Annotated in this window: 52 protein-coding genes, 1 tRNA gene and 1 pseudogene (1 of these 54 cut by a window edge); 22 read left to right on the top strand and 32 right to left on the bottom strand. The window is 64.7% G+C overall.

Going from position 1 to position 55,810, the window contains the following annotated elements:
- From WBG82_RS07625 to WBG82_RS07650, 6 genes and pseudogenes are all read left to right on the top strand, one after another.
- Nucleotides 1-266 (top strand): annotated as a pseudogene (locus tag WBG82_RS07625) (aminobenzoate oxygenase); the annotation flags it as partial.
- 165 nt (nucleotides 267-431) lie between these two features.
- A complete protein-coding gene (locus WBG82_RS07630; protein WP_424423300.1) occupies nucleotides 432-935 on the top strand; it encodes a hypothetical protein in 504 nt (167 codons plus the stop codon).
- 119 nt (nucleotides 936-1,054) lie between these two features.
- Nucleotides 1,055-3,052, top strand: a complete 1,998-nt coding sequence (locus tag WBG82_RS07635; RefSeq protein WP_424423303.1) for a methylmalonyl-CoA mutase family protein — start codon at nucleotides 1,055-1,057, stop codon at nucleotides 3,050-3,052.
- A gap of 112 nt (nucleotides 3,053-3,164) precedes the next feature.
- On the top strand, nucleotides 3,165-3,431 hold the full coding sequence (locus tag WBG82_RS07640; protein ID WP_424423306.1) for a hypothetical protein: 267 nt from the start codon (nucleotides 3,165-3,167) through the stop codon (nucleotides 3,429-3,431).
- A gap of 3 nt (nucleotides 3,432-3,434) precedes the next feature.
- Nucleotides 3,435-4,523, top strand: a complete 1,089-nt coding sequence (locus WBG82_RS07645; RefSeq protein ID WP_424423308.1) for a hypothetical protein — start codon at nucleotides 3,435-3,437, stop codon at nucleotides 4,521-4,523.
- Nucleotides 4,524-4,528: 5 nt separating this feature from the next.
- Nucleotides 4,529-5,191, top strand: a complete 663-nt coding sequence (locus WBG82_RS07650) for a hypothetical protein (RefSeq protein ID WP_424423311.1) — start codon at nucleotides 4,529-4,531, stop codon at nucleotides 5,189-5,191.
- Nucleotides 5,192-5,200: 9 nt separating this feature from the next.
- Here WBG82_RS07650 and WBG82_RS07655 read toward each other — a convergent pair whose 3' ends face one another.
- Entirely contained in the window at nucleotides 5,201-6,226 is a 1,026-nt protein-coding gene (locus WBG82_RS07655) for an acyltransferase family protein (RefSeq protein ID WP_424423313.1), read from the bottom strand.
- 94 nt (nucleotides 6,227-6,320) lie between these two features.
- Nucleotides 6,321-7,223, bottom strand: coding sequence for a tRNA glutamyl-Q(34) synthetase GluQRS (gene gluQRS, locus WBG82_RS07660; protein WP_424423316.1), 903 nt, complete (start codon nucleotides 7,221-7,223; stop codon nucleotides 6,321-6,323).
- Between the two features lie 186 nt (nucleotides 7,224-7,409).
- Between gluQRS and WBG82_RS07665 the strand changes: the two genes are divergently transcribed.
- On the top strand, nucleotides 7,410-7,970 hold the full coding sequence (locus WBG82_RS07665; protein WP_424423320.1) for an HNH endonuclease: 561 nt from the start codon (nucleotides 7,410-7,412) through the stop codon (nucleotides 7,968-7,970).
- Between the two features lie 12 nt (nucleotides 7,971-7,982).
- Here the strand turns inward: WBG82_RS07665 and WBG82_RS07670 are convergent, their stop codons facing one another.
- The 4 genes from WBG82_RS07670 to WBG82_RS07685 all read right to left on the bottom strand — a co-directional run bounded on the left by WBG82_RS07670 (nucleotide 7,983) and on the right by WBG82_RS07685 (nucleotide 11,644).
- A complete protein-coding gene (locus WBG82_RS07670) occupies nucleotides 7,983-8,570 on the bottom strand; it encodes a demethoxyubiquinone hydroxylase family protein (protein WP_424423323.1) in 588 nt (195 codons plus the stop codon).
- A 12-nt stretch (nucleotides 8,571-8,582) separates the two neighbouring features.
- Nucleotides 8,583-9,104: a disulfide bond formation protein B gene (locus WBG82_RS07675; RefSeq protein ID WP_424423326.1), complete on the bottom strand. Its 522-nt coding sequence runs from the start codon at nucleotides 9,102-9,104 to the stop codon at nucleotides 8,583-8,585.
- 66 nt (nucleotides 9,105-9,170) lie between these two features.
- Nucleotides 9,171-10,901 carry a YbaL family putative K(+) efflux transporter gene (ybaL, locus tag WBG82_RS07680; protein WP_424423328.1) on the bottom strand — a complete coding sequence of 577 codons (1,731 nt, stop codon included), beginning with the start codon at nucleotides 10,899-10,901 and terminating at the stop codon, nucleotides 9,171-9,173.
- Between the two features lie 161 nt (nucleotides 10,902-11,062).
- On the bottom strand, nucleotides 11,063-11,644 hold the full coding sequence (locus tag WBG82_RS07685; protein WP_424423330.1) for a YqaA family protein: 582 nt from the start codon (nucleotides 11,642-11,644) through the stop codon (nucleotides 11,063-11,065).
- Between the two features lie 155 nt (nucleotides 11,645-11,799).
- Here WBG82_RS07685 and WBG82_RS07690 point away from each other — a divergent pair.
- Nucleotides 11,800-11,885: transfer RNA gene (locus tag WBG82_RS07690), tRNA-Leu, on the top strand.
- Between the two features lie 29 nt (nucleotides 11,886-11,914).
- Here the strand turns inward: WBG82_RS07690 and WBG82_RS07695 are convergent.
- The 3 genes from WBG82_RS07695 to WBG82_RS07705 form a co-directional block, all read right to left on the bottom strand.
- Nucleotides 11,915-12,733, bottom strand: a complete 819-nt coding sequence (locus tag WBG82_RS07695; protein WP_424423333.1) for a sulfotransferase domain-containing protein — start codon at nucleotides 12,731-12,733, stop codon at nucleotides 11,915-11,917.
- 227 nt (nucleotides 12,734-12,960) lie between these two features.
- Entirely contained in the window at nucleotides 12,961-13,458 is a 498-nt protein-coding gene (locus WBG82_RS07700; RefSeq protein ID WP_424423336.1) for an N-acetyltransferase family protein, read from the bottom strand.
- Between the two features lie 32 nt (nucleotides 13,459-13,490).
- Nucleotides 13,491-14,195, bottom strand: a complete 705-nt coding sequence (locus WBG82_RS07705; protein ID WP_424423338.1) for a TetR/AcrR family transcriptional regulator — start codon at nucleotides 14,193-14,195, stop codon at nucleotides 13,491-13,493.
- A gap of 103 nt (nucleotides 14,196-14,298) precedes the next feature.
- Here WBG82_RS07705 and WBG82_RS07710 point away from each other — a divergent pair, with 103 nt between their 5' ends.
- From WBG82_RS07710 to WBG82_RS07720, 3 genes are all read left to right on the top strand, one after another.
- The gene (locus tag WBG82_RS07710; protein ID WP_424423341.1) at nucleotides 14,299-15,090 is read left to right on the top strand and encodes a Coq4 family protein; all 792 of its coding nucleotides are present in this window, start codon (nucleotides 14,299-14,301) and stop codon (nucleotides 15,088-15,090) included.
- A gap of 149 nt (nucleotides 15,091-15,239) precedes the next feature.
- Nucleotides 15,240-15,593 carry a Spx/MgsR family RNA polymerase-binding regulatory protein gene (locus WBG82_RS07715; RefSeq protein ID WP_424423343.1) on the top strand — a complete coding sequence of 118 codons (354 nt, stop codon included), beginning with the start codon at nucleotides 15,240-15,242 and terminating at the stop codon, nucleotides 15,591-15,593.
- Entirely contained in the window at nucleotides 15,590-16,168 is a 579-nt protein-coding gene (locus WBG82_RS07720; protein ID WP_424423345.1) for a GNAT family N-acetyltransferase, read from the top strand. The genes WBG82_RS07715 and WBG82_RS07720 overlap by 4 nt, the downstream gene beginning before the upstream one ends.
- On the opposite strand, the gene WBG82_RS07725 is transcribed toward WBG82_RS07720, so the two are convergent.
- Complete coding sequence (locus WBG82_RS07725; RefSeq protein ID WP_424423348.1) at nucleotides 16,161-16,424, bottom strand: sulfurtransferase TusA family protein; 264 nt, start codon at nucleotides 16,422-16,424, stop codon at nucleotides 16,161-16,163. The two genes, WBG82_RS07720 and WBG82_RS07725, sit on opposite strands and share 8 nt — an antisense overlap.
- A 230-nt stretch (nucleotides 16,425-16,654) precedes the next feature.
- On the opposite strand from WBG82_RS07725, the gene WBG82_RS07730 reads away from it, so the two are divergent.
- On the top strand, nucleotides 16,655-18,454 hold the full coding sequence (locus WBG82_RS07730) for a long-chain-acyl-CoA synthetase (protein ID WP_424423350.1): 1,800 nt from the start codon (nucleotides 16,655-16,657) through the stop codon (nucleotides 18,452-18,454).
- Nucleotides 18,455-18,527: 73 nt separating this feature from the next.
- On the opposite strand, the gene WBG82_RS07735 is transcribed toward WBG82_RS07730, so the two are convergent.
- From WBG82_RS07735 to WBG82_RS07745, 3 genes are all read right to left on the bottom strand, one after another.
- Nucleotides 18,528-19,745, bottom strand: coding sequence for an LLM class flavin-dependent oxidoreductase (locus WBG82_RS07735; RefSeq protein WP_424423352.1), 1,218 nt, complete (start codon nucleotides 19,743-19,745; stop codon nucleotides 18,528-18,530).
- Between the two features lie 66 nt (nucleotides 19,746-19,811).
- Nucleotides 19,812-21,002 (bottom strand): LLM class flavin-dependent oxidoreductase, encoded by a 1,191-nt coding sequence (locus tag WBG82_RS07740; RefSeq protein WP_424423355.1) that lies wholly within the window; start codon nucleotides 21,000-21,002, stop codon nucleotides 19,812-19,814.
- Nucleotides 21,003-21,039: 37 nt separating this feature from the next.
- A complete protein-coding gene (locus tag WBG82_RS07745; RefSeq protein ID WP_424423358.1) occupies nucleotides 21,040-21,648 on the bottom strand; it encodes a TetR/AcrR family transcriptional regulator in 609 nt (202 codons plus the stop codon).
- Nucleotides 21,649-21,939: 291 nt separating this feature from the next.
- Between WBG82_RS07745 and WBG82_RS07750 the strand changes: the two genes are divergently transcribed.
- A complete protein-coding gene (locus tag WBG82_RS07750; RefSeq protein WP_424423360.1) occupies nucleotides 21,940-22,743 on the top strand; it encodes an SDR family oxidoreductase in 804 nt (267 codons plus the stop codon).
- A gap of 144 nt (nucleotides 22,744-22,887) precedes the next feature.
- Here the strand turns inward: WBG82_RS07750 and WBG82_RS07755 are convergent, their stop codons facing one another.
- The 7 genes from WBG82_RS07755 to WBG82_RS07785 form a co-directional block, all read right to left on the bottom strand.
- On the bottom strand, nucleotides 22,888-23,310 hold the full coding sequence (locus tag WBG82_RS07755) for a hypothetical protein (RefSeq protein WP_424423363.1): 423 nt from the start codon (nucleotides 23,308-23,310) through the stop codon (nucleotides 22,888-22,890).
- Between the two features lie 146 nt (nucleotides 23,311-23,456).
- Nucleotides 23,457-24,389, bottom strand: a complete 933-nt coding sequence (locus WBG82_RS07760) for a glutathione S-transferase family protein (RefSeq protein WP_424423366.1) — start codon at nucleotides 24,387-24,389, stop codon at nucleotides 23,457-23,459.
- A gap of 8 nt (nucleotides 24,390-24,397) precedes the next feature.
- A complete protein-coding gene (locus WBG82_RS07765; RefSeq protein ID WP_424423369.1) occupies nucleotides 24,398-25,183 on the bottom strand; it encodes a glutathione S-transferase family protein in 786 nt (261 codons plus the stop codon).
- 101 nt (nucleotides 25,184-25,284) lie between these two features.
- On the bottom strand, nucleotides 25,285-26,259 hold the full coding sequence (locus tag WBG82_RS07770) for an MBL fold metallo-hydrolase (RefSeq protein WP_424423371.1): 975 nt from the start codon (nucleotides 26,257-26,259) through the stop codon (nucleotides 25,285-25,287).
- 10 nt (nucleotides 26,260-26,269) lie between these two features.
- The gene (locus WBG82_RS07775) at nucleotides 26,270-27,121 is read right to left on the bottom strand and encodes an SDR family NAD(P)-dependent oxidoreductase (RefSeq protein WP_424423373.1); all 852 of its coding nucleotides are present in this window, start codon (nucleotides 27,119-27,121) and stop codon (nucleotides 26,270-26,272) included.
- Nucleotides 27,114-27,680: a carboxymuconolactone decarboxylase family protein gene (locus WBG82_RS07780; protein ID WP_424423375.1), complete on the bottom strand. Its 567-nt coding sequence runs from the start codon at nucleotides 27,678-27,680 to the stop codon at nucleotides 27,114-27,116. Before WBG82_RS07780 ends, WBG82_RS07775 begins: the two co-directional genes overlap by 8 nt.
- Before the next feature lie 3 nt (nucleotides 27,681-27,683).
- The gene (locus WBG82_RS07785) at nucleotides 27,684-28,235 is read right to left on the bottom strand and encodes a carboxymuconolactone decarboxylase family protein (RefSeq protein ID WP_424423377.1); all 552 of its coding nucleotides are present in this window, start codon (nucleotides 28,233-28,235) and stop codon (nucleotides 27,684-27,686) included.
- 195 nt (nucleotides 28,236-28,430) lie between these two features.
- On the opposite strand from WBG82_RS07785, the gene WBG82_RS07790 reads away from it, so the two are divergent.
- The 3 genes from WBG82_RS07790 (at nucleotide 28,431) to WBG82_RS07800 (ending at nucleotide 32,552) form a co-directional block, all read left to right on the top strand.
- Nucleotides 28,431-29,999, top strand: coding sequence for a fatty acid--CoA ligase (locus tag WBG82_RS07790; RefSeq protein ID WP_424423379.1), 1,569 nt, complete (start codon nucleotides 28,431-28,433; stop codon nucleotides 29,997-29,999).
- Between the two features lie 71 nt (nucleotides 30,000-30,070).
- Nucleotides 30,071-31,942 (top strand): AMP-binding protein, encoded by a 1,872-nt coding sequence (locus WBG82_RS07795; RefSeq protein WP_424423381.1) that lies wholly within the window; start codon nucleotides 30,071-30,073, stop codon nucleotides 31,940-31,942.
- Nucleotides 31,943-32,003: 61 nt separating this feature from the next.
- Nucleotides 32,004-32,552, top strand: coding sequence for a DUF924 family protein (locus tag WBG82_RS07800; RefSeq protein ID WP_424423383.1), 549 nt, complete (start codon nucleotides 32,004-32,006; stop codon nucleotides 32,550-32,552).
- Between the two features lie 73 nt (nucleotides 32,553-32,625).
- On the opposite strand, the gene WBG82_RS07805 is transcribed toward WBG82_RS07800, so the two are convergent.
- Entirely contained in the window at nucleotides 32,626-34,851 is a 2,226-nt protein-coding gene (locus tag WBG82_RS07805; RefSeq protein ID WP_424423385.1) for a methyl-accepting chemotaxis protein, read from the bottom strand.
- 270 nt (nucleotides 34,852-35,121) lie between these two features.
- On the opposite strand from WBG82_RS07805, the gene WBG82_RS07810 reads away from it, so the two are divergent.
- Together WBG82_RS07810 and WBG82_RS07815 are read left to right on the top strand one after the other, a co-directional pair.
- A complete protein-coding gene (locus WBG82_RS07810) occupies nucleotides 35,122-35,328 on the top strand; it encodes a hypothetical protein (RefSeq protein WP_424423388.1) in 207 nt (68 codons plus the stop codon).
- A gap of 112 nt (nucleotides 35,329-35,440) precedes the next feature.
- Nucleotides 35,441-36,379, top strand: coding sequence for an alpha/beta hydrolase (locus WBG82_RS07815; protein WP_424423391.1), 939 nt, complete (start codon nucleotides 35,441-35,443; stop codon nucleotides 36,377-36,379).
- Here WBG82_RS07815 and WBG82_RS07820 read toward each other — a convergent pair.
- On the bottom strand, nucleotides 36,376-37,149 hold the full coding sequence (locus tag WBG82_RS07820; protein ID WP_424423394.1) for a TIGR01458 family HAD-type hydrolase: 774 nt from the start codon (nucleotides 37,147-37,149) through the stop codon (nucleotides 36,376-36,378). The genes WBG82_RS07815 and WBG82_RS07820 overlap by 4 nt on opposite strands.
- Before the next feature lie 104 nt (nucleotides 37,150-37,253).
- Between WBG82_RS07820 and WBG82_RS07825 the strand changes: the two genes are divergently transcribed.
- On the top strand, nucleotides 37,254-38,867 hold the full coding sequence (locus WBG82_RS07825) for an AMP-binding protein (protein ID WP_424423396.1): 1,614 nt from the start codon (nucleotides 37,254-37,256) through the stop codon (nucleotides 38,865-38,867).
- 18 nt (nucleotides 38,868-38,885) lie between these two features.
- Here WBG82_RS07825 and WBG82_RS07830 read toward each other — a convergent pair whose 3' ends face one another.
- From WBG82_RS07830 to WBG82_RS07845, 4 genes are all read right to left on the bottom strand, one after another.
- Nucleotides 38,886-40,559 (bottom strand): FAD-binding oxidoreductase, encoded by a 1,674-nt coding sequence (locus WBG82_RS07830; RefSeq protein ID WP_424423398.1) that lies wholly within the window; start codon nucleotides 40,557-40,559, stop codon nucleotides 38,886-38,888.
- Nucleotides 40,560-40,578: 19 nt separating this feature from the next.
- On the bottom strand, nucleotides 40,579-41,544 hold the full coding sequence (locus WBG82_RS07835) for a diacylglycerol/lipid kinase family protein (RefSeq protein ID WP_424423400.1): 966 nt from the start codon (nucleotides 41,542-41,544) through the stop codon (nucleotides 40,579-40,581).
- Entirely contained in the window at nucleotides 41,544-43,286 is a 1,743-nt protein-coding gene (locus WBG82_RS07840; protein WP_424423402.1) for an FAD-dependent oxidoreductase, read from the bottom strand. The genes WBG82_RS07835 and WBG82_RS07840 overlap by 1 nt, the downstream gene beginning before the upstream one ends.
- Nucleotides 43,287-43,357: 71 nt before the next feature.
- Nucleotides 43,358-44,008, bottom strand: a complete 651-nt coding sequence (locus WBG82_RS07845) for a 2-hydroxychromene-2-carboxylate isomerase (protein WP_424423405.1) — start codon at nucleotides 44,006-44,008, stop codon at nucleotides 43,358-43,360.
- A gap of 227 nt (nucleotides 44,009-44,235) precedes the next feature.
- Between WBG82_RS07845 and WBG82_RS07850 the strand changes: the two genes are divergently transcribed.
- The 3 genes from WBG82_RS07850 (at nucleotide 44,236) to WBG82_RS07860 (ending at nucleotide 47,164) form a co-directional block, all read left to right on the top strand.
- The gene (locus WBG82_RS07850) at nucleotides 44,236-45,144 is read left to right on the top strand and encodes an alpha/beta fold hydrolase (RefSeq protein ID WP_424423408.1); all 909 of its coding nucleotides are present in this window, start codon (nucleotides 44,236-44,238) and stop codon (nucleotides 45,142-45,144) included.
- Nucleotides 45,145-45,149: 5 nt separating this feature from the next.
- Nucleotides 45,150-46,055, top strand: coding sequence for an alpha/beta fold hydrolase (locus WBG82_RS07855; protein WP_424423410.1), 906 nt, complete (start codon nucleotides 45,150-45,152; stop codon nucleotides 46,053-46,055).
- A gap of 107 nt (nucleotides 46,056-46,162) precedes the next feature.
- Nucleotides 46,163-47,164 carry an alpha/beta fold hydrolase gene (locus WBG82_RS07860; RefSeq protein ID WP_424423413.1) on the top strand — a complete coding sequence of 334 codons (1,002 nt, stop codon included), beginning with the start codon at nucleotides 46,163-46,165 and terminating at the stop codon, nucleotides 47,162-47,164.
- 157 nt (nucleotides 47,165-47,321) lie between these two features.
- Here WBG82_RS07860 and WBG82_RS07865 read toward each other — a convergent pair whose 3' ends face one another.
- The 6 genes from WBG82_RS07865 to WBG82_RS07890 all read right to left on the bottom strand — a co-directional run.
- Nucleotides 47,322-48,122, bottom strand: coding sequence for a phosphatase PAP2 family protein (locus tag WBG82_RS07865; RefSeq protein WP_424423415.1), 801 nt, complete (start codon nucleotides 48,120-48,122; stop codon nucleotides 47,322-47,324).
- Nucleotides 48,123-48,195: 73 nt separating this feature from the next.
- A complete protein-coding gene (locus tag WBG82_RS07870) occupies nucleotides 48,196-48,963 on the bottom strand; it encodes an SDR family oxidoreductase (RefSeq protein ID WP_424423418.1) in 768 nt (255 codons plus the stop codon).
- Between the two features lie 96 nt (nucleotides 48,964-49,059).
- The gene (locus WBG82_RS07875; protein WP_424423421.1) at nucleotides 49,060-50,925 is read right to left on the bottom strand and encodes a monovalent cation:proton antiporter-2 (CPA2) family protein; all 1,866 of its coding nucleotides are present in this window, start codon (nucleotides 50,923-50,925) and stop codon (nucleotides 49,060-49,062) included.
- 161 nt (nucleotides 50,926-51,086) lie between these two features.
- Nucleotides 51,087-52,937, bottom strand: a complete 1,851-nt coding sequence (locus WBG82_RS07880; protein WP_424423423.1) for an acyl-CoA dehydrogenase C-terminal domain-containing protein — start codon at nucleotides 52,935-52,937, stop codon at nucleotides 51,087-51,089.
- 91 nt (nucleotides 52,938-53,028) lie between these two features.
- The gene (locus tag WBG82_RS07885) at nucleotides 53,029-54,525 is read right to left on the bottom strand and encodes a protein kinase domain-containing protein (protein WP_424423426.1); all 1,497 of its coding nucleotides are present in this window, start codon (nucleotides 54,523-54,525) and stop codon (nucleotides 53,029-53,031) included.
- A 937-nt stretch (nucleotides 54,526-55,462) separates the two neighbouring features.
- Nucleotides 55,463-55,810, bottom strand: the 3' portion of a protein-coding gene (locus tag WBG82_RS07890) for a hypothetical protein (RefSeq protein ID WP_424423428.1). The gene runs 156 nt beyond the window's last position; 348 of the gene's 504 nt are visible here — the last part of the coding sequence; the start codon falls outside the window, past its right edge; the stop codon is at nucleotides 55,463-55,465.

A 55,810-nucleotide genomic window follows, 5' to 3' on the forward strand; every position in this document is an offset into this window, starting at 1 on the left:
CGGTCGACTGCGCCGAGCACATGTATCACTCCGGCTTCATGGAGACGTTCCGCAACGGGCTCTTCCAGCGCATCGTGCCCATCGTCAAGGATATCGGCCTCTGGGGGCCGCGTATCCGAAAGGGGTACGAGGAAATGGGCGTGATCGGCTTTGCCGATCAGGACGTCGAGGCGCTCCAGAGCAATGATGACAGCATCGCGCGGGATTTCGACGCCCGCCGCAAGCATATCGAACGCGTCGCCGCAAGGGCGTCCGCCGCCGAATAAGACTCGAAATAGAAAGTCGATCGGCGCGAGTGAAACGCCGGGGCCCGCAAGGCTCCGGCGTTTTTGATTGATGCGGCGGGGCGCGGCAGATTGGGATGTCGGTCGGGGGACCGGAAGCGTATGATGCATCCGGTCAGGGGGCTTCATTCGATCCCGGAGGGACAGATGACGAACCAAGCCACCCGTGATTTCAGACGCCGCTTCTCCGCCCTCACCCTCGCCGCGACCTTGCTTCTGCCGGCAGCGGCGCTTGCCGAGGAAAAGCCCGCGGAGCGCATGCCGTCACCCCCGCCTCAGGGGCAGAACATGCCCCAGCAGGGCGAGCGGCACATGCCGCCGCCGCCGCCCCAGCACCGCGCGGAGGAAGGCCGCAAGATGAACCGCACGGCGATGCGGCGCGAGCATCCCGAATTCACAGCCGACCAGTCGGGCTTCGCGCGCGACTATTACCGCAGGAACAACTGGGAAGGGCGTCCGCTGCCGCATGGCCAGCGCCTCGGGGTCGGGCACAGGCTGCCGCGCGGCGTCCACAGGCATCCGCTGCCGGCCGATCTCGCCTACCGCTTTCCGCATGGTCACGGCTATGAGGCCTATATCGTCGGCGACGATATCGTGCTCGTGGCGGTGGCGACGGGCATCATCGTCGACATCCTGTCCAATGTTCACTGACGGGGCGGCGGCACGCCCCGGGGCCCGGGCTCCGATCCGGGCCTCGATGGCTTTTGCGCTGCAAACGGGCCTGTGGTAATGGGCGAGGCTATTCGGACGCAGCGTAAAGGGCGGAAGACATGGCGAAGGAAGAAGGCGGCCAGCCGAGCGCAGGCAGGGACAAGCCCTGGATTTTCCGCACCTATGCGGGCCATTCGACCGCCCAGGCCTCGAACGAGCTTTATCGCACCAATCTCGCTCGCGGGCAGACGGGCCTTTCGGTCGCCTTCGATCTGCCGACGCAGACCGGCTATGACAGCGATCACGAGCTGGCGCGCGGCGAGGTCGGCAAGGTGGGCGTGCCGATCAGCCATATCGGCGACATGCGCCAGCTTTTCGAGGGCATCCCGCTCGAGAAGATGAACACCTCGATGACGATCAACGCGACGGCCGCCTGGCTTCTCGCGCTCTATATCGCCGTCGCGGACGAGCAGGGCGCCGACCGCGCGAAGCTTCAGGGCACGGTTCAGAACGACATCATCAAGGAGTATCTCTCGCGCGGTACCTATGTGTTTCCGCCCGCGCCCTCCATGCGGCTCATCACCGACATCGTTTCCTACACCTATCGCGAAGTGCCGAAGTGGAACCCGACCAATGTCTGCTCCTATCACTTGCAGGAAGCAGGCGCGACGCCGGTGCAGGAGCTTGCCTTCGCGCTCGCCAATGCGATCGCCGTTCTCGACCATGTGAGGGCGAGCGGGCAGGTGCCGGAGGCGGAGTTTCCCGAGGTGGTCGGACGCATCTCCTTCTTCGTCAATGCCGGCGTGCGCTTCATCACCGAGATCGCCAAGATGCGCGCCTTTGTCGATCTCTGGGACGAGATCTGCCGGACGCGCTATGGCGTCGAGGACGCGAAGCTTCGCCGCTTCCGCTATGGCGTGCAGGTGAATTCGCTCGGCCTCACCGAGCAGCAGCCGGAAAACAACGTCTATCGCATCCTGATCGAGATGCTGGCCGTCACGCTGTCGAAGAAGGCGCGGGCCCGCGCCGTGCAGCTTCCGGCGTGGAACGAGGCGCTGGGCCTGCCGCGTCCCTGGGATCAGCAATGGTCCCTTCGCGCGCAGCAGATTCTCGCCTTCGAGACGGACCTTCTTCAGTATGAGGATATTTTCGACGGCAGCCAGGTGATGGATGCCAAGGTCGAGGCGCTGAAGGCCGAGGCGCGCGAGGAGCTTCGCCGCATCGAGGAGATGGGCGGCGCGATTGTCGCCATCGAGAGCGCCTATATGAAGGAGCAGCTCGTCTCGTCGAATTCCGCGCGGCTGGCAGCGATCGAGGCGGGCGAGCAGGTGGTCGTCGGCGTCAACAGATATGTCGAGACGGCGCCCTCGCCGCTCGCGACCGGCGAAGGCTCGATCCTCACCGTTCCGGCCGAGGTCGAGGCGGGGCAGATCGCGCGGCTCAAGGCGTGGCGGGCGGCGCGTGACGCGGGCGCGGTCGAGGCGGCGCTTGCCGAGCTTCGCCACGCGGCGAAGGAAGGCCGCAACATCATGGAGCCCTCCATCGCCTGCGCGCGCGCCGGCGTGACGACGGGCGAATGGGGAACGGCGCTGCGCGCGATCTTCGGCGAATATCGCGCGCCGACCGGCGTTTCACGCGCCGCGCGCAACGATGCGCCGGAGCTCGACCGCGTGCGCGAGATGGTCGATGCCGTGTCGGTGAAGCTCGGCCGGCGGCTCAAGTTCCTCGTCGGCAAGCCGGGCCTCGACGGACATTCCAACGGCGCCGAGCAGATCGCGGTCCGTGCGCGCGACTGCGGCATGGATGTCGTCTATGACGGCATCCGTCTTACCCCCGCCGAGATCGTGGATGCGGCGCGCGAAGGCCGGGTGCATGTGCTGGGGCTCTCGATCCTTTCGGGCTCGCATGTGCAACTCGTGACCGAGGTGATGACGCGCCTCAAGAATGAGGGGATCGACGTTCCGGTCGTCGTGGGCGGCATCATTCCGCATGAGGATGCCGAAAGGCTCCGCGCCGCCGGCGTCGCCGCCATCTATACGCCCAAGGACTTTCAGATCACCGACATCATGGCCGACATCGTGCGGCTGGTGGACTGGAACACCGACGCGGCGGCGTGAGGCGCTCGCCACATTCTTGCCTTATTCCCATAATGCTTCCGCCGCATTGGGCCGTTCCAATCTGACACGTGGTAGAGTTAACGGGCTCAACACGCAGATTGGAGGGACGGGCATGAGCGATGCGAAAGCGAGGCATGCGGGCTCGGCGCTGGCGGAGCATTCCGCGCGCGACTATGGGCGCAATGCGGAGCCACTTCCCGACATTCACGTCTTTTCGCGGCTATCAGAACTCGACGAGGCCTATGCCGGCGAGCTTGCAGAGGCGCGCGCCCGCGCCGAGACACTGACGCGCGAGATCGCCATGCTCGCCCGCAGGCTCGCCGAGCCGCTCCCGGAGCCGGGCGAGGGCAGGCGGCGCATCAGCACGGGGAGGGCGTGAGCGATGGCGAGCGCAAGTCTCATCCCTGAAGCGATGCGCGCGGAGATCGCGCGGAACTATATCGCCAGCGAGCGCGAGGCGCGGTTCGCGTTCTTCCACGCGGGCGCCTTTCTCGTGCTCCTTCTCGTTTCGCTCGGCGCCGTGCTCGTCGATTACATGATCGTCAGCGAGTTCTGGACGCGCGCGCTTGCCAATGAGTTCCTCGAGCTACCTGGCACGCTCGCAAGTTCGGTCGCCTTCAAATCCCTCCAGGTCCTCTTCGCGACCATCGCCGCCCATATTCTCTATGAGCATATGGGGCGCTTCGGCCGCGGCTTCTTCGTGCGCGCGGTCTTCGTGCTCGCGCTCGCCATGCTCGTCGGCGTCGGTCTGCTGCTGGCCACCATGTCGCTGCCGAACGGGCTTGCGGCAACGGGCGCAGGCTCGGGCGTCGGCTCCTCACTCGGCTCGGCGCTTGCCGGGCTCGGCATCGAGGCGCCCGCCACGGGCGATGCGGCCAGCGTCTCCTCCGAACTCGACGCGGTGCGAAGCTGGCAGCCTTTCTTCTGGCTCGGTTCGCTCGGCGTCGTCTTTCTCGTCGTCACGGGCGTTGCCGCGCTCTGCATCCATTTTGCGACGGAGGAGCTGAGGCGCATCGTTCTTGCGCGCGATTTCGCGCATCGCCGCCGCGACATGGCGCGGCTCGCGGCGCTCGAAGCGGAGTATGACGAGATTCGCCAGAGGCTTTCTGAAATGGAGGGGCCCGAGAACAGGCGCCATTTGCTCTGGACAGGGCTCATGCGCGAGGCCCGCGCCTATGAGCAGGGGCTCGACGAGGCGCGCCGCGCCCTGCCGCTCGCCGCCCGGACCCCGAGGCTCATCGGCCGGGGCGCGCAGGTGACAGGCCCCGCCGCGGACCGGCTCAAGGGCTGCGAAGCCTCGCGCGATGTCACGCGCTATGAGAGGCTTTTCGACGAGTGGTGGGAGCGACGCTCTCGCAATGCGATGAAGGCGGGCCCGACGGCATCGGGCGGCATGAGGGAACCTTTCGGCGAGGTTCTGCCGCCCTTGCGGGCGCCCCGCCCGATAGGGTTTGAAAGGGCGGCGGAGTGAGCGCGATGCGCCGTGCCGCTCTCGCGCTTTGTCTCGCGGCGGGGCTTTCGGCGCCCGCCCTTGCCGATGGGCCCTCGCCGCGCACGGTCGTTATCGGGCTCGATCTCTCCATGAGCAATCCGCTCGTGAAAAACGACGCCTATGCCGCGCGCGTCGCGGCGCGCACGGCGGAGGAGCTTCGGGCGCTGCCGCTCAGGTCGCGCGTGATGCTCAGGACCTTCGGTTCCTATGATGGGAGCGCCAACACGCTCAAGGTCGATCAGGTGATCTCGGCCCATGCGCGGCCCGAGGCCGTGGCCGGAGGAATGGCCACGCTCATCGCCAATGTTCCGAAGCTCGTGAAGGAAGGAAAGCTCAAGGCGCAAGGCAAAACGAGCATCGTGCCTTTCCTCGAGACGGAGGCCGAGCTTGTCGATTGCAAGGCGTCGTCCGTCCATATCATTCTGCTTACGGACGGGTTCGAGGATTCCGAATATGCGACGCTGACGAAGCGCGGCGGCCGCCTGCCCGCGCCCGCGCCGATCTTCGCCGGTTGCGACAGGCTCCTGATCCTCGGTCTTGGGCAAGGCGCGGGAAGCCCGTCCGCCACGCTGCATCTTCGCAAGGAATGGACGGCCTATGCGGAGAAGGCGGGCTTCAGGAGCTTCACGGGTCTTTACGACTGGTAGGCGAGGCTCTCACGCGGCGGCGGTGGCGGGTTCCTTCGCGCCACGGGACTTCAGCCTGAAAGCATCCGGCCGCACGAAGACGAAGGCGAGCGGCGTGTTCTCGACTATGCGGAAGGCCAGAAGCGGCATGCCGACCGCCATGGCGAGCGACATCAGCGTCAGGAAATCGCCATGGGTGACGCCGAGCTTGATGAGCAGCACGCGCGAGGCGGCCATGGGCAGGAAGAAGGCGAGGAACACATAGAGCGAGCGCGAGCCGATATAGGTGAGCGGCGCGGCGAGCCCCCGCTCGACCAGCAGAACGACGAGGATGAGCGTCGCGGTAGCGCCCGCAAAGGCGGTCGCGAGTTCGAAGGCGCGTATGTCGATCTCGCCGGAAAAGACGACCGACCCGATGGCGAGATAGAGCGCCGCGCCGGCGCCGAGCGCCGCAAGCGGCCGGGCGCGCACCAGATCGGCCATTCGGAATATGTAAGGCGCGCCGTAAACGCCGATGACGAAGAAGATGAAGCGTCCGGCGAATTCGTCCGGCACCGTCCAGCCCGTATGGAGCCTGGAGAAATAGAGGGCGAGCGCGAGGCCGATGACGAACGGCTTCGGCAGGTCGCGCATGAGGCGCATCGCCACGAAGAAGAGGCTCAGTTCATAGATGAACCAGAGAATGCCGAAGGGCTCGAAGGGGATCATCAGCAGCGTCTTGTAGTTCACCACCCATTCGCTGTCATGGGGCAGTGCCATCTTCAGGCCGATCTGGATCGCCGACCATAGCAGATAGAAATAGACGAAGTGCAGCACCTTCCCGTCGATGAAGGAGCGCAGATCGCTGCGAAGCGAGCGGGCGGCGAAAAGTCCGGCGACGAGGAAGAAGAGCGGCATCCGGAAGGGAACAGTAAATTCGCAGAGAAGATTGAAGATGTAGGGCATCTTGTGCAGGGCGACCGCGTCGTTATAGGTCGCGTGCTTCATGACGACGAGCACCATGGTCAGGCCCTTGGCGGCGTCTACCCAGTCGATGCGCGGCTTGGCGGCGGTCATTTACCGTACTTTCTGCGGATGCACGTCCCCCGATGGAACGCCATGGAGCTCCGGGGTCCGTCCAAGCAGAAATCAGGCCAGTGAAACCGCCGTTTCAGATGCCGGCGAGGCGCCGCACATCGGCGGGGGAGAGGCCATCGGCACGCAATTCGCGCAGGCCCATATCCTTCGCGCTCTTCGAAAGCCGGCGCCCCGTCTCGTCGCGCACCAGTGGATGGTGGCGGTACCGCGGCTCGGGAAGATCGAGCAGCACCTGCAGCAGCCGGTGCACATGGGTCGCCGGGAAGAGGTCCTGGCCCCGCGTCACCAGCGTCACGCCCTGAATGGCATCATCGACCGTCACTGCCAAATGATAGCTCGTCGGCACGTCCTTGCGGGCGATGATGACATCGCCGAAGAGCAGGGGGTCGATGGGGATGCGGCCAAGCTCGCCGCGCGGGCCGCCATGCTCCTCAAGGAAGGAGATGGGGCCGCCCGCCTTCTTCTCGGCGAGTTCGAGCGCCTTTTCGACGTCGAGGCGCCAGGCATAGGAGCGTCCCTCCCACATGAGCCTGTTGAGTTCCCCGCCGGGCAGATCCTTGTAGATGCCGGGATAGATCGGCGCGCCGTCAGGATCGCTCGGCCAGTGCTTCGGGCCGATGCCCGTCGCGGCGATGGCGTCGGCGATCTCCTTGCGTGTGGCGAAGCAGGGATAGACGACCTCCATGGAGCGAAGGCGCTTCAGCGCCGCTTCATAATCGGCGAAATGCTCGGACTGGCGGCGCACCGGCTCTTCCCACACGAGGCCGAGCCAGGCGAGGTCCTCATAGATGCCCTGCTCATATTCCGGGCGGCAGCGGCCGGTGTCGATGTCCTCTATGCGAAGGAGAAAGCGCCCGCCGAGCGACTTCGCCGTCTCATAGGCGAAGATCGCGGAATAGGCATGCCCCAGATGCAGCCAGCCGTTCGGGCTCGGTGCGAAGCGGAGGACGTCGCGTTGCGGCCGGGTTATGGGCATGAGGACAGAACGAGGCTCGCTTCATTGAAGGCGGGCTCTTTATAGCTCAATGAGCGCTGCTGAACGAGGCGGCACAAGAAACCACTAGGAGTGGCTTCACAAAGTTGTTTTACGAGATGTAGTATTCTCCGTGACAATTCGGGACGCGGTCCGTCATTGGGGCGTTAGCGATCCCAGGAGGGCAGCGTGCACGGTTCGTTTGCCAATCCGGATAGTTGTCCGGCCCTTGTGTTGAATGCGGATTACAGACCGCTCAGCTATTACCCGCTCTCGCTCTGGTCGTGGCAGGATGCGATCAAGGCGGTGTTCATGGATCGTGTGAACATCGTCTCGTGCTATGACACTTATGTCCGCTCACCGAGCTTCGAGATGAAGCTGCCGAGCGTCGTCTCGCTCAAATCCTATGTGAAGCCCGCGCGCTATCCCGCCTTCACGCGGTTCAATCTTTTCCTGCGCGACCGCTTCAACTGCCAGTATTGCGGGGCGCGGCACGAGCTGACCTTCGATCATGTGGTCCCGCGCTCGCGGGGCGGACAGACGACATGGGAAAATGTCGTGACCGCCTGCGCGCCCTGCAATCTCAGAAAGGGCGGCAAGATGCCCGAGCAGGCGGAGATGTTTCCGCTGCAAAAGCCCTATCGTCCGACCGTCAACGATCTGCACAAGAACGGACGGCATTTTCCGCCGAACTATCTGCATGAGAGCTGGCAGGACTATCTCTACTGGGACAGCGAGCTGGAGCCCTGAGGGCGGGCGCGCTCAGACCTTTTCCGACAGCCTGATGGCGATGCGGCAGCCCGTGCGTATGAGGCTCGATAGCAGGGGATAGGCGGGCGCTTCCTTCGCGCCCTTGGCGATCGCCTCGTCGCGGTGCTGCACTTCCTCGAGGCGGAAGCGTTCGATCGTTTCGCGCAGCGGAGCTTCCTCTTCGCCCATGGCTTCGAGCTTGCGCACCTGGCCCGCATAATGCTCGTCGATGACATCCTCGACCGCCTCGGTGCAAGCATGGGCCGCCTTCTCGCCCATCAGGGCCGTCGCGGCGCCGAGCGCGAAGCCCGCGACATGCCAGATCGGAGCAAAGGCCGTCGGTCGCACGCGGCGCTCGTTCACGAGATCGTTGAAGCGGGCGAGGTGAAGCTCCTCATCCTTCGACATGCGCGTCAGCGCCTCGACCGTCTCCTGCTTGCCCGGCAGATATTTGAAGACCGCGAGCTGGCCCGCATAGATGCGGACGGCGCCATATTCGCCTGCGTGATCTACGCGAAGGATCTCCTCCACCGTGCTGTTGCGCGGGCGGCCGGGCTGGGCGGAAACGGGGCGGGGCGATTTGCGGGGTTGTCTCGGCATGGTCGGGGCGCCTCATTCCAGGCCGCGCGCGTCGCGCCTGAAGCGGATGACGGGAAGGGAGGAGAGCGCCAAAAGCGCGAGCGACACAAGGAAATTGAACCCGGCCAGCGAGATGCCGAAGAGCGTCCAGGGCGCCTTGTCGCATTGAGGGGTTCTCATGCCCGACTGAAGCTCCGCCTGAAGAGTTTCGAGCGAGTTCGAGACGAGGCCGCCGCCCGTGCAGCTCGCCGGGCCCGGCCACCATTTGTATTCGACGCCTGCATGATAGCCGGAAATCCCGGCATTGATGGCGAAGGCGGCCGCGCAGAGCGCGAGAAGGACGACCGGGCCGATGCCGAGATTGGCCTCGCGCGACAGGAGCCCGGCGAAAAGCGCCGCGGGAATGGCGAAGTAATAGGGCATGCGTTCGATCAGGCAGAGGTGGCAGGGCGCGTAGCCGAGCGCGTACTGAAAGAAATAGGCGCCGCCAAGCGTCGCGACGCTTGCGGCAAGGACGATCCAGGGGATCGAGAGAGGCGAGATCCGGTCCAGCATGGGCGGCATTCAATCATGCCTCGCGCCGAAGGACGAGAGGCTTGTCGCCGCACGGGGCCGGGCGCATCAGGCCGTGTGAGGGGCTATGACGGCCCCCTTCATGTCATTGCTGGCGCCATTGCCCAGGGCATGCTCGATCATGCCGCGCGCGATCTCGCGCTCGCCCATGATGATGAGGTTCGCGCCGTGCTGGCGCAGATAGTCGATCTCGGCATCGGAATAGGCGCGGGCTATGATTTCGAGCGAGGGGCTCAGCTTGCGCGCCTGCTGGACGGCCTGTCCCGCCTCGAAGGCGTTGGAGATGGCGACGAAGAGCCAGCGCGCGGCGGGAAGATTGGCCGCGGCGATGACGCTGGCGCTCGCGGCATTGCCCTTGATGACCGCGTAGTCCTGCTGGCCGAGCTTCGCGGCGATGTCCTCCGCCGTCTCGATGACGAGCACGGGCATGCCGGCCTGCTGGAGCTTCTTGCCGATGAGGCTGCCGACCTCGCCGAAGCCGATGACGACGGCGTGATCGCGAAGCGACGTTGGCGGAATTTCTTCTTCGATCTTCACTTCGAGCCTGTCGGCGAGATCGGGGTAGCCGAGTTTTTCGAGCCAGGGCTTGAGGCGGTCGAGCGCCATGAAGAAGAGCGGGTTGGCGACGATCGAGAGCAGGGCGCCAGCGAGGATGAGGTCGCGCCCGCGAGCCGGGAGAAGTTCAAGGCTGACGCCGAGCGTCGCGAGGATGAAGGAGAACTCGCCGATCTGCGCAAGGCTCGCCGAAATGGTGAGCGCGGTCGAGTTCGGATGGCCGAAGGCGCGAACGATGAAGAAGGCCACGGCGGATTTGCCCAGGACGATGATGAGCAGCGTCGCGAGCACGGTCAGCGGCTCGTTGAGCAGGGTCTTCGGGTCGAACAGCATGCCGACGGACACGAAGAAGAGGACGGCGAAGGCGTCGCGCAGCGGAAGCGATTCTTCCGCCGCGCGCTGGCTGAGGGGAGATTCGCTCAGCACCATGCCCGCGAAGAAGGCGCCGAGCGCGAAGGAGACGCCGAAAAGCACCGCCGCGCCATAGGCGACGCCGAGCGCAATGACGAGCACGGCCAGCCGGAAAAGCTCGCGCGAGCCGGAATGGGCGATGAAATGCAGAAGCCAGGGGATGACCTTCCGGCCGACGACGAGCATCAGCGCCACGAAAGCGGCGACCTTGCCGAGCGTGACGAGGAGAGTTCTGGTCACGCCCCACGCGTCGACGGCGGTGCCCTCCGCGCCGCTGCCCGCCGCATGGAGAAGGCCCGCAAGCGCCGGCAGCAGCACCAGCGTCAACACCATGGCGAGGTCCTCGACGATGAGCCAGCCGATGGCGATGCGGCCGCGCTCGGTGTCGACGAGACGGCGCTCCTGCATGGCGCGAAGGAGCACGACCGTACTGGCGGTGGAAAGCGCGAGGCCGAAGACGAGGCCGGAGCCGACGGGCCATCCGAGTGCCCATGAGAGCGCCATGCCAAGGAGCGTCGCGGCGGCGATCTGGGCGAGCGCGCCCCGAATGGCGATGGCCTTAACGGAGAGGAGGTCCTTCAGCGAGAAATGCAGCCCGACGCCGAACATCAGCAGGATGACGCCGATCTCGGCAAGCTCCGGCGCGAGCGCGCGGTCGGCGACGAAGCCCGGCGTGAACGGCCCGGCAAGCACACCCGCCAGCAGATAACCGACCAGGGGCGAAACGCGGAAGCGATTGGCGATCGCGCCAAAGATGAAGGCGAGCACGAGGCCGCCGACGATGGTGGTTATGAGGGGGGTGTGATGAAGCATGCGCCTCCCTGGTGCGTCTGGCGGTTCCGTGTGTTGCGTAGACTTATATGGTGACCAATGGGGAGTGGTACAGGCGAGAAAAAATGTAGGAAGACCCGCATGGATGCGGGTGCAGGCGGGAAATCGTGTCGAGCGGGTGTCGCCGGTTCGCGGGCGGGGAGCTAGATGACGTAGCGGGCGACGACGAAGCCCGCAACGATCAGCAAGGCGAAGGCCGCGGAGACGAGGCCGAGGTGCTCCTCGATGAAGCGCTTTATGGGCTCGCCGAAGCGGTTGAGGATGCCTGCGACGAGGAAGAAGCGCGCGCCCCGCGTGATGAGCGAGAGCACGATGAACCAGAACAGGCTGTAGCCCGCGAAGCCCGAGGCGATGGTCACGAGCTTGTAGGGGATGGGCGTCGCGCCCTTGATGAGGATGATCCAGGCTCCCCATTCGCCATAGAGCGCGCGGAACTCCTCGAGCTTGTCCTCATAGCCGTAAATGGAAATGAGCCAGTGGCCCAGCGTGTCATAGAGGAGGGCGCCGATCGCATAGCCGAGAAGCGCGCCGGCGACCGATGCGATCGTGCAGACGGTGGCATAGAACCATGCGCGCTCGGGCCGGGCGACGGTCATCGGCACGAGCATCACGTCCGGCGGTACCGGAAAGAAGGAGCTTTCGGCGAAGGAGACGGCGGCGAGTGCCCAATGGGCATGCTTGTGCCCTGAAAGGCGGATCGTCCAGTTGTAGAGGCCGCGCAGCATGACATCGTCCCGGTTGGAGCCGCACCGGGTTTAGCAGGCTCCGGCGGGGGGTGTCCATCTCGCCCCGTCGGGCGCGGCCGGGGCTGCCCGGCCCAGTGCTCACATTTTGTTTGATCGGCAGAAACCGCCGACTATCATGCGCGCTCCCCAAGGGGGCCCCTGTGGCGGAATGGTAGACGCGGCAGACTCAAAATCTGTTGCCTTCACGGGCGTGCTGGTTCGAGTCCGGCCAGGGGCACCAATCCAAGGTCTTGCCGCATTCCGGCAGCTTCAGTTCAGATAGCCGAGTTCTCGCATCAGCGGCGCCCAGCGCTGCTCGACCTTGCGGGCGATCGGGGCGGGCAGCTCCTTCCGCCATCCGCCCGATGTCGCGTTGCGGACGAAGGGGATGTCGCGCCGCTTTCTCAGCGCGGGGTCGTTGTCGGCCTCTCGCGCCTCTATCGCGCGCATCTTGTCGGCGGCCGATGCCTCGATCGCGCCGGCGATCATTTCGTCCGTGAAAGGAATGCCGAGAAAGCGGGCGGCCTGTGCGAGCCGCGCATGGGGATTGGCCAGCAGGTCCTCATAACGCAGCACGAGAAAGGACTTGCTCGAGCGCCGCGCGCCAAGCCAGCTTCCGACATTTTCCGCCCAGGAACCGGCACTTCGTGCCGGTACGTTGCCCTCAAGGAAAATTTCGGCGAATTCGGCGATCGTCATGTCGTCGGCGATGTCTTCCTGCTTCCGGCTGTAGTGGAAATAGGAGACGAGAACGTCGCGCGGATCGCGGCAGAGATAGAGAACGCGGCGATAATCGGGCCTGAAAACCTCGTGGCTCTTCAGGTAGCGCGAGCGCGAGCCTTTCGAGAAGTTGCCCTTGTTCAGCCGGTAGATGTCCGGGATCAGATCGTTGACGGCGCGGAAATCGGCAGGCTCGGCCGGCCGGAGAAGATTTGCGAGGCAGAACCTCATCCAGGTGTTCCCGGATTTCGGATAGGAGCAGATCCAGACGTCGTCCTCCGCCGCCCATAGCGGCACAGCCGGATCGCGCCGAGCCTTCTTGATGTTGAGCTTCGGCGGCAGCAGTCGAATGTTTACATGATAGTCCATATCGCCCGCGACGGTCTGTTGTCCGGTAATTTCGAGATACGTTCTAGATAACCGTGCCGCGACGACAAAGCCCGTATAAAACTCAGATATTGGTGGTGAATAATGCCTGTTCGGTCTGGGAAGTGAATAATTTTCCAATATTTACAGTGTATTTCAAAAGCGCATTAATTATAAGAAAAATGAATAAAATTATACTCACCATAATTGCAGCGTGAGCGGTTCTTCTTTCAGTTCCCGATGATGAGCTGCATCATGACGAGGTCGAGCCAGCGGCCGAATTTGCGGCCCACTTCCGGCATGCGCGCCGTTTCCACGAAGCCGAAGCGGGCGTGGAGGGCGAGCGAGGCTTCATTCTCCGCTTCGATGGCGGCGACGATGACATGGCGGCCTTCCGCCCGCGCCGCCTCGATGAGCGCTGCCAGCAGCAAGGCGCCGGTGCCCCTGCCGCGCCGGTCGGCGCGCACATAGACCGAATTCTCGATCGTGTGGCGGTAGCCGTCGTGCGGCCGGAAGGGGCCATAGGTCGCATAGCCGAGAATTTCGTGGCCGTCCGTTGCGACAAGGACCGGAAACCCTGCCGCGCGCCGCTCCGTGAACCAGTCGCGGCGGTTCTCTAAGTCGGCCTCCTCGTCGATCCAGATGGCGGTCGTGTGTCTCACCGCGTCGTTGTAGATCGAGAGAATGGCGGGAATATCCTCGATGGTCGCGCTGCGGACGGAGACCATGGGACGCCTTTCTGAAAGCCCGGCGGCGAGGGTCAGGCCTTCAATTTGCGCGGGACGCCCGCATGTTCGCTCAGAAGATCGGCGAACCAGCGACGGAAGCGCAGTACGCCTTCCTGATCGAGGCCCGCTTCCTCGGCAAGCTGGCGGCCGATGATCGCATCTCCGAAGGCGGCGCTCGCCGTCAGCATGGCGATGAACAGCGTGTCCTCGCGATCGGGCGCGGGCGCGCCCGACTTTTCCGCGTATCGCGCGCGGCCCGCATGAAGCTCGTTTGCGATGTCCGTCATCATGGAGCGCGATGTGCCCTGATCGACGATCCGTCCCGTGAGCATCATCCAGGAGAGAAGGCGCGCCGTGCCGCGATCGCTCAGCGCCTGAAACACATTCTCGATGAGTTCGGCGGCCTCGAGTTCGCTGCCGGACTTGCCCTTCAGAGCCGCCATCAGCTTGTCGCGCAATTGCTCGGATGTTCTGGCGATCAGCGCGCGGACGAGGCCCTCCCGGCTTTCGAAGTGATGGAGGATCGCCGGATGCGATATGCCGACATCGCGCGCGATGTCCTGTAGCCTGATCCCTTCGGGGCCTTGCGTCGCCAGCCTGACTTCAGCGGCGTCGAGGATGAGGCGCCTTGCCTCCTCGGCCGAGCGCCGGACCCGCTTGGCGGCGGGCTTCGATCCGGCCGGCGCGCTCGCGGGGGCATGATGAGGGGGTGTGCCCGGCTTCGTTGCAGTCGTCACTATGCGATACCTCCCGGACAGATATTGACAGCAATGTCAGTATAATCCATATTTTCTGAAGACGGAATTCAGCTTTGGGTATTCTATCAGGAGAGGCCAGGCGATGACGACGATCTCCGACATTTCCACTAAGAGCGGTTCGAGGCCGGCGCGCAAGCGTATCGAGCCGCTGAAGGCGATCAGGGCCATTCGCGCGCTCATCGCCGACAAGGAGGATACGGGCCAGGTCTTCAGGATCATCGACGCCCTGTCCGGCGGGTCGGACGAGCGCATGTTCGGCCGGTTCATCGCCAATGAAACGGGCCAGCGCATCGTCGGCGAGAAGCGCTCTCTCCTCGCCACGCTCTGCGATCGCGAGCGGCTGTCGCGGCTTCCCGAGGGCACGCTCGGGCGCATCTATCACGAATTCATGGCGGTGGAGAACCTGACGGCGGACGGGCTTGTGGAGGCCAGCGCGGAAGCGCCGCGGCGCTATGGCGAGATGCCCGAGGCCGCCACGATCTTCCGCGACCGGATGCGCGACTCGCACGACCTCTGGCATGTGACGACGGGCTATGGCCGCGACGGGCTCGGCGAGCTTTGCCTGCTCGCCTTCACCTATGCGCAGACGCGCAATCGCGGCATCGGCTTCATCGTGCTCGTCGGCGCCCGCGTCGCGACCAAGCAGGCGCCGGGTCTCGGCATCTGGCGCGCGGTCCGCGAGGGCTACCGCCTCGGCAAGGCCGCGCAATGGCTGCCGCTCGCCGATTGGGAGACGCTGCTCTCCCTGCCGCTCGCCGATGTGCGGGCACGGCTCGGCATCGGCGCGCCCGTCATCTACCAGCGCATCGAGCCGATCACCTCCGCCGCCGAAAAGACCAAGATGGCCGGCCAGGGCATGAAGACGGCCGCCTGAGCGCGTCTATCTTCCCCCAAGGGCGGTTCACGGGATTTCCGACCTCTCCCTCATTGCTGATATGCTGCCTGCATGCACCCCGGCGGATCTCCATGATCCGCCGGCGGCGCCTTGACATGTTCGCAGTCGATGAAGGTTGAGAGGCAGGATTGATTACCGTCTATGGATTGAAGAATTGCGATACGTGCCGCAAGGCGCTCGCCTGGCTCCAGCAGGAGAAGATCGCATATCGTTTCGTCGATCTCAGGGCCGACGGCATCGGGCGGGCCGACATTGCGCGCTTCGCAAAGGCCATGGGCGTCGACAAGCTTCTCAACAAGGCGAGCACGACCTGGCGCGGGCTTGCCGACGACGAAAAGAGCTTCCCCGACGAAGCTGCCGCCATCGCCCTCATGGAAAAGCATCCGGCGCTCATCAAGCGCCCGGTGTTCGACATGGGAAAGACCGTCGTTGCGGGTTTCCGCGACGCGGAGAAGGCAATGGTCCGGGCAGCGAAGGCATGATCTTGCGCAAGCGCGCCCCAGCCCATCATGGGATCGCGCTGCCGATCGAGACGCCGCGTCTCGTCCTGCGCGATTTCAGGGCGGGCGATGTCGAGGCCGTGCACGCCTATGCGTCGTGCGAGGATGTGGCGCGCTACATGATCTGGGGGCCGAACACGCCCGCGCAGAGCCGCGAGGCCGTCGAGGGGTTTCTCGAGGATCAGCGCCGGCGGCCGCGCATCGCCTATGATCTTGCCATCACGCTGAAGCCCGCGGGCGAGGTCGTTGGGGGCGCCGGGCTCTCCATCATCGACCGGGCGAACAGGCTCGGCGATATCGGCTATGTTCTGCACCCGGATTTCTGGGGCTTCGGCATCGCCGCCGAGGCGGCGCGCGCGCTTCTCGACGCGGGATTCCGCGAACTCGGCCTCCGGCGCATCGTCGCCAGCTGCGATCAGCGCAACAAGGCGTCGGCCCGGGTGATGGAGCGGATCGGCATGCGCCGGGAGGGTGCCTTCCGGCAGTCGAAATTCATCCAGGGCGACTGGCGCGACGAATATCTCTACGCGATCCTCGCCGAGGAATTTCTCAGCTAGACGTCTCGCGAAGCTCCGCGGCCCTGCGGATCAGGAATTCGATCCAGCTTCCCCTGTCGCGGGTTTCCAGAAGCTCATGCCCGCTCTCGACGCAGAAATGGGGCAGATCGACGCGCGAAACGGGGTCGGTCGTGAACACGCGAAGCAGCGTGCCGGGCTCCAGATTGGCAAGGCGCTTCTTCGTCCGCAGCACGGGCAGGGGGCAGTTCTGGCCCATGACGTCGAGAATGAGTTCCGGCTCGGTCATTTCCTGCATTGGGCGGGGGTCCTGCTTCTGGTCCGTTTCGCTTTCGAGCGTGAGCGAGGCATCTTCGGGGGCGGGATCATGGCCCCAAAAATGCCCCCTGTCATCCCGTGGGGGCAAGCGTAACGAACAAGGCTTTCCTTGCGTCACCTTGACCTTGCGGAGCCTCCGCAGGCATAAACGCAAGTCGAATGCGCGTTCTCTACCTCGGGAGCCGCATCAGGGGGGGGAAGGAGATCGCGATGGGCTTTTTCAGACGAATCCGCAATGAGATCATCTATCTGCGAGCGGCGCTCCGCACGCTCGGCCGCTTGAGCGCCATCTACAAGACGCCCAATCGCACCTTCGCCGATACGATCGAGGATCTCGCGAAGTCGAAGCCCAAAAACGTCGCGATCTATTTCGAGAACCGGAAGATCACCTATCGCGAACTCGACGAGGCGGCCAACCGCTATGCGCGCTGGGCGCAGGCGCAGGGCATCGGCAAGGGCGATGTCGTCGCGCTGATGATGGAGAACCGGCCGGAATATCTGATCGCCTGGATCGGCATCATCAAGGTTGGCGCTTCGGCGGCGCTCATCAATTCCAATCTCGTCAAGGGGCCGCTCGCGCACAGTCTCAACATTTCGGGCGCGCAGCATCTCGTGCTCGGCGCCGAGCTCGCGGAGGCTTATGCGACCGCGACCGACGGGCTCGAGCGTCCGCTCACCGTCTGGGCGACGGGCGGTGCGGTGCAGGGCATGCAGAACCTCGATGCCGCGCTCGCGCAGCAATCGGGCGAGCCGCTGCCGGCCGATACGCGCAAGGGGCTCACGCTCAACGACAACGCGCTCTTCATCTATACGAGCGGCACGACGGGCAATCCCAAGGCGGCGCGGCTGCCGCATGCGCGTGTGCTGACCATGATGACCGGCTTCTCGGCGGCGGCGAATGCGACGGAGAAGGATCGCATGTATATCGCGCTGCCGCTCTATCACTCGGCAGGCGGCGTCTGCGCGGTCGGCACCACGCTCACGGTCGGCGGCTCGGTCATCATCCGGCGCAAATTCTCGGCGCGCGAGTTCTTCGCCGATTGCGCGAAATACGAGGCGACGCTCTTTCAGTATATCGGCGAGCTTTGCCGCTATCTTCTCAACACGGAGAAGCAGCCGCGCGAACGCAAGCACAAGATCAGGCTCGCCATTGGCAACGGGCTGCGCCCGGAAATCTGGCCGGCCTTCCAGAAGCGGTTCCGCATCCCGCGGGTTCTCGAATTCTACGGCGCGACCGAAGGCAATGTCGCGCTCATGAATTATGACGGCACGGTGGGCTCTGTTGGGCGCATTCCGGGCTGGGCGAAGAAGCGCTTCAATGTCGAGCTGGTGCGTTTCGATCTCGAAAGCGAGACGGTCGTGCGCGGCGCGGATGGTTTCTGCATCAAATGCGCGCCGGGCGAAGCGGGCGAGGCGATCGGCAAGATTTCCGACGATCCCAATACGCCGACCGGGCGCTTCGACGGATATGCCAAGAAGGAAGAGACCGAAAAGAAGATCCTTCGCGATGTCTTCGAGAAGGGAGATGCGTGGTTCCGCACCGGCGATCTGCTGCGTCAGGACAAGCTCGGCTATTTCTATTTCGTCGATCGCATCGGCGACACGTTCCGCTGGAAAGGCGAGAACGTGTCCACGGCCGAGGTCACGGAGGCGATCTCGGTTTTCCCCGGCATCAAGGAAGCGAACGTTTATGGCGTGCAGGTTCCGGGCACGGATGGCCGCGCGGGCATGGCCTCGATCGTTGCCGACGGCTCGCTCGATCTCGACAAGCTGCGCGGCCATATCGAGAAGGAACTTCCCGAATATGCGCGCCCGCTCTTCATTCGCGTGAGCCCCGAGATCGAGGTCACGGGCACGTTCAAGCATCGCAAGGTCGAGCTTGTGCGCGAGGGCTTCGATGTGAAGCGGGTGAGCGATCCGATCTATTTCAACTCGCCCGTGGACAGGAAGTTCGTGCCGCTGGACGAGGCGCTTCACGACCAGATCTGTTCCGGCGAATTCAGGCTCTGATCGCCGGCGGGAAAATCAAAAGGGCGGCCTTTCGGGCCGCCCTTTTCGTATCTTCGCATGAGTGAGGCGGAGGTTACTCCGCGGCGCCGGACTTCTTGTCGAGGCCCATGGCGGCGAGGATTTCGGGGCGGATATTCTCCGTGCCCTTCTTCTCGACATGCTGGGCGACGCGGGCGCCGACCGCCATCATGGCCTGGCCCATGAAGCTTTCGCGATTGTCCTTCGCCCAGTTGAGCGAGACCTCGCGGTTGTCGTTGAGGTTCTGGAATTTCGGGAACACATAGCGCGCCATCAGCTCATAGGAGCGCCTGGTGTTCTCCCAGTTCGCCCAGTTGTGGGCGAGCTGCATGAAGCAGCCGAAGCCGCCCGACTGCTTCTGCAGGCGCTCGATCTGGGCGATGGCGTCGTCAGGCGTGCCGACGACGGCCATGCCGGAGGCGATGAGCGCATCGACGGGATCGGAGCCGTCCGTCGGCGCGAGCGGCAGAGCCGCCACTTCGCGGAAGTAGTAGAGCCACTTGTCGAGGCCGAAGCGCACATTCTCGCGCGCTTTCTCCCGCGTCTCGGCGATGTGCACCGGGCCGACGAGGCGCCAGCCGGAGCGATCGACCGTCTTGCCGCTGTCCTTCGCCGTGTCCTCGCAGATCGCCCAGTTGGTGGCGAGCGCGTTGAAGCCGCCGGCGGAGGTCGCGCCGATGGACAGGAGGCTCAGCCCGTGGCGGCCGGCCGCCGTCGCGCCTGTGGGCGAGACCTGGCTTGCTACCGCGATCTCGACGCTCGGCCGCGACCAGGGCGTCATCTGCAGGCGGGCATTGTTGAGCTCGAACCAGTCGGTCTTCATCGTCACCGTCTCGCCGCGGAGGAGCGGCACGATCGCTTCGAGCGCCTCGTCCATCATGTCGCGCTGCTTCTGGACGTTGATGCCCATCATGATCGCGTCGGAGGGCAGCGAGCCGGGGCCCACGCCCAGCATGACGCGGCCGCGCGTGATGTGGTCGAGCTGGTTGATGCGGTCGGCGAGCATCAGCGGGTGATGATAGGGAAGCGAGGAGACGCCCGTGCCGAGGCGGATATTGCGCGTGCGCTCGGCGACAGTGGCGATGAAGAGTTCGGGGCTGGCGATGAGTTCGTAGCCGGCCGAATGGTGTTCGCCGATCCAGGCTTCGTCATAGCCGAGCTGGTCCATCCACTGCACGAGTTCGATGTCGCGCTCGAGGGCGAGGGTCGGGTTCTCGTCGAGCGGGTGGAAGGGGGCGATGAAGGCGCCGAAGCGCAATTTCTGTCCGAGCATTCTGTCCTGTCTCCGGTTTTCTTGTTTCGATTTCGGGGTTTCGATTTCGGGTTTCGGTATGGGGTGTCAGTCGGCGGCCCGGGTGCCCTTGGCTTTCGCCTTGGCTTCTTCTTCCGCCTGATGCTTGGCGATGGTCTGAAGGGCGGCGTTCATGGCGGCGCCGATGAACTCGCCGGAATTCTCTGTCGCCCATTTCAGCGATGCCTCGCGGGCCTCGTTGGCGCGGTGGAATTTCGGCTTCACATGACGGGCGAAAAGCTCGTAGGAGCGTTTCGTGTTCTCGAAATTGGCCCAGTTGTGGGCAAGCAGGAGGAAGGCGCCGAAGCCCGGTATCTTCTGTTGCAGCCGCTCGATCTGGGCGATGGCGTCGTCCGGCGTGCCGACGACGGCCTGGCCGGATTCGATCATGGCGTCGAGAGGGTCCTTGCCCTCCTGCGTGTCGAGGCCCATCGGATTGATCGAGCCGAAATAGTGCCGCCATTTGTCGAAGCCGTAGCGCACCTGGGCGCGGGCCTCCTCGCGCGTTTCGGCGAGATGCATGGGACCGACGAGGCGAAGCCGCGCGGGGTCCATGACGCGGCCGTTCTCGGCCGCCGTCTTCTGCGCGACGTCCCAGTTGATGCCGAGCGCGTCATAGCCGGCCGTGTTGGTGGCCGCGACGCAGAGCATGCCGAGCCCGTGGCGCCCGGCGAGCTTGCCGCCCGATGGCGTGACCGAGCTTGCGACCGCGACTTCCGGGTGCGGCGTCGAGAAGGGGCGAAGCTGGAGCCGCGCGTTCTGGAGCTTGAACCATTCCGTCTCGGCGCTGACCGTCTCGCCCTTGAAGAGACGCAGGATCACTTCCAGCGCCTCGACCATGCGGTCGCGCTGCTTGGCGACCTCGATGCCGAGCATGAAGGCGTCCGACGGCAGAAGGCCGGGGCCGACGCCGAACATGACGCGGCCGCGCGTCTGATGATCGAGCTGGATGATCCGGTTCGCCGCCATGAGGGGGTTGTGATAGGGCAGCGAGACGACGCCCGTGCCGAGCTTGATGCGCTCGGTACGCTCGGCCGCGGCGGCGATGAAAAGCTCGGGGCTGGCGATGATCTCGTAGCCCGCCGAATGGTGCTCGCCGATCCAGGCTTCCTCATAGCCCTGCTTGTCGAGCCATTCGATGAGCTCGAGATCGCGGCGGATCGCCAGTGTCGGGTCTTCATCGACCGGGTGAAACGGTGCCAGAAATATACCGCTTCTGAGCTTGCCTTCGGTGGTCATGTGAGTGCCTTCCTGTTTCGTTCGGATTTTTTCCTCGTCAGGCTTTCTTCTTGAGCCCGTTGAGCGTGATGTCGATGATCTGGCGGCTCGCAAGTTCCGCTTCCGCCTCGGGATGCTCCGCCCACCAGGCGCTGATGGCGCTCCAGGTCGAAACGATCGCCATGGCGGCGAGTTCCGGCGCGATGCCGGGGCGCAGCTCGCCTCTTTCCTGCCCGCGCCGCACGATCGCGCTGACGAGATCGACGATGCTCTCATTGACGGCGGCGGCGGTGGCAATCAGCGTCGGCTGGTCGAGGAAGTCGCGCAGCATCTTCTGCATGACGGGGCCGTTCGTCTCCCAGGCTTCCTCGAAGGCGGAGAGAATGAGGCTCAGCTGGTCTTGCGTGTCGCCTTCATGGCCGGCAAGGCGCTCGGCGAGCGATTGCGTGATCTCGTCGTTGAATTCCTTGATCAGCGCCGCCTTGTTCTCGAAATGCAGGAAGAAGGTCGCCTTGGCGACGCCGGCGCCCGCGCAGATGTCCTCGATGGTGACGCCGTCATAGCCGCGCACCGAAAAGAGCTCCATCGCCGTGCGATAGATCTCGCGCCGCGTGCGCTCCTTCTTGCGGGCGCGCCGCGTTCCGCCGCCCGGACCTGCCTCGTCCACTTCCTTGAGGTCGCTAATGATGCTCTCCCATTGCCAAATCCGGCGCTTATAAAAATAGACCGAAGTCCACTTATCTCCAACAGTTTTGCGCCGGGCCGAAACGCCCCGAAGGGAAGGGCCGCGCGGCTCCTCTCCGGCCTCGCAGGCTCATCCCAACTCCAGTTCACGCAACGTAAAATGCCGTTGCCGGTCCTAGGGGATGTACCCTAAGAGAGAGTTCATGGGGAGCAAGGCAAAAATCGGGGCCGCAAGGCCCGGCCGAAGAAACAGCCGGAAAAAAGGAGAGAAACGATGGGACGTGTGAGCGGGAAGATTGCGCTGATCACCGGAGCCGGCAGCGGCATCGGCCGGGGGGCGGCGCTGGCGCTGGCGGCCGAGGGCGCGAAGATCGTGGCGAGCGATGTCGACGACAAGGGACTTGCCGAAACCGCCGATCTCATCGTCAAGGCGGGCGGCGCCGTCTCGACCTATCACCAGGATGTGACGAGCGAAGCGCGCTGGGCCGAGATCGTCGAGGACATCAGGAAGACAGAGGGCGCGCTGCATGTTCTCGTCAACAATGCGGGCATCGGCATCGGCGCCGACATCTTCCAGATGTCCTATGAGGACTGGCGCCGCCAGATGGCGATCAATGTCGATGGCGTCTTTTTCGGCGTGAAGCATGCCATTCCGCTCATCGCGGCGTCGGGCGGCGGCTCGGTCATCAATATTTCGTCCGTGGCCGGACTTCAGGGCGCGCCGGGCCTTGCAGGCTATTGCGCGACCAAGGGCGCGGTGCGGCTCTTCACCAAGGCGGTCGCGCTCGAATGCGCGCAGGCGAAGATGAATGTGCGCGTGAACTCGGTTCACCCCGGCATCATCGACACGGCGATCTGGCAGAAGATCCCGCAGGGCGGTGTCGGCGCCATGCGCTCGGAGCTCATCCCGGCTGGCGCCAATGCGATCGATCCCAACATGATCGCCGCGACCACGCCGCTCGGCTATGCGGGGCTTCCGGCGGACATCGCGGCGGGCATCGTGTTCCTCGCCTCCGACGAGTCGCGCTATATGACCGGCTCCGAACTCGTTATCGATGGCGGCATCACGGCGCGCTGACGCGCGCATCGCGGTGTCGGCATTACGGCGCGCTGACGCGCGTTGTGATCTTCGTATGACGGCGCGCTGACGCGCGCCTTGTGGACAAAAAGAAGGCGGAGGCCATTTCGAAACCTCCGCCTTTGTTGCCTCACGAACCGGAAATCAGTTTTCGACCCGCCAGCTTCCATCCGCCTTCTGGCAGGCCGTGCCATAGGCCTCCTCATAATGGCCGCCGACGCGCACGGTGGTGCGGTATTCGCGGCAATATTGCCCCGACGGCGATTGATAGACAGGAGAGGCGGGCGTCGCCTCGAGCGGCGCGCCATAACCGTAATAGGCCGGGCCGTAATAAGCGGGCGGCGCCCGGTAGACGACCGGCGGCGGCGCATAAACCACGGGTGGCGGCGCGTAATAATAAGGGTTGTAGTAAGGGCCGTAATAACCGCCCCAGACCGGCGCGGCGAAGATCGGAAAGCCGAGGCCGATCCCGATGCTCACGCGCCCATGTGCCGATGCGGGCGTCGCGGCCGCGCCCATGGCGACGAGGCCGAGCGCCGCTGCCGCGACGATGGAGGCGGCCCTCATCCTTCTTCCTGCATGCGCGATGGCCGACATGGCCCGTCTCCTCGATTGCGAAGGAACGTGTCCAGCAAATATACGTCCGCGGCGGCGTTTCCGGTCCCTCCGCGAACATTAAATTTGAAGATTCGCCAGCGCCGTTACGGCCCGCGTCACGCCTTCATCACGAGGAACCCGGCGCGCGGGAACTGCACGACAACCTCGCCGACGCGCGGGTCGCTACGCCTGATCGCGACGTGCTGCGCGGATGAGGAGACGAGTTCACCCATAATCGGGTCGCGGCCGTAATCATCCGCCATGACGCTCACGCGGTCGCCGGGTTTCAATCCGTTGGGCTCGCCCGCATCGGCGCGCGGCTCTTCGGTGGAGGTCGCGGCTCTGGCGATGTCGAGCGCCGCTTCCCGCGCGATCTCGTGGCGCGTGCCATGGCCGATCGCGGCGACGCGGGCTTCCCATTCGGCGACGCGCGGCCAGGCGGCGATGAGCTTCGCGCCCGCCTGCGACGTCCAGCGGATGAAGGCGAGGTTGTAGAAGACGCTGGCATCGGCAAGGCCCGCCTGCTCTCCCATGAGGAAGGCGCGGCCATCCGCGAGCTGATCGTCGATCCAGCCGAGTTGCGCGCGGAACTGCTCCGCCATGAGGGGCGCTGCCTGCTTCATGGCCGCGATGTCGAAGGAGCGGCCCGTCAGCTTCTCGCGATCCTTGATGAAGGCTTCATCGGCAAGCGCCGCGCCGCCGCCGAAGATGATGGCGACCGCCGCCTGAAAGAAGACGCGGTCGGTCCACATCGCCACGCCCCAGCCGAGGCCCCTGTCGCCGCCGACGAAGATCGAGGGCGAGGGGAAGCGGCGCTCGAGCTCGCGAATGATGATCTGCGTGTCGCAATAGATGTCAGCGCCGATCTGCATCACGGGGATCTTGCGATAGCCGCCCGTGAGCGCCACGAGTTCCGGCTTCGGCATGATGACGGGTTCGTCGCAGGCATGCCATTCGAGCTTCTTCAGCCCGAGCACCACGCGCACCTTCTCCGAGAAGGGTGACACATCATATTGATGAAGGATGATCGAATTCGCATCGGCGGCCATGGCGTTCCTCACTCGAAATCGGCGGTAAAGCGGATATTGCCCTTCTCGAGCCCCTTCAGAACGACTTCGATGCCGCCCGACCGGATCATCCATTCGAGGCGATGGTCGCGATATTCGCGCTTGAAAAGCCCCTGCTCGAGAATATTGGCGACGACCTCCATGCCGGCGATCGAGGCGGCCGCTTCCTTCAGCGTCAGCGCGACGCTCTCCCGCGCCTTCGCGCGAGCGAACCAGCGGCCGAGCGGCGAGCCCTCGTCCGGCGCGTTGCCGAAGCCGGCCGAAGTGTTGACGAAGGGCACGACAGCAAGATCGCCCCAGCCGAAGGCCGCGCCGTTGAACCAGTCGCGCGCGCCCAGTTGCCGCGCAAGCCAGGCTTGTAGTCCTTCCGTCTGCTCGGCGGCGCGCTCGCGCAGCATCTCGCCCAGTTCGCCCTCGGCGCGGCGGAACCAGCCGATCTCGCCAAGGCCCCAGTTGATCGCCTCGTAATGCGTGTCGCAGATCTCCTCGATCATGCGGATGCGGGCGCGCCCGGCGGGCGTTTCGGGCAGCAGCGCGGGGGCAGGCCACTTGTCCTCGATATATTCGAGGATGATGGTCGAATCGAAGATGCGCGTCTCGCCGTCGATGAGCACCGGCACTTCGGCGCGCGGATTGGCCTCGGCGAATTCGCCGGACGCGCCGCCCGCGCCGATGCCGCCCGGCATCTTCGCCTCGAAAGGCTCGCCCTTCTCGCGCAGCGCGATCTTCACCTTCTGCGCATAGGGCGAAAGCGGATGTTCGTAGAGCGTCAGCATGAAAGCCTCCCCAATTTCCGGATGGGCGCGATCATCCGGAGTTCGCGCCAGTCTGTCCATGCGCTGCCGGGCGGGGCTCGATCACGCCTTCGTGATGCGCGTCAGAGACGGCCCTTCGCCTTTGCGATGGCGGCCATCTGGCCGAAGAGCGAGGCCGCGTCATTGGGCGTCTCGTCGCCCGAGAATTCCTTATAGAGCGTCGCGACATTGACGACGATGCGCTCGCCATCGCCCCAGCTGTCGTAATCCGACATGTCGATGTCGAGGGCGGCCTCGAGCGGCGAGAGGCCCGCATCGTAGCGCTTCCTCGCCTCGTCGCGCACATAGACGAGATAGTCGCGCACGGCCTTGACGCCCTTCTTGTCGGTGATGGGGCCGTGGCCGGGCACCACCGTCTCGACATCCATGCCCATGATGCGGTCGCAGGCGGCGATCCAGTTCGCCACCGGGCCTTCCCACATGATCGGGTGGCCTTCGATGAAGAGAATGTCGCCGGTGAAGACGATCCGGTCCTCCGGCACATGGACGAGCGCGTCGCCCGGCGTATGCGCGGGCCCGACATGCATGATCTTTACCGTCTTCGAGCCGACATGGCGTGTCAGTTCCGTCTCGAAGGTCGTTGTCGGCAGCGTCTGCGTCACGCCCTTGAAGTCGAAGGCGCCGAAGCAGCGGGTGATGAAGGATCCGAGATCGCCGAGCTGCGGCGCCATGTCGAGAAAGCCCGCGAGAAGTTGGGGCGGCTCATGCGCCATCGCTTCTTTCGCGAGCTTGTGGGCGATGATTTCGGCGCCCTCGCAGCATTCATTGCCGTTGCAATGGTCGCCATTGTGATGCGTGTTGACGACGGTTCCGATGCGGGCGGCCGCCCTGGGCTCCGCCTTGCGCATCGCCGCCAGCATCTCGCGCGTCAGCGGCACGTCGAAGAGCGTGTCGACGATGAGCGATTCGCCCTGATCGACGATGAGCCCCGCATTCGACCAGCCCCAGCCACCATCCGGCTGAAGCCAGGCATAGGCGCCGTTTCCGAGATCGTGCAAACCCTTCGTGTACTGATAGCGGCTGAGGCCCAATCCCATTTTCCGTTCCTCACGAAATGCCGGTCATGCCGCTGTCGACGGCCATGACCTGCGCGTTCACATAGACGCTCTCATCCGAGATGAAGAAAAGCGCGGCATAGGCGATCTCCCAGCCGGTCGCCTGGCGCCCGAATGGCGTCGGCGCGCGGCCGCGCGAGGGGCGGCCTTGCGTGGCGAGGCGGCCGAGCGGCGTGTCGACAAGGCCGGGGGCGACGATGTTGGCGCGGACGCCGCGCCGCGCGCCTTCGAGCGCGACATGGCGCATGAGCCCGCCAAGGGCCGCCTTGGAGGCGTCATAGGCGGGGAGCCGCGAGCCGGCGACGAGGCCCGCGATGGAGGAGATGAAGACGATGGAGGCGCCGTCCGCAAGCTTCGGCAGGGCCGCCCTGCAGGTGAGCATCGGTCCGCGCAGGTTGATCGCGAGGGTCTTGTCCCAATCCTCGGGCGTCGCGCCCTCAAGACCGAGGGCGCCGACGCCGACGCCGACATTGAGGACGAGGCCGTCGAGCCCGCCGAGGCGTGCGGCCGCCTCATCCACCATGCGGGCGACCTGGTCGGGCTTCGAGATATCGGCCTCGATCGCCATTGCCTTGCCGCCCTCGGCCGCGATCCGCGCTATGGTTTCTTCCGCGGCGGGAAGGTTCATGTCGGCGACGGCGACCGAGGCGCCTTCGCGGGCGAACAGGATCGACATGGCGCGGCCATTGCCGATCGGGTCGGTCGCGGCATCGACGGTGCGCTGGCCGCCGCCGACGACGAGGATCCTGCGGCCCTTGAGCCGGCCGCGGCCGGGAGCCTCTCCTTGCGATTCCGCCGAGGGCGGACGGACATAGCGTTCGGACGGTTTGCCTTCGTCAGCCATTTGCGCTCACACCCCGCTTGATTTCCTCCAGTCCGCTGCCCTCGATGTCCTGCGCCTCGATCTCGATCTCGAAGGTTTCGAGATAGCGGCAGACGAGAATATAGACGCCGACGATGATGACGAGTTCCTGAATTCCCGTATCGCCGAGATGGGCGCGGGCCGCATCGAAAAGCGCCTTGTCGGCCTTCACATGGGCGACGAGGTCGTCGGCAAGGGCGAGCGCGGCGTTTTCGGCGTCGCTGAAAAGAGCGCAGGGGAGCTTGCCGCCCGCCGCCCCGATGCGCGCCTCGGACATGCCGATCGTGCGCGAGACGCGGATGTGCTGATGCAATTCATAGGCCGAGCCGCAGAGATGGCCGACGCGCAGGATGACAAGCTCGCGAAGCTCGGCATCGAGGACGCCTTCATTGAGATAGGCGTTGATGAGCGACATGAAGGGCACGAAGGAGGCGCCGCTTCCCGCGATCATGCGGAAGATGTTCAGGGCGGGGAGCGTTTCCAGCAGCTTGCGGCTCGCTTCCGGCAGGCTGACCGGATCGGGATAGGGGATGCGCGCCATCGTTCAGTCCGCCATCCCCGGCAGCTTCACGGTAGGCTCCTTGCCCTTTTCCTCGATATCGACGTCGAAAGTCTCAAGGAAGCAGCTCACCATGGTGTAATAGCCGATGGTGACGACAAGCTCCTGAAGCTCCCTGTGGGAGAGTTTCGCGGCCAGCGGGTCGAATGTGGCGTCGGAGGCGCGCGTGTTCTTCACGATGTCGTCGGTGAAGCGCATGACCAGGCGCTCCATCTCGTTGAAGGCGGCGGCTTCGGGTCCCTCATGGATCGCCCTGATTTTTTCCTCCGGCATGCCGAGCTGGCGCGAGATGCGTTCGTGCTGGTGGACCTCGTAGGTCGAGCCCCGGAGCACGCCGACACGGACGATGGCGATTTCGCGCAGGACGGGATCGAGCTTCGAGAAGACCAGAATGGCGTTTCCGAGCTTCACGAAGGCATCGAGCATGTCGCCCGAATGGCCGAGCATGCGGAAGATGTTGAGCGGCGGAAGCTTCCGGTAGGCCTCCCTGGCGCGGCCTTCGGCCTGCGCGGGATCGAAATATGGAATGCGTGCCATGGCGTGTCTCCCCGGGCGTTGTTCTTTGGTTGGCGCCAGTTTGAGGGCGAACTTCCCCAGCGTCCAGCGGGAAGCGGCGGCGCGTTTTCGCGCCTGCTTGCCCGTCGGAAATTCGCCGCTAAACTCAGGTCCAATTACGAGGGTGGAAACGCCCCACGGCCGTGAACAAAGCCTTTATCCGGGAGGGGAGATTCGATGTTCGACCGCGAGCAAATCCGTGCTGCCGCCGATATCACGCGCGTGCAGGCCAGGGTCATTCCGAATGACGTCGCGCAGGTTTTCGAGGAGCGCGTCACGACCTATGGGCAGCTCGATGCGCGCTCGAACAGCGTCGCCCAGGGCTTCATCGCCGAAGGCTGCAAGCCCGGCGCGCGCGTCGGCTTCATCGGCAAGAATTCCGACCGCTATTTCGAGATGCTGCATGGCGCCTTCAAGGCCAAGGCGGTGGTCGTCGGCGTCAACTGGCGCCTCGCCGCGCCGGAAATCGCCTATGTGCTCAACGACGCCAAGGCCGAGATGGTCTTTGTCGGGGCGGAATTCTACGACGTCGTGGCGCAGGTCCTCGCCGAGTGCCCCAGCGTCAAGCGCGTGGTGGCGCTCGATGGCGGCCGCGTCGACTGGATTTCCTTCGACGAGTGGCGCGACAGTTTTCCCGCCACGGACCCGAAGTTCGAGCATCATATCGACGACGATGTCATCCAGCTCTATACGAGCGGCACGACCGGCCATCCGAAAGGCGTGCAACTCACCAACAGGAACTATCTCTCCGTCTTCGAGGAGGGCGAGGCTTCCGGCTGGGCGGACTGGAAGCGCGGTGAGGTCAATCTCGTCTGCATGCCGCTTTTCCATGTCGCGGGCGTCAATATCGGCGTCATCGGCCATGCCCATGGCACGAAGAACATCATCCTCAAGGATGTCGATCCGCAGGCGATCCTCAAGCTCATCGAGGGCGAGAAGATCAACGTCGCCTTCATGGTTCCGGCGGTGATCCTGTTCCTGCTTCAGCAGCCGAACATCAAGACGACCGACGTTTCCTCCCTGCGCCAGATCCTTTATGGCGCCTCGCCCATCGCGGAAGACGTGCTGCGCCAGGCGCAGGCGACCTTCAACGCCGATTTCATCCAGCTCTACGGCCTCACCGAGACGACGGGCGGCGCGACCTATCTGCCGCCCGAGGCGCATGACCCGGCGAAGGGCAAGCTGCGCTCCTGCGGCATTCCCTATCCCAACATGCAGATCCGCGTCGTCGACGAGAAGGGCAACGACGTGCCGCAGGGCGGCGTCGGCGAGATCGTCATCAAGGGCGGCATGGTGATGAAGGGCTACTGGAACCGGCCCGAGGCGACGGCCGAGGCGGTGAAGGATGGCTGGTTCCATTCGGGCGATGCCGGCTATTTCGATGCGGATGGCTATCTCTACATTCACGATCGCGTGAAGGACATGATCGTGTCCGGCGGCGAGAACATCTATCCCGCCGAGGTCGAGAACGCGCTTTTCGGCCATCCGGCGGTTGCCGACGTCGCCGTCATCGGCGTGCCGGACGAGCGCTGGGGCGAGGCGGTCAAGGCCTGCGTCGTGCTGAAGCCGGGCATGTCGGTGGAGCCGGGCGAGATCATCGCCTTCGCCAAGACGCGCATCGCCTCCTACAAGGTGCCGAAGTCGATCGATTTCATCGAAGCGCTGCCGCGCAACCCCTCGGGCAAGATCCTCCGGCGCGAATTGCGCAAGCCCTTCTGGGAAGGCCGCGCGCGCATGGTCAACTGATCGCGTCCCGGAAGGCGGACGGGCGGCCCATGGGGCCCGCAGCAGGAATTTGAAACGAGAGGAAACCCCAGATGAGCCTTGCCACTGCCGCGAAGACGAGCCTGCCACCCTTCAAACCGCTGAAGCAGAAGCCGCCGAAGATCAAGGTCGAGAGCAAGGCAGATGGGACGGTCTATATCTCATCGGAATATCCGCTCGGGCCGATGCAGCGCTCGACCGTGCATATTCTCGAGGAGAAGGCGGCGCTCCATCCGGCGCGCAACTATATCGGCGAGCGCGACAAGTCGGGCGAGTGGCGCTACATCACCTATGGCGAGGCGGACCGCGCTGCCAACGCCGTCGCCACCGCGCTTCTCGCGCGTGGCATGGGCCAGTCGACGCCGCTCCTCATCCTGTCGGGCAATTCCATTCAGCATGCGGTGATGATGCTCGGGGCGATGAAGGCGGGCGTGCCGGTCGCGCCCGTCAGCGTGCCCTATTCGCTGATGAGTTCGGATTTCTCCAAGCTGCGCCATGTCTTCGAGCTGACGCGGCCGCGCATGATCTTCGCCGAGCAGGGAGCGCTTTTCGAGCGCGCGCTGCGGGCGCTCGATCTTTCGAGCGTCGATGTCGTCACCTGCGACGGCGTGCCGGAGGGGGTTGCGAGCTTCCATTACGATGCGCTTCTCGCCACGCCGGTCGACGAGGCGGCGGTGCGCGCCTCGATGGACAGGATCGACCACGACACGGTGGCGAAGTATCTCTTCACCTCCGGCTCCACGGGCATGCCAAAGGGCGTCATCCAGACGCATCGCATGATGATGGCGCTCGTCGCCGCGCAGGAGGCGCTCCGGACCGAGGAGCCAGACCCTGAGGATATTCCGCAGAGCCTCGAATGGATGCCGTGGAATCACATCTCGGCCGGCAATATCGGTTTCAACGCCAATCTTCAGGCGGGCGGCACGGTGCATCTCGATGCGGGCAAGCCGGTTCCGGGCCTCTTCGAGCAGACGATCCGCAATCTGCGCGATGTGAGCCCGCGCGTATTCGGGTCCGCGCCCGTTGCCTTCGCGATGCTCGCGGACGCGATGGAGAAGGACCCCGAGCTTCGCAAGAGCTTCTTCCGCAATCTCGAATATATGGGTTATGGCGGGGCGACGCTTTCCAGCGACATCTATGACCGCATGCAGGCGCTCGCCATCGAGGAGACGGGATACCGCATCCCGCTCACGACCATGTATGGCGCGACGGAGACGCAGGGCATCACGGTCGTCCATTGGGTGACGGAGCGCGTCGGCCTTATCGGCCTGCCGCTGCCGGGCATCACGCTCAAGCTCGCGCCCTTCGGCACCAAGCTCGAGGTGCGCGTCAAGGGGCCGACGGTGACGCCGGGCTATCTCAACGATGCGAAGAAGACGGCCGAGGCTTTCGACGAGGAAGGCTTCTATGCGCTGGGCGATGCGGCGCGCTTCCTCGATCCCGAGAGGCCGGAGGAAGGCATCGTCTTCGATGGCCGTGTCACGGAAGACTTCAAGCTCTCGTCGGGCACATGGGTTTCGACGGGCACGCTGCGCGCCGATGTGGTCGGCGCCTGTACGCCCGTGCTTCAGGACGCGGTCATCTGCGGCCTCGACAAGCCCTATATCGGCCTTCTCGCCTGGCCCAATCTCGCCGCGGCGCGGGCCGTCGCCGGGCTCGGCGATACGGCGACCCCGCAGGAGATCGTCTCCCATCCGAAGCTCGTCGCCTATGTGCGCGAGGCATTGCAGCGCCACAACAAGGCGGGTGGCGGTTCGTCGACGCGCATCGCGCGCATTCACCTCATGACCGAGCCGCCCTCGATCGACGGGCACGAGATCACCGACAAGGGCTATGTCAATCAGCGGGCGACGCTGGACCGGCGCGGCCATCTCGTCGCGCGGCTCTATGAGGAGCCGGCGCCGGAAGACGTGATCGTCATCTGAAGGTAAACGCTCCCTGTCGCGCGAGACGCGCGGCAGGGGGCTTCAAGGCAGAGCAACCGGCATGACCATTGCGCGGCCCCGCGAAATTCTCGACTTCTGGTTCGGCGCGGGGCCGGAAAAATGGTTCGCGAAGGATGACGCCTTCGATGCCGAGATCGGCCGCCTCTTCGCCCCGACGCATGAAGCCGCCTCCGAGGGCAGGCTCGACGACTGGGCGCGCGACGCGCAAGGCGCGCTGGCGCTCGTCATCGTGCTCGATCAGTTTTCGCGCAATCTCCATCGCGGCGATCATCGTGCCTTTTCAAACGATGCGAAGGCGCTCGGCCTCGCGCGCGAGGCGATCCGGCGGCGTTTCGATGTCGAGGTGCCGGCGCTGGCGCGGCAATGGTTCTATCTGCCCTTCATGCATTCCGAGGATATGGCGGTGCAGGAGGAGAGCCTGCATTTCTATTCGACCCGGATCGAAGATCCCGTCGCGCTGCGCTTCGCCAGGGAGCATGCGGAGATCATTCGCCGCTTCGGGCGTTTCCCTCATCGAAATGCCGTCCTCGGCCGTCAGACGACGGCCGAGGAACAGAGCTATCTCGATGGCGGCGGCTTCGCGGGCTGAGCCCGCAAGTTCTGCCGGTTGCGCCCGTCAGCTGTTCGGGCTGCGCCGTGTCAGCTTTTCGGGCTGCGCCGCGTCAGGCGGCCCGCACTTCGGTCAGGAAGCGGTCGACCTCGGCGCTGAGCTTTGCCGCCTGCGCCGAGAGTTCGGTCGCGGCGCGGCGCACGAGGCTCGCGGCGCCCGCCGATTCATTCGCGGCGCCCGTGACGTCGAGAATGTTGTTCGCGACCTCGCGGCTGCCATCCGCGACTTCGGAGACATTGCGCGAGATTTCCCGCGTCGTCATGTTCTGCTGATCGACCGATTCCGAGATCGAGCGTCCGATCTCGTTGATCTGCGCGATGATGTGGCTGATCTGCTGGATCGCGGCCACCGTTTCGCCGGTCGAGCCCTGGATGGCGCCGATCTGCTGGGCGATTTCCTCGGTCGCCTTCGCGGTCTGGGTGGCGAGCGCCTTCACTTCGGTCGCAACCACCGCAAAGCCCCGGCCCGCCTCACCCGCCCGCGCCGCCTCGATGGTGGCGTTGAGGGCGAGCAGGTTCGTCTGGCCGGCGATCTGCTGGATGAGCGTCACGATCTCGCCGATCTGGCGGGCGGCGGTGGTGAGCGCCTCGACCTTGGCGTTGGTTTCGGCGGCGGTCGAGTTCGCCTGAGCGCCGATCTCGTTCGATTTCGCCGTCTGCCGGCGGATTTCCTCGATCGAGATCGCCATTTCCTCGGTTGCGCTCGCAACCGTCTGGATGTTGGCAGTCGTCTGTTCGGAGGCGCTTGCGACCATCGAGGCGCGCTCGTTCGTGACCTCGGCCGTCTGCGTCATGGCGACGGAGGTCTGCTCCATCTCGGATGCGGCCGTGCTCACGCTCTCGAGCATTTCCTTCATCGAGGCATCGAAGTCGGCGATCATCGTCTCGATCGCGGCGGCGCGCTTTTCCTTCTCGGCGCGCTCGATCTCCTGTTGCCGCTCGAGGTGCTGGCGCTCGATCGCATTGGCGCGGAAAATCTCGACGGCGGCGGTCATTTCGCCGATCTCGTCGCGACGGTCGGCGCCGTTCAGTTCGACCGACGTATCGCCATTGGCGAGCTGGCGCATCGCGCCGGTCAGGTTGGTGATGGGCTTGGAGATCTGGCGCGCGAAGAATACGCCGCCCGCCGAGACGCAGATGAGAAGCAGGAGCGCGACGCCGAGCATGGTGTTGCGCATGGCCATGAGCGGCGCCTTGACCTCGCTCGTCGCCACCTGCGCCACGAGCGCCCAGCGAACGCCGTTGAACTCGATGGGCGTGGCGAAAGTCTCGACCTCATAGCCGAGCGTGCCCTTGTCGATGCTGAAAGTGTTTTCGCCAACCTGCTTGGTATGCGTATTGGTGTTGAAGAGCATCTTCACCGCTTCGGCATCGATCTCGCGCGTCAGGATCGTCGGCTCCTTCATGAGGCGCGAATTGTTGCGCATCAGGAAGTCCTCGCCGACGAGCATCAGCTCGCCCGTCTTTCCGAGGCCCTCGGTGACGTTCATGATGGCGTTGAAGCGGCTCACCGGCACACGGAAGGCGATGACGCCGAGGCGCGCGCCCGCGCGATCGAAGATCGGAGCGGCGATGAAGCTCGCCGGCTTGTCGCCGATGGGGCCATAGGGCGCATAGTCGAAGAAGACGAGATTGTTGGGATCGCTCTCGCCGTCCGAGACCTCGAAAGCGTAGGAGAGATCGGTGCGGTCCTTCCTGGTGACGGAAGGCGGATAGACGTTCGATCCGTAATCGGCGCCCTTGTTGACCGTGTAGACGACGTTGCCGTCCTGATCGATGAGATAGAGCTCCTCATAGCCGCGTTCCTGAAGGAACTTGCGGAAGCCGTGATGATAGCCGTCGTGAAGGCCCGCATATTCGGTGCCGTCCGTCATCACGTCTTCGCTGCCGGTCTTGTAAAGCTCGCGGAAATGCGCGACGGGGTCGCCGTCATTCTTTGCCGAGCGCCAGGCGGAGGCGAAGTCGTACATGGCGTCCTGCACGAACGGGCTCTGCGCCATGTAGCGCAGATCCTGATCAACGGAGGCGAGATAATCCTGAAGCGCGGCCTTGCGTCCGTGGAGGAGAGCGTCGAAGCGTTCCTTGATTTCCTTGTTGGTGTTGCTCGCCGCTTCCATATAGCTCGACACGCCGATGCCGATGGCGAGCAGAAGCGCCGCCGAGACGACGATGAGCTGCATCTTGATCGCGATGCGCAGTGTCGGGAGACGGTCGGTCGGAATACGCGGCAGACGCGGCATGCGCGGCATGCGGAGTTTCGTCGGGCTCGTCAGCTTCATTGTCCTGCACCTCGTGACCGTTGGTGGATGCAGCGCCTCTCCCCTAGAGGTACTTTCTTGAACAGCGGTTTTAGCGTGGGTGCGTAAAAGGGAACTTAATCCGCGCCGGATTGGAAAGAATCTGCCGGGCCGGAGGTATTTCCTTTCCGGTAAGCTTTGCCGCCCGGCCCGGCGCATTCCCCGTAACGCATTGATTCCAGTGACGAACGGGTCTGGCCCGGCGGTTGCAATGTCATGGGCAGTTCACTCGCCTAGCCGGAGTTAAGCCCCATGATGACCGATCACGAACTCAATCTGCTCGCTGCCTACATGTTCGATACGCATGGCCCGAAGGCGCTTCAGTATGCGGACACGGCGGTGGACGAGCTTGAGCAGATCGGCGAGCGGACCAGGGCGGAAGCCTGGCGGAGCCTGCGGCGCGTCGTCGTGGACATGATCGAGGGCCGCCGTTCGCGCGACGGCGAGGTTCTGCACTGAGGGAGCGCGGCTGACGCAGCGTCCGGCACTTCTTTCCGGGATCGCTTTGCGAAACCGCGCCCGCGCCGCTAAAACCATCCTCCGGAATTCTGGACCAAAGGGGGAAATGGATATGGCGCTCGACCCGCAGGCAAAGGCTCTTCTCGACGGCATGGCGGCCAACAAGGACGCGCCGAGGATCATCGATCTGCCGCCGGCCGGCGCCCGCGAGCTTTACCGCGCCATGGCGGCGCAGCTCGATCTCTCCGGTCTTCCGATCGGCAAGATCGAGGATCGCAAGATCGCCGGGCCCGCGGGCGAAATCCCCGTGCGCCTTTACACGCCTGTCGCCGCTGGCGGCGCGCCGCTGCCCGTGCTCGTCTATTTCCATGGCGGCGGCTGGGTGATCGGCGATCTGGAGACGCATGACGCGCTTTGCCGCAGTCTTGCCAATGAAAGCGGCTGCAAGGTCGTCGCCGTCGATTATCGTCTCGCGCCGGAGCACAGGTTTCCCGCCGCGGCGGAGGATGCGCTTGCCGCCGTCTCATGGGTCGAAGCGGATGCGGCCTCCATCGGCGTCGATCCCAATCGCATCGCCGTTGCCGGCGACAGCGCGGGCGGCAATCTCGCCGCTGTCGTCTCGCAGCTCGCGCGCGACGCGAAGGGGCCGCGCATCGCCTTCCAGATGCTGATCTATCCGGTGACCGACACGGACACGGATACCGGCTCCTACCGCGCCTTCGGCACGGGGCATTTTCTCGAGCGCGACGGCATGGTCTGGTTCTTCGATCACTATGCAAGCGGGGCCGACCGCGCCGATCCGCGGCTTGCGCCGCTCAAGGCGCGCTCGCTTCAGGGCCTGCCGGCGGCCTATGTCGTCACGGCCGGGCATGACGTGCTGCGCGACGAGGGCCGCGCCTATGCCGAGGCGCTTAAGGCGGCTGGCGTCCCCGTCGAATATGTCAATTACGAAGGCATGATCCACGGCTTCTTCAATCTGCAGGCCGTGCTCGATGTCGCGCGCGACGCGGTGAAGGCAGCCGGAAAGGCGCTGAAGGACGCGCTCGCCTAACGGACGGGCGAGCGGCCGAGCACTTCGTCCACGACCTCGGCGATGGAGGGCAGCACGCGGCCGCCGCCCTTCATCGCCCTTGTCTCGTCGCCTTCGCGGAATTTTCCTGTCCTGACCAGAGCGGCCTCGAAGCCCGCCGCGATCGCGCCCAGCACGTCGGCATCGACGTCATCGCCCACCATCAGCGTTTCGGCCGGATCGAGCCCCGCGCTTGCGGCAGCAGCGAGGAAGAAGGCGGGGTCGGGCTTTCCGAGCAACCGCGCCTTCGCGCCGCTTGCATATTCGAGCGCGGCGACAAAAGGGCCCGCATCGAGATCGAGCCCGTCCGCGCCCCGGAAATAGCGGTTGCGCGCGAGGGCATAGAGGCGTCCCCCCTCGATGAGGATGCGGAAGGCGCGGTTGAGGCGCTCATAGGTGAAGCCGGGCCCCGCATCGCCGATGAGCACGCTGTCGGGCTCGTCCGCCTCGGGCGGGCAATCCACGCGCAGATTCTCATGGACGAGGAGAAAAGGCCGGGCGCCATCGCGGGCGAGCGCCGCGCGGGCGACTTCGCCCGTGGTCACGAGGTCGGAGGGCGCGACATCGAGGCCCATGCGGGCGAGCCTTGCGAGAAGGCCCGCCTTCGAGTTGCGCGTGGTGTTGGTGACGAGGCGGGAGGGGAAACCGGCCTCGCGCAGGCGCGCGAGAGCCGACGCCGCGCCCGGAAGCGCGCTCTCGGCCTGATAGAGCACGCCGTCGACATCGAGCAGCAGTCCCTTGATGGCGCCCATGGGGTCCTCGCCTGCCGCCCCTCGCGGGAGCGCGAGTCTAGAACCTGAATGGAACGTCAGACAAGCATGGTATAGAGAGCAAAAAAAAGCCCGAGGAGGAAGAGATGCCAGTCCCGACTTCGCCCCGATTGCGTTCGCCCGCCATCCACCCTTTTTCGGGGTTCGATGTGCCGCGCCTGCTTGCCCATCACGCGGCGGCGCGGCCCGATCACCCGTTTCTGATCTGGGAGCCCTTCGAGGGGCCGTCCCGCGTCTGGACCTATGCGGGCTTCGCCGATGAGGTGGCGCGGGTTGCGGCGGGGCTGAAAGCGCGCGGCGTGAAGTTCGGCGAGCGCGTGCTCATCCATCTCGACAACTGCCCGGAAGCGCTCATCGCCTGGTATGCCTGCGCGCATCTCGGCGCGGTCGCTGTCACCACCAATGCGCGCTCGGCGGCGGACGAACTCACCTATTTCGCCGCTCATGCCGGGGCTGTCGGCGCGATCACGCAGCCGAAATTCGCCGAGCTCGTGCAGTCGAGCTGCCATGACATCAAATGGCTCGCCGTCACCGAGACGGATAATGGCGCCCCCGCCGCTCAAGGCCACCGGCCCGGCAAGGCGGAGAGCTTCGCCGCGCTCCATGGCGATCCGGCGACGGTGCCGATGCGCGCTCCCGATCCCATGGCCAATGTCGGCATTCAATACACATCCGGCACCACCTCGCGGCCGAAGGGCGTGGTCTGGACGCATGCCAATGCGCTCTGGGGCGCAAAGCTCTGCGCCATGCACGAAACACTGACGCCGGAGGACGTTCACCTCGTCTATCTGCCGCTCTTCCACACCAATGCGCAGTCCTATTCGGTGCTGGCGACGCTCTGGGTCGGCGGCACGGTGGTCGTGCAGCCGCGCTTCTCGGCCTCGCGTTTCTGGGAGGTTTCACTCCGCCATCGCTGCACCTGGACCTCGATGGTACCGTTCTGCGTGCGCGCGCTGATGGGGCAGGAGGTGCCGAAGGCGCATCATTACAGGCTCTGGGGCAATGGCATCGCATCGCTGCCGACCGACGCGCATTTCAGTGTGCGGACGATGGGCTGGTGGGGCATGACCGAAACGATCACCCATGGCATCGTGAGCGATCCCTTCGTGCCCGCGCCGCCCATGACGATCGGCAAGCCGTCGCCCGCCTATGAGATCGCGATCATCAGGGAGGATGGCCGGCCCGCCGAAGCGGGCGACACGGGCGCGCTTCTCATTCGCGGCATTCCGGGCCTCTCGCTCTTCAAGGAATATCTCAACAATCCGGAAGCGACGGCCTCGAGCTATGACGAGCAGGGCTTCTTCATCACCGGCGACCGCGTGACGCTTCTGGAGGACGGCTATATCCGCTTTGCCGACCGCGACAAGGACATGCTGAAAGTGGGCGGCGAGAATGTCGCCGCCTCCGAGATCGAAACCGTCATCATGGCGGTCGGCGGCATTCAGGAATGCGCCGTGGTCGGGCGCAAGGACCCGATGCTCGACGAGGTTCCGGTCGCCTTCCTGCTGGTGCCGGGCGGCGAGGCGGCGGCGCCCGCCGATCTCAAGGAGCGCGTCATGGCGGCCTGCCGCAAGTCGCTCGCCGACTTCAAGGTGCCGCGCGACATCCGCATCGTCGATGCGCTGCCGCGCTCGACGCTGGAAAAGATCGCCAAGGCCGAGCTTCGCAACGCGCTGGAGAGCGAAGGCGCCGGGAGCTGAGCGGCGGCGTGGCTTACGTCAGCCGATGAGCTTTCCGGGGTTCAGGACGCCGGCCGGATCGAGTTCGCGCTTCAGCGCCTTCAGCACCTCATAGCCGACGGGGCCCTTCTCCTCGGCGAGCCATGGCGCATGGTCGAGGCCGACGCCGTGGTGATGGCTGATCGTGCCGCGATGCTCGAGAATGGCGTCCGAAGCCGCGCGCTTGATCGCCTGCCATTGCTCTACCTCGCAGTCGAGCTGGCGGGGGAAGACGAAGGTGAAGTAGAGGCTCGCCCCGTCGGGATAGGAATGGCTCACATGCGCCATGACGATGCCGCGCGCGCCGCGCTCGGGCATGTTGGCGGCCATTGCGCCCTCGATCGCGGCGACCACCTCATTGTGCAGGTTCGTGATGTTCGACCAGCGCGTCGAGGTTTCGAGCGTGTCGATGCCGATGCCATGGTCGAGCATCGGGTCTCGCGAATAGGGGGCGTGGAAACGGCCGTGATACCATTTGTGGCCCGGCCCGGTGCCGAGCGCCAGCGCGCCGAGCTTCTTGCAGATCGCCTGTGTCTGTGCTTGCGCCCAGACGACCGTGTCGGCATCGCCTTCATGGCCGATCAGCATGAGGCAGGGCGCTTCGTCGAACCCCTTGAGGCGGAGATAGGCGCGCTGCGCCCGCGCCTTGAGGCTCGTCGGCGAAGAGGTGGATGAAAAGGCCTGGAAGAAATGCGTCTCCGGCGCGTCCGAGAGGCGCACCATGGCGACGGGAATGTCGGCATGGTTGATGCGGCGCGCCGCTTCGATGCCGCTCTCGAAATTCTTGAAGAGATAGCCGCGATAATCCTTCCGCGCGGGCAGGACGTGGATTTTCACCGTCGCCTCGCAGATGACGCCGAGCGTTCCTTCCGAGCCCGCCACGAGCTGGTTGAGATTGGGGCCCGCGGCCGAGGCGGGCGTCGCCTCCGTCGCCCAGAAGCCCTTCGGCGTTGCGAGGCTCGCCGAGACGAGCCACTTCTCCGCCTTGCCGTAGCGGTTCGACTGCTGGCCCGCGCCGCGCGCCGCGATCCAGCCGCCGAGCGTCGAGAACTCGAAGCTCTGCGGATAATGCGCGAGCGTCACGCCATGCTGCTGAAGCGCCGCTTCGAGCGCGGGGCCGTATATGCCCGCCTCCACGGTCGCGGTCATTGCGATCTTGTCGATCTGGATGACGCGCGACATCAGCGTCGTGTCGAGGGTGATGACGGCGCCGCCCAATGATTTCGGCATGGCATTGATGCCGCCGACGACGGAAGAGCCGCCGCCAAAGGGAATGAGGGTGATGTCCTCTTCCGCCGCGAGCTTCACCAGCGCTAGCGTTTCATCGGCGCTGCGAGGATAGACGACGGCGTCTGGCACCATGTCGAGCATGCCCGCGCGCAGATAGAGGAGATCGTGATAGCTCTTGCCACGGGCGTGGAAGGCACGCTCGTAATCGTCGAGCTTCACCTGATCGGCGCCGACGATCGCGCGCAGACGGTCGAGCAGCGGCGTATCGAGGCGGCAAGCGGGAATACGGATCTCCGACAGCGGCCTTGCGGGCGTTGCGGGAAGGCGCGAAAGGCCGAGCGTCGTCCTGATCCACTCCCATTGCGGCGCGCCGTCGGGCAGCACGTTTTCCTGCGCGGCCGGACCCCAGCCATTCCAGCGAAGCGATGCGCGGTCGATCGTCATCGTAACCTCTTGTCTTCTCTCAGCAGCGGAGCGTGATGGCGGAGGGCAGAATTTCGAAGCGGGCGGGAAGCCGTCCCGGCGCTTCGCCATCCACGTCGAGGAGCACGGGCGCGTCGCCGACAGGCGTCGCGGTCAGGCTAGTGGCGCGGATGTGAAGGACTTTCGGATTTTGGATATGCGTGCCGGCACGCAGAGCGTTCGAGCCCGTCAGCATGTCGCCAAAGGTCGTGTCGCGCATGATGACGACTTCGAAATGGCCGCTATCAGGCTCGGCCATGGGCGCCATCATCATGCCGCCGCCGAAGAAGCGGCCATTGGCAATGGCGCCGACGCCGACATTCAGCACCTCGTCGAAACCCTGATCGGTGATGATGCGGACGGGATGGGGCTTGTAGCGCGCCGAGGTGACGAGCGTTGCCCAGAGAAAGGCGAAGCTGCCGCCAAAGAGTTTCGAAAATTTCGCGCGGTTGACGGCGCGCACGACCTCGCCCGAAAGGCCGAAGCTCGCGATGTTGTTGAAATAGCGTGCCGCCTCGCCGCCATCCTCGGCGACGAAGGTGAGCCGCCCGACGTCGATCCGGCGCGTCGTGCCCTGGGCGATACGGGCGACGCAGGCTTCAAGCTCATCCGGCAGGCCGAAGCTCCTGCGGAAATCGCCGCCCGTGCCGGTGTTGAGGATGGCGAGATGCGCTTCGGGGTTGATGAGCGCGCCATTCTCGAAAAAGCCGTTCACAACCTCGCTGATCGTGCCATCGCCGCCGACGGCGATGACGAGCTGGGCGCCTTCCTTGAGCGCCTTCTGCGCGAGGGCGGCGGCGGGAAGGTAGCGGGGCGTGGAGGCGCCTTGCGTGAAATGCGCGCGGATGGGCCCGAGCTCGCGTTCGAGCGCCGCGCGGATGAGGCGCCAGGCGCGTCCCGTGCGTCCGCCGCCCGAGCGCGGGTTCACGATCGCTGCGATATGGGGCGTGCCGGGCGTCATCGTCATCAGCGATCCGCGCTCCTTGTGGCCTCGGCGAGGGACGCGCCTCTCATATCGCCTTCATTGGCGGGCGGCTGCGTCTCAAAGAGGCGAACCGCATCGGCGATTTCGTTGGCGATCGTCGTGTCGTCCCAGCCGAGTTCGCGCGCCATCAGCTCGGTCACCCGGTTGACGATGGGAACGCCGGGATGTCCGAGCGTGCCGAGGCCGGTGCGGCGGAAGAGAACGTCGGAGAGATGGCGCGCCATTTCGTGGCGAATGGCGTGGATCACCTGCACGGCGAGCACGCTCGTATCGCCGGAGAGCCGCCGCAGAAGCTCCTCGCGTTCGCCCGGCCGTTCGTTGGCCGTCGCCAGCACCTCGTCGATGCGGCTGCCATAATAGTTGCAGAGATTTTCGACGACCTCGGCGGGCAGATGCGGGTGGCGTTTCCGCGCACGGGCGATGAAGCTCTTGAGCCTTCCGATCTCGCCGCCATAGACGGGCGTGCAATGGGTTTCGCATTTCGCCTGGCGGCCGAGCTTCATCAGCGCGAGATCGACGACCTGCTCGGCGAGATGGCGCGATGTGGTCCATTTGCCGCCCATGGCAGAGATGAGGCCGTAAGTGTCGTCGATCTTTTCGTGATCGAGCACTTCGGCGGCGCGGCTCGCATTGTAGGAATCCTTGCCCCCTTCCTCGCCGGAGGCGGGGCTTGAATCCACGAGCGGACGGATGCCGACATAGAAATGAAGAATGTCCTCGCGCTTGAGGCCGAGGCCCGGCAGCCCGTCATTCACGACGCTGAGGAAATCGCGCAGATCCTGCTCGGTCACGCCGACCTTGTCGGGATCATCGTCGAAGACCGTGTCGGTGGTGCCGATGATGGTGTGCCCGCGCCACGGAATGACGAAGAAATGCCCGCCAATATCGGACTGGATGGCAAGCGCATTCAGGCCCGAAATCTCGCGCGTGATGATGTGGATGCCCTTCGAGCGGATGAGGCGGCGGGCGGGCTTGCCGCCTTCGGCAAGGCCCATCAGCGTGTCGGCCCAGGGGCCGGCGGCGTTAATGACGATCCGGCCCCGGATGCGGTGCGTCTCGCCGGAGTGGCGGTCCTTCACCTGAACGCCGGAGATGCGGCGGCTGGCGCCAGCCGCGTTCCCCATCTCGAAGCCCGTGACCTCGGCATAATTCGCCGCATCGGCGCCGAATTCGACCGCGCCCTCGATACATTCGAGGCAGAGGCGCTCGGGCGCGAACATCTGGCAGTCATAGTAGATCTTGGCGCCGGTGAGCCTGTCGCGCTTCAGCGTCGGCATGAGCCTCAGCGCCTCGTCGCGCGAGATCGAGCGGAAGCCGGGGATCTTCTTGTCGTCGTCGGAGACGAAATTGCGGTCGTAGGAGAGGAGATCGTAGAAGGCGAGGCCGATTGAGAGCACGGGCCCGCTCTTCATCCCGTGGCCATAGGTCGGCAGGATGAAGGGCAAGGGATGCACCATATGCGGCGCGATACTCTCCCATATGCGCCGTTCACGGAGCGATTCGCGCACGAGCCTCAGCTCGCCATTGACGAGATAGCGAAGGCCGCCATGCACGAGCTTCGATGAGCCCGAAGTCGTGGCATGGGCGAAGTCCTCCTTTTCAAGGAGGGCCACCTTGAGGCCCCGCAGCGCCGCGTCCCATGCGATCGAGGCGCCGCTGATGCCGCCGCCCACGATCACGAGATCGTATTCGGTGGCGCTCATTTTCTTCAGATCGCGCTGCATGGGAATTCCGCTTGCTTTGCCGGGCTTGCGGGCGAGGCTACCGGCAGAGCGGCGGCCGGTCCAGTGTGCTCTCAGGCCCGTTTCTTCAGGCCGCGCTTTTCCATCCGCCAGCGGAGGTGATCGACGCGGTCCTGGCCGAAAAAGGGCTCGCCCTCGAAGACCATGAGCGGCACGCCCCAGTGGCCGGCCTGTTTCTGCGCGGCCTCGTTGGCGGCGATGACGGCCTCGTAGCGATCGGGATCGGCTTCGACGAGGCGGTCGAGTTCGGCGAGATCGAGGCCGGCGCGCGCGGCGGCTTCCTTCAGATGGTCGCCCTCATGCCAGTTCTTCACGCCGCCGAAGACGATGCCGCTCACTTCGCGGAGGAAGGCCAGGCCCTTTCCGGCCTCGGTGGCCGCGACGCCGAGCCTTGTGAGGCGGTGGATATAGGGTTGCTCCGCGGCGACGTCGCCCGTCTTGATGTTCATGACGATGGGGTCGGGCGAGGGCCAGGCATAGGGCAGGCCGAGCATTTCGGCGATGCGCATGGTGTCCTTCATGAGATAGGGCGGCCACATCGGATTGACCTTCTTGAAGAAGCCCTCGATGCGCACCGCGATCGGATAGACCGGCCGGACGTTGCAGCGCACGTCATGGTCGCGCTCGAGTTCGATGAGGCGCGGCGTGACGAGATAGGAATAGGGCGAGCGGAAGGACCAGAAGAGGTCGTATTCGAGTGTCATGAGAAGCTTTCCTGGGGGCGGCCCGGCCGTCCGGCGACCGGATAATGGGTTGCATTAATGTGCGGCCGGCGCGCCGCGAAGGCAAGCGCTCGATCTCGGGCTAAAGGCGGCCTGCCGCTTCCTCCTTGCTGGCTTAATGATCTTCATTAACAATGCGCTTTGCTGTGCCCGCTTCGCAGCCGCGCTGATAAGCTTCAGCAAAACACACAAGAATCACGGAGGTTTCCATGCCGCAAGTTCAGGCGAACGGCATCACCATCGAGTATGAGAGCTTCGGCCCGGCCAATCGCGAGACCGTTCTGCTCATCATGGGGCTCGGCGGTCAGCTCACCATGTGGCCGACCGAGCTTTGCAACGAGCTTGTGCAGCGCGGCTATCGCGCCATCCGCTTCGACAATCGCGATGTGGGGCTCTCCACCAAGTTCGACGATGCGGGCATGCCCGACATGGCGGCGATTTTCGGCGCGCTGATGAGCGGGCAGAAGGCCAATGCGCCTTATTCGCTCGATGACATGGCGGCGGACGCGGTCGGGCTTCTCGATGCGCTCGGCATCGAGAAGGCGCATATCGCGGGCGCTTCCATGGGCGGCATGATCGCGCAGCTCGTCGCGACGAACCATCCGGAGCGCGTGCTCTCGCTCACCTCGATCATGTCGACGACGGGCAATGCCGCGCTTCCGCAGGCAAAGCCCGAGGCGATGGAAGTGCTGATGTCGCCGGCCGCGCCCGAAGGCGACCTGGAGGCGATCATCGCGCGCGGCATCAAGGCGTGGAAGACCATCGGCAGCCCCGGCTTCCCGACCGACGAGAAAATCCTGCGCGAATGGGTGATGCGCGATGCGAAGCGCAGCTTCTACCCCGTCGGCGTCGCCCGGCAGATGGCCGCCATCGTCGCCAATGGCGACCGGCGCGAAAAGCTGAAGAACATCGCCGTTCCGGCCGTCGTGCTTCACGGCGCGGACGATCCGCTCGTTCCGGTCGAAGGTGGCAAGGATACGGCGGCGAATATTCCCGGCGCCGAGCTTCGCATCATTCCCGGCATGGGGCACGACTTCCCCGTCGCGCTTGTCGGCACTTTCGCCGATGCGATCACGGCGGCGACGAAACGGGCGGCCGCCGCCCGCGCGGCGGAGTGACGCGCATGGGGATGCGGCAGACGCAAGCGAACGGCATCACCGTCAATTTCGAGGATCTGGGGCCTGCCGACGGCAGGCCCATCCTTTTCGTCAACGGCTACACATCGACGATGATGAGCTGGCCGGCCGAACTGATGGAAGGGCTCGGGGCGCGCGGTTTCCGCGTCATCCGCTATGACAATCGCGATGTCGGCCACAGCGAAAAGCTGAAAGGCATGCCCGATATTCGCGCGGTCGCGGCGGCGGTGCGCGAAGGGCGCAAGCCCGCCATCCCCTATACGCTTTCCGACATGGCGGCCGACGGCATCGGCGTTCTCGATGCGCTCGGCATCGACCGCGCGCATGTCATGGGCATTTCGATGGGCGGCATGATCGTGCAGACGATGGCGATCGATCATCCGGGCCGGCTTCTCAGCGTCACCTCGATCATGTCTACGACGGGCAATCCCGATCTGCCGAAGGCGAGCGAGGCCGCGATGACAGCGCTGCAGGAGCAGCCGCCCGCGCAGGACCGCGAAACCGTGATCCGCCATCGCATGAAGGGCCGCCGCGTCTATCAAAGCCCGGCCTATCCCATGACCGATGAAGCGCTTTATGCGCGCTGTGCGGTGGAATTCGACCACATGTACTATCCTGAAGGCGCCGTGCGGCAATATGCGGCCATTGTCGGCGATGGCAGCCGCGTGGAGCGGCTGAAGGCCGTGCGCGTGCCTTTTCTCGTGATTCACGGGCTTGCCGATCCGCTCGTGCCGCCGGAAGGCGGAATCGACACCGCAAATTCCGTACCCGGCGCAAATCTCGAGCTGATCGAAGGCATGGGACATGATCTGCCCGCCGAATTGTGCCCGCGTTTCGTCGAGCTCATCGCGGAAAACGCGCTTGCAGCGGAGAAGGCAAGCGCCGCCGAATAGCGCTTTGCATATAAGCCACGCATAGTGCCTTTATGCCCCGTTCAACTTTCCTGCCCCGGTGCCGATATAGGGGGTTGCGCCATGTCGGCGCCGAGGTAGGAGAGGACATGCCCCGTATCAAGACAAATGGACTCAGGATCGAATATGAGAGCCTCGGCTCTGCAAAGAGCGAGGCGGTCCTGCTCATCATGGGCCTTGGTGCGCAGCTCACGCAGTGGCCGGCTGCGCTTTGCGAAAAGCTCGTCGAACGCGGCTACCGCGTCATTCGTTTCGACAACCGCGACGTCGGGCTTTCGAGCAAGATCACCAAGGGCAGCAAGCTGAGCTATTCCGAAATGCTTGCCTCGCTTGGCGAAGGCAAGTCGGATTTCGCGCCCTATTCGCTCGCCGACATGGCATCGGACGCGATCGGTCTTCTCGACGGACTGAAGATCGACAAGGCCCACATCGTCGGCATGGCGATGGGCGGCATGATCGCGCAGACGATCGCGGCTGAATATCCCGATCGCACATTGTCGCTGACGTCGATCGCTTCGACGAGCGGCAATCCCGATCTGCCGGGACCGGAGGAGGAGGTGCTGCGCCTGATGCTCAGCCCTGCGCCGGTCGTCAGCGATCTCAGCGGGATCGTCGCGCGCGACATCGAGCTCAACCGGCTGATCGGCAGTCCCGATTATCCGACCGAGGCGGCGACGCTGAAGGAATGGGCGATGCGCGACGCATTGCGCGCCTATTATCCGGCGGGAATCCTCCGCCAGATGGCGGCCGCCATGTCAGGCGGCGATCGCCGCGCGGCGCTCGCGAAGATCAAGGCGCCGACCGTGGTGCTGCATGGCGCGGCCGACCGCTACATTCCGGTCGCGGCGGGCGAGGACACGGCGAAGAACATTCCAGGCGCCGAGCTTCGCGTCGTGCCCGGCATGGGCCACGATCTGCCGACCGCGCTTGCCGGCACGGTCGCCGAGGCGATCGTCGCGGCGGCCGAGCGGGCAACGGGCCCGAGGCCTGCCGTGGAAGCGGGCGCTACCACACGGAATGACGAAGCCGGCAAACCCGGCCCGTTCTCACGGATGTTCCGGCGCTTCCGTCGCGCGATCGTGCCCGCTTGAGGCTCTGAGCGCGCGGCGACCCAACCCTCTCGCTTCCACGATGAAGGAGAGGGTTGGGAGCCGTCGTTCTTTCGCGCGGCGGCGAGCACGCGCCCGCTTTCCTGATTTGCCGCCTTCCCGATCCGCAAATGCGGTTTCCGCTCTTGCCGGGAGCGCTTTACTGACAGAGGGCCTTGCGCAGTTCCGGCCTTGCCTTTTCGAGCTTCGCGCGGAAATCCTCGCGCTGCATGAAGGCCGCTGCGACGAGCGCACCGCTCAGGCGGCCCTGTTCGACATCGCTGGGGAAGTGAACGCCCGCGACGAGGCGGTTGCGGCTGTATTGCTCCGCCCGCACATAGATCCTGTCCTGCGCCTCGGGCAGAAGGCTGGCGAGCACCAGCGCCGTCTCATAGGCGAAGGCCGTGTGCCCGCTCGGATAGGAGGGGCTCTTCTTCAGATTGTCGGTCGGCAGCAACGCGGAGATGCGCGGCAGACCCTCGATCTCCGCCTGATAGGGGCGCAGGCGGCCATAGGCCTGCTTCGCGCCATCGACGGCCATGATGCTGTCCTTCGTCATGGCGTGGATGAGATCGACGGTCGCGGGCAGGGTCGCGGCGAGCGCCTGATCGTCCGGGGCGGTCGCGATCTCCGGCGCGATGGCGCAGGCGGGCGCGGCGATCTCCTGCCAGATCGGGCGGCCGAACTGGGCGAGCGAGGGCCTTGCCCCGTCGGCTATGGCGAGTTTCTTCTCTTCCTCGTCCGCATTCTTCTGCGCGTCGAGCACGGCCTGATAATCGCGCTTCTGAAGGGCGGGGTCCTGAGCGCAGGCGAGCCCCGCGCCGGGCTTCACATCGCTTTGCGGCGGGCAGGGCAGGATCTTCAGCAGATCCGGCACGGCCGGTTCACCGGCCGCAAACGCGCCCGCCGGAAAGGCGAGGCTCGCCGCGAGCAGTCCCGCGGCGAACAGCATATTTCTCATGATGAGCCTCCTTCGATCGTCGGACCGATCGTGACATGGTTTCGCGTCGGTCCGATGACCGAGGGCCATATGATCAGACTTCCGCCGCGCCGCCGTCGCAGGGGATGACGGCCCCCGTCGTATAGGCCGAGGCGCGCGAGGAAAGGAAGATGGCGACGCCGGCGATGTCCTCGGGCGTCCCGATGCGCTTTCTCGGATTGGAGGCCTTGATCGCATCGCCGAAGGTTTCGAGCGTCGCCTTCATCATCTGGCTCGGGAAGGGCCCTGGCGCGATCGCGTTGACGAGGATGTTCTCGCGCGCGAGACGGCCCGCCAGATGCCGCGTGAGCATGATGCAGCCGGCCTTGGAGGAGGAGTAGGCATAGGTTTCGAGTTCCGGCGGCTGGATGCCGTTGATCGAGGCGATGTTGATGACGCGCGCCGGGTCTTCATAGGTCGCGGCCTTGCGCAGTAGCGGCAGCAGCTTCTGTGTGACAAAGAACGGGCCCTTGAGGTTGATGGACATCACCTTGTCCCAGCCGCTCTCGGAATACTGGTCGATGGGCTCGCCCCAGGCGGCGCCCGCATTGTTGACGAGGATGTCGAGCTTCTCCTCGCGCCTGGCCAGTTCGCTGGCGAGCCCTTCGATGCCCTGCACGGTGCCGAGATCGAAGGGGAGCGAGATGCAGGTGCCCTTTTTCGAGAGTTCTTCGGCAAGCTCGTTGCAGGCCTGCGCCTTGCGCGCCGAGATATAGACTTTCGCGCCGGCTTCGACGAAGCCCGTCGCGATCATCTCACCGATGCCGCGCGAGCCGCCGGTGACGAGCGCGACCTTGCCTTCGATATTGAACAGATTTTTCATGGAGACTTCCCCGCCTGAGTGTCAATGGGGGGCAAGCTATCGTGGCCCGGCCGCTGCGTCACCTCTCGAATGCCGCCCCGGCACTTCAGCTTGCGGTCAGTTTCCGGCGCTGCTGCCGACGCTGGAGGGGAGAGGCTCGGAGGGGTTCGTCGCGGCTTCCGCTTCCGGATTGAGCGCGCGGCCCTGATGGCGCGGCTCGATTAGGGGTTCGGGGAGGACGGGCTTCGTATGCATGAGGTGGGCGCCCGCCATCATGCCCTCGGCGAGCTGGAGGGCGAGGCGCTCCTCGTCGCGGCGGCGCATTTCCGCTTCGACATCGCGCACGGCCTCGGGCGAGAAGCCGAGCGCCTTCAGAGCGGCGACGCCAAAGGCCACGGCGGATTCGTAGGTTTCCCGGATCTGGTAATCGACATTGCGCTTGAGCAGGTCGAGCGCGTGGCGCCGGTCGCGCGAGCGGACATAGAGCCTGGCCAGCGGGAAATGCGCCTGGATGAGATCAACGATGCGGAGCGCCACATCGGGCTTCACCACGCAGAGCGCGATGAGCGAGGCGTCCGCCGCGCCTGCCGCGCGCAACACGTCGAGCCGCGTGCCGTCGCCGTAATAGACGCGGAAGCCGAAGCGGGCGGCGGCGCGTATCTGCTCGACATTATGGTCGATCGCCGTCACCTCCACGCCCTGCGACATGAGAAACTGCGCCACCACCTGCCCGAAGCGGCCGAAGCCGATGATGATGACCTTGCCATGAGCGTCGGAGAAATCGGCGTCGGGCTCGCGGTCGGCGGCGGGGCGGGCGGCGCGATTGGCGAGCGCGTAGGCAAGCGGCGTCAGCGCGAGCGAAATGGTGACGACGGCGATGAGGAGGCTCGAATTCTTCTCCGTCATCACGCTTGCCGCGGCGGCTGCGCTGAAGAGTACGAAGGCGAATTCGCCCCCCTGCGACAGCACGCTGCCGATCCGCAGCGCATCGTTGTGCGGCGAGCCGGAGATCCGCGCGAGGCCATAGATGAGCGCGGTCTTGACGAGCATGAGGATCAGCACGCCGAGGACGACGAAGGCGGCGTTGGCCGCGACGAGTTCGATGTCGATGCCCATGCCGACCGCGATGAAGAACAGCCCGAGCAGCAGGCCGCGGAAGGGCTCGATGTCGGCCTCGAGTTCATGGCGGAAGCTCGATTCGGCGAGCAGCACGCCGGCAAGGAAGGCGCCCATGGCCATTGAGAGGCCGGCGGCCTTCATGATCATCGCCGCGCCGAGCACGACGAGAAGGGCGGCGGCCGTCATGATCTCGCGGGCCATCGCATTGGCGAGGATGCGGAAGAGCGGATTTAGCAGGTAGCGCGCGCTGAGCACGACGGCGACGACGGCGGCAAGCTCGATCAGCGTCTGGCCGATGCCGCCGGTCGGCGCCTTTCCTCCCGGCGCGATGAGCGCGACGAGGGCGAGCAGGGGGACGATGGCGAGGTCCTGCATGAGCAGGATCGCGAAGGCGCGCTGGCCATAGGGCGCGGTCAGCTCGCCGCGCTCCTCCATCAGCGGCGCGGCGAAGGCGGTCGATGAAAGGGCGAGGCCGAGCCCGGCGATGATCGCGCCGCGGGGCCCGAGGCCCGCCATATGGGCGATGAGGCCGAGCGCCGCGCCGCAGGCGAGCAGTTGCACGAGGCCGAGGCCGACAATGTCGCGGCGCATCGACCAGAGCCGCGAGAGCTTGAGCTCGAGGCCGATGATGAAGAGCAGCATGACGACGCCAAGCTCGGCAAAGGCGAGCACGGCCTGCGAGTCGCTGAAGAAGCCGAACCCCTGCGGGCCTATGGCGATGCCGGCGGCGAGATAGCCGACGATGCTCCCCAGCCGCAGCCGCCTGAAGATCGGCACGGCGATGACGGCAGCCGCCAGGAAGACGATCGGCGCGATGAGCGCCGCGCCGTCGGCAGGCGGGGAGATCGGAACGATGGTCTGCACGGGCGATATTCTGACGTGAAGTCGGGGCTGTGAACAGTGCCCCGGTCGATGCGCAGCACATAGGAGCAAAAGATGGCGGCCATGCGGCGGGCCGAAAGAAAAAGGGCGCTCCCTCGATCTCGCGAGGGGAGCGCCCTTTATGTGTTCAGGGGCGTGCCCGATCAGAAATTGGCGACGTCGAGTTCCATGAGCCCGTCGGCGCCGGCCTTGGCGCGCTCGAGCCAGGCGGCGGTCATCGGCACTTCGCGCTCCATCCAGTAGCGGGCGAGCGTGAGCTTGCGCTTGTAGAAGTCGGGTCGCTCGGTGCCGGCCTTGAGCTTCGCCTGCGCGACCTTCGCCATCTGCGCCCACATCCAGGCGAGCGTCACCGTGCCGAAGATGTTGAGGATGTCGTAGGAGGCGGCGCCCGCATTGTCGTAGTTCCTGGGCGCGTTCTGCATGAGCCAGCCGGCCGCCTCGCCGAGGCGGGCATAGCCCGTCTTCAGCGGCGCGATGAAGGGCGCCATTTCGGCGTCGCCCTCGTTCTCCTTGATGAAGGCTTCGAGCTTGCCGAAGAAGGTGAGCGTCGCGCGGCCGCCCTTCATGGTCATCTTGCGGGCGACGAGGTCGAGGGCCTGGATGCCGTTCGCGCCTTCATAGACCTGGTTGATGCGCGCATCGCGCACGAACTGCTCCATGCCGTTGTCGCGGATATAGCCATGGCCGCCGAAGACCTGCATCGAGGCATTGGCCGCCTCGAAGCCCTTGTCGGTGAAATAGGCCTTGATGACCGGCGTGAAGAGCTGGCTCAGATCCTCGGCCTCCTGGCGCTCCTTCTCGTCCGGGCTCGAGCGCGCGACCGAGAAGAGGAAGGAGACATACATGGCGAGCGCGCGGGCGCCCTCGACGAAGCTGCGCGAGGCGATGAGCAGGCGGCGCACGTCGGGGAAGACGATGATCGGGTCGGCGGGGCCGTCCGGATTCTTCGCGCCGGTGAGCGCGCGGCCGGCGAGCCGCTCCGTCGCATAGGCGACGCCGTTCTGATAGGCGACCTCGCCCGCGGCGATGCCCTGGATGCCGACGCCCATGCGCGCGCCGTTCATCATGCCGAACATGCCGGCCATGCCGGCCGACTTCGACTTCACGACCTTGCCGTCCTCGGCCTTCTTCTCGGGCGCACGGCCCTTGAGGTGGTAGGCGACGGCATTGTCGAAGTTGAGCACGCAGGTCGCGTTGCCCTTGATGCCCATCTTCTTCTCGACCGAGCCGCAGGTGACGCCGTTCGGGCCCTTGATCTCGCCGGTCTCGGGATCGACCAGCATCTTCGGCACCATGAAGAAGTTCACCGTCGAGAGATCGTCGACATATTTGCCTTCCTCGTTCGGCAGCTTCGCGATCACCATGTGGATGATGTTCTCGGTGATGTCCTGATCGCCGCCCGAGATGAAGATCTTCGTGCCGGTGATGCGGTAGGTGCCGTCATCCTGCTTGACTGCGCGCGTCTTCATGAGCTTGAGGTCGGTGCCGCAATGGGGCTCGGTGAGGCACATGGTGCCCGCCCAGTCGCCATCGGCCATGCGCTGGGCCACATGCTGGCGCATCCAGTCCTCGCCCGTCGCCCAGAGTGCGCCAAGCGCGGCGCCGGTGAGACCGGGATACATCGCGAAGGCCTGATTGGACGACGAGCCCATCTCCGAGAAGGCGAAGGTGATGACGGAGGGAAGGTTCGCGCCGCCCAGTTCCTCGGCGACGCCGAGCTTGTTCCAGCCGCCATCGGCATAGGCGCGGAAGGCTTCCTTGAAGCCCTTGGGCGTGCGCACGACGCCGTTTTCGAGGTAGCAGCCTTCCTCGTCGCCCGACTGGTTGAGCGGCTGGAGGACTTCCTCGCAGAACTTCGCGCCGCCCTCGAGGATCGCGCTCGTCATGTCGGGCGTCAGCTCGGCGAAGCCGGGCAGGTCGGTCCGCTTCTCGATCTCGAGAAGTTCGTGGAAGAGAAACAGAAAATCTTCGACCGGCGCCTTGTAGCTCGGCATGGGCTCGCTCCGTAGCTTTCAATAATGTCAGTAAGGAAGCGAGATACTGCTATATGACGCTAGGGAAGGCAAGTGGGCTGACGCTAGGAATCTATGATGGCCATTGTGTTATAGGCATCGAATTCGGTCGCCCAAGGTCACCCGTAGCTGCTCTGGCGATCAACCCGATCCATCGATTCTGGAAATCGTGTTCATCTTCTCCGTCTATTGGGTAAGGCCCATATGCCAAATTTACGCTGTGTATGCCATTGCTAAGAGCCAAGTCGACGTCTGTGTCATCTCCATCAATTGCATAAGGTTCAAAGCCGGATGGACCGCCTTTAAAGCTCCAAAATGCCATCTCATACCATCGATGGCCGATGCCGTCGTTCCGATCGGCAAAAAGTAGACTCGCGGACCATCTGTAAGTGTAATCTTTCGATTGGCATGTAGTCCCAATTGTTGACCAACCAATCACGTGCCAGCCGGAACTGCCATACGCTTTTCTCCCTGTGCGGATTGAAATGGATCGTTCGTCAATAGTCTTGGCATTGCTGAGAAATGTTGTGCCAACGCCGAACCGGAGTTCGACTTTGCTGACCATGACCACGCTGTCCGACAGATGTTTGACTTGTGAAAATAATCTGTCGCGAATGCCGGTAAGCTCCCGTGAGGCGTCAGCAAATAATGCTTCATGCCTCTTCCTGCGGTCGGCCTCCGATGACCGTTTTGCCTCCTCTTCTGCTTCAATCGCTGCAACTTTTTTTGCCGCCTCGGCCAGAGCATGTAACGAGGAGTGGGCCTTCTTTTGTTCGCGTTCTATTTCAGCAAAGACTTGATTGCAGCGAGACAACGTCGGTCGTGCTTCGGGAGGCTTGCGTAGCATCTGCGAAACGAATGCCGCGATCCTTGGCGGAAGCCGATCTATTTGTGGCGGTGCGACATTTAAATGTTGTTCGCGAATTTGATCCAATGACCCTCCAAATGGAGGACGCCCTGTCGCAATTGCATGAACTATGCAACCAAGCGCATAAACGTCAGTTGCAGTTGTCGAGCGTTCCCCTCGCCATTGTTCGGGAGCTGCATATAGTGGTGTAAGCGCCCCGCGAAGCGTTTCTAATGAGGTTGAATCTTCGACAAATTTGGCAATCCCAAAATCCGCGATCTTCCAAGCGCCCCCATGAAGCAAGACGTTGGATGGCTTGAGATCGCGATGCGTGATGTCATGCACTTCCTGCAGCCCACTCACGATTTCTTTAAGTGCTTTTCGAATTAGTTCGAAGTCGATCCCATCTGGTGCTGCGTTTATCTTGTCCTGCAAGCTGTGTTCGCAACGTGGCATAACCAGAAAGTAGCGATCAGATTCCGCATCTTGTCCCGCGTCCAAGACCGGCACGATATGCGCCAAATCACGGCGCATTAATTCGTTGCCGATGTTTAGTTCTCGGTGGGCGGCTTGTGCTGCACTTATCTTCAATCGTTTAACTGCGACCTGCCCGGTCTGCCCGGTCCCGGCGAATACTTCGCCAAACCCACCCTCGGCACCCAAGGGACGGCTATCGTCGAAGGTCCATTCGCCTCCGGGTAGCTTGATAATATGTTCCGTCATCTCATGTTCCCATCGCCTTCACCTCGCCGTCGGCGAACCCATCGGCATTTCGGTAGCATGTGCTTCCTTGGAATAGAAATATTCTGTTTACAGATTGTATGAAATTATGTTTGTAATTGACAGTATTTGAGTGCGATGACCTATTTTTGCCAGGGAGGCTGATATGTCTCGTTACTATGTCAACATGAGCGCGCAATCAAATGGCGATCATGAGGTGCATGTTACAACTTGCTCATTTCTGCCACGCGAGGAAAATAGATTGTACTTGGGAGAATTTGATTCCTGCACCCCTGCCGTTCGTGAGGCCAAGAAGTATTATTTGCGATCGAATGGCTGCTATTATTGCTGCAATGCTTGCAATACGGGTTGAGTGTGGATCGGCGCGGGGTTATAAACTCGTCGTCCCCCGACTTGATCGGGGGATCCATCTTGCGGCGCTGACGCGAGCATGAAGTTGGATGGCCCGGTCAAGCCGGGCCGTGACGGGCGGACAGAAATATTGGAATTCTTATCCCCCCTCGCTCCGTACACACCATATCAATTCCGTCTCGCTCCGCGAACGGCGCGTCCGGACTGGCCGAATGCGTGGGGAACGTCAAGGCAGCGTTCTGCGCCTTGCGGGCAACCAGCCGCAAGGCCCGGAAGGTCCGTAAGGGGAGACGGCACTATGACCGGCCGGAGCCGCGGCCGATGAAAGTGGCGGTGTCCGAGGTGGGTTCGGTGTAGGCCAAAATCCGCTGTGTGCGAAGCGAGGGAAGGCGCGCAACGCCCGCAATTCAAATCCCTGCAACATAAATCAACGCGACATCACCGCCGCTTCGCTCCCCTTCATTCTTTCGGGGGCGGTGTTTCGGGGGCGGTGTTTCGGGGGCCGAGCCGAGGGGCGAAGATGGACCCTGCGTCAAGTGCGGGGTGACGGTTCCCCGGGAGGCGCTTGTCAGCCAGGGCAGCCCTTGCGGGGGGCTTTTGCGGCGATCCCGGCGCGGTCGAGCGGAATGAGATCCGTCTTCGCCGCGCCGCGCGCGATCATGGCGAGGTTGGTCGCCAGGTCCTGCGCGTCGTCTTCGAGATCGCCCGCGCGCCAGAGGATGCAGCGCGCATAGGGCCGCGCGTCCCTGGCGCCGACGCCGCGCGGCCGGTCGGCGAGCGACGCCTCCATCAGCATCTTCCGCAGCGAGGCGAGGCGCGTCCCGGCATGGGTGGCAAGAGGCTTTGCCGCCTCCGCATCGAGGCCCGTTTTGATCTTGTCCGCCAGTGTCACGAGTTCCGCCTGCATGGCGGCGAT

Source organism: Parvibaculum sp. (genome assembly GCF_049671045.1).
Taxonomy (GTDB): Bacteria; Pseudomonadota; Alphaproteobacteria; order Parvibaculales; family Parvibaculaceae; genus Parvibaculum.

Coding starts and splice junctions, on each gene's coding strand:
- WBG82_RS07755 (WP_424423363.1), bottom strand. CDS start 23,310: ATGAGGGCCGCCTCCATCGTCGCGGCAGCGGCGCTCGGCCTCGTCGCC.
- WBG82_RS07780 (WP_424423375.1), bottom strand. CDS start 27,680: ATGGCGCGCATCCCCTATCCCGATCCGGTCAGCCTGCCGGAAGCGAGC.
- WBG82_RS07710 (WP_424423341.1), top strand. CDS start 14,299: ATGACGACGATCTCCGACATTTCCACTAAGAGCGGTTCGAGGCCGGCG.
- WBG82_RS07640 (WP_424423306.1), top strand. CDS start 3,165: ATGAGCGATGCGAAAGCGAGGCATGCGGGCTCGGCGCTGGCGGAGCAT.
- WBG82_RS07785 (WP_424423377.1), bottom strand. CDS start 28,235: ATGGCACGCATTCCATATTTCGATCCCGCGCAGGCCGAAGGCCGCGCC.
- WBG82_RS07645 (WP_424423308.1), top strand. CDS start 3,435: ATGGCGAGCGCAAGTCTCATCCCTGAAGCGATGCGCGCGGAGATCGCG.
- WBG82_RS07735 (WP_424423352.1), bottom strand. CDS start 19,745: ATGCTCGGACAGAAATTGCGCTTCGGCGCCTTCATCGCCCCCTTCCAC.
- WBG82_RS07630 (WP_424423300.1), top strand. CDS start 432: ATGACGAACCAAGCCACCCGTGATTTCAGACGCCGCTTCTCCGCCCTC.
- ybaL (WP_424423328.1), bottom strand. CDS start 10,901: ATGCTTCATCACACCCCCCTCATAACCACCATCGTCGGCGGCCTCGTG.
- WBG82_RS07775 (WP_424423373.1), bottom strand. CDS start 27,121: ATGGCTGACGAAGGCAAACCGTCCGAACGCTATGTCCGTCCGCCCTCG.
- WBG82_RS07850 (WP_424423408.1), top strand. CDS start 44,236: ATGCCGCAAGTTCAGGCGAACGGCATCACCATCGAGTATGAGAGCTTC.
- WBG82_RS07835 (WP_424423400.1), bottom strand. CDS start 41,544: ATGACGATGACGCCCGGCACGCCCCATATCGCAGCGATCGTGAACCCG.
- WBG82_RS07870 (WP_424423418.1), bottom strand. CDS start 48,963: ATGAAAAATCTGTTCAATATCGAAGGCAAGGTCGCGCTCGTCACCGGC.
- WBG82_RS07840 (WP_424423402.1), bottom strand. CDS start 43,286: ATGCAGCGCGATCTGAAGAAAATGAGCGCCACCGAATACGATCTCGTG.
- WBG82_RS07805 (WP_424423385.1), bottom strand. CDS start 34,851: ATGAAGCTGACGAGCCCGACGAAACTCCGCATGCCGCGCATGCCGCGT.
- WBG82_RS07685 (WP_424423330.1), bottom strand. CDS start 11,644: ATGCTGCGCGGCCTCTACAACTGGACGATCCGCCTTTCAGGGCACAAG.
- WBG82_RS07885 (WP_424423426.1), bottom strand. CDS start 54,525: ATGACGGAACATATTATCAAGCTACCCGGAGGCGAATGGACCTTCGAC.
- WBG82_RS07770 (WP_424423371.1), bottom strand. CDS start 26,259: ATGGGATTGGGCCTCAGCCGCTATCAGTACACGAAGGGTTTGCACGAT.
- WBG82_RS07830 (WP_424423398.1), bottom strand. CDS start 40,559: ATGACGATCGACCGCGCATCGCTTCGCTGGAATGGCTGGGGTCCGGCC.
- WBG82_RS07670 (WP_424423323.1), bottom strand. CDS start 8,570: ATGCCGAGACAACCCCGCAAATCGCCCCGCCCCGTTTCCGCCCAGCCC.
- WBG82_RS07865 (WP_424423415.1), bottom strand. CDS start 48,122: ATGAGAAATATGCTGTTCGCCGCGGGACTGCTCGCGGCGAGCCTCGCC.
- WBG82_RS07880 (WP_424423423.1), bottom strand. CDS start 52,937: ATGCCGAGCTACAAGGCGCCGGTCGAAGATTTTCTGTTTCTCTTCCAC.
- gluQRS (WP_424423316.1), bottom strand. CDS start 7,223: ATGCCCATAACCCGGCCGCAACGCGACGTCCTCCGCTTCGCACCGAGC.
- WBG82_RS07860 (WP_424423413.1), top strand. CDS start 46,163: ATGCCCCGTATCAAGACAAATGGACTCAGGATCGAATATGAGAGCCTC.
- WBG82_RS07655 (WP_424423313.1), bottom strand. CDS start 6,226: ATGACCGCCGCCAAGCCGCGCATCGACTGGGTAGACGCCGCCAAGGGC.
- WBG82_RS07760 (WP_424423366.1), bottom strand. CDS start 24,389: ATGGCCGCCGATGCGAATTCGATCATCCTTCATCAATATGATGTGTCA.
- WBG82_RS07790 (WP_424423379.1), top strand. CDS start 28,431: ATGTTCGACCGCGAGCAAATCCGTGCTGCCGCCGATATCACGCGCGTG.
- WBG82_RS07825 (WP_424423396.1), top strand. CDS start 37,254: ATGCCAGTCCCGACTTCGCCCCGATTGCGTTCGCCCGCCATCCACCCT.
- WBG82_RS07730 (WP_424423350.1), top strand. CDS start 16,655: ATGGGCTTTTTCAGACGAATCCGCAATGAGATCATCTATCTGCGAGCG.
- WBG82_RS07675 (WP_424423326.1), bottom strand. CDS start 9,104: ATGCTGGACCGGATCTCGCCTCTCTCGATCCCCTGGATCGTCCTTGCC.
- WBG82_RS07820 (WP_424423394.1), bottom strand. CDS start 37,149: ATGGGCGCCATCAAGGGACTGCTGCTCGATGTCGACGGCGTGCTCTAT.
- WBG82_RS07695 (WP_424423333.1), bottom strand. CDS start 12,733: ATGGACTATCATGTAAACATTCGACTGCTGCCGCCGAAGCTCAACATC.
- WBG82_RS07740 (WP_424423355.1), bottom strand. CDS start 21,002: ATGACCACCGAAGGCAAGCTCAGAAGCGGTATATTTCTGGCACCGTTT.
- WBG82_RS07800 (WP_424423383.1), top strand. CDS start 32,004: ATGACCATTGCGCGGCCCCGCGAAATTCTCGACTTCTGGTTCGGCGCG.
- WBG82_RS07635 (WP_424423303.1), top strand. CDS start 1,055: ATGGCGAAGGAAGAAGGCGGCCAGCCGAGCGCAGGCAGGGACAAGCCC.
- WBG82_RS07810 (WP_424423388.1), top strand. CDS start 35,122: ATGATGACCGATCACGAACTCAATCTGCTCGCTGCCTACATGTTCGAT.
- WBG82_RS07855 (WP_424423410.1), top strand. CDS start 45,150: ATGGGGATGCGGCAGACGCAAGCGAACGGCATCACCGTCAATTTCGAG.
- WBG82_RS07725 (WP_424423348.1), bottom strand. CDS start 16,424: ATGCAGGAAATGACCGAGCCGGAACTCATTCTCGACGTCATGGGCCAG.
- WBG82_RS07795 (WP_424423381.1), top strand. CDS start 30,071: ATGAGCCTTGCCACTGCCGCGAAGACGAGCCTGCCACCCTTCAAACCG.
- WBG82_RS07750 (WP_424423360.1), top strand. CDS start 21,940: ATGGGACGTGTGAGCGGGAAGATTGCGCTGATCACCGGAGCCGGCAGC.
- WBG82_RS07815 (WP_424423391.1), top strand. CDS start 35,441: ATGGCGCTCGACCCGCAGGCAAAGGCTCTTCTCGACGGCATGGCGGCC.
- WBG82_RS07650 (WP_424423311.1), top strand. CDS start 4,529: ATGCGCCGTGCCGCTCTCGCGCTTTGTCTCGCGGCGGGGCTTTCGGCG.
- WBG82_RS07765 (WP_424423369.1), bottom strand. CDS start 25,183: ATGCTGACGCTCTACGAACATCCGCTTTCGCCCTATGCGCAGAAGGTG.
- WBG82_RS07700 (WP_424423336.1), bottom strand. CDS start 13,458: ATGGTCTCCGTCCGCAGCGCGACCATCGAGGATATTCCCGCCATTCTC.
- WBG82_RS07720 (WP_424423345.1), top strand. CDS start 15,590: ATGATCTTGCGCAAGCGCGCCCCAGCCCATCATGGGATCGCGCTGCCG.
- WBG82_RS07845 (WP_424423405.1), bottom strand. CDS start 44,008: ATGACACTCGAATACGACCTCTTCTGGTCCTTCCGCTCGCCCTATTCC.